This window comes from Arthrobacter sp. AOP29-A2-19, assembly GCF_058138025.1.
The window spans coordinates 734,785-789,940 of the sequence record NZ_CM176894.1 but is presented as its reverse complement, the minus strand read 5'-3'; the positions used below and the strand labels follow the sequence as shown (position 1 = coordinate 789,940).

The window sequence follows — 55,156 nt, the reverse complement described above, 5'->3', positions numbered from 1 at the left end:
TGCGGCATGCCGATCCCGCCGGGCAGGCCGGTGGCGAGCTGGTGCTCGTGGCTGTCGACCTGGCGGATGAAGCCTTCGAGGTCGCTGATGCGGCCGGCGTCGAAAAGTTTCCGGGCCAGCACGGCGACGGCGGCCTGGCGGTCCGGAACCTGGAGTTCCAGTTCCACCAGGTCCGGCGTCGTCAGCTCCGCAAGGTGGCTAATCTCTGACTGGGACAATGTCCTCTACATTCATTCGTGTCTTGTCCGCCGAAACGTCGTCCGGCTCTTCCTGGCTGGCCCGTTCGGCCTCGACGCGTGCCACGTACTGGCGCACCTCGCGCTCGACCTGGGCGTCGCTCCACCCCAGCAGCGGTGCCATCAATCTGGCCACCTCGGGGGCGGCGGAGACGCCCCGGTCCCACGCCTCGATGGAGATGCGGGTCCGCCGCGTCAGGACGTCCTCGATGTGCCGGGCGCCCTCGTGGGTGGTCGCGTAGACCACCTCGGCGGCCAAATAGTCGTCGGCGCCGGGCAGCGGTTCGGCGAGCTCGGGCCGGTCGGTGATCAGCGCCAGGATGTCCCGGGTGAGCGAGCCGTACCGTCCCAGCAGGTGCTCCGCGCGCGCCACGTGGACTCCGGAGGCCCGCGCCATCCGGTGTCGGCTGTTCCACGACGCCTGGTAGCCCTCGGCCCCGAGCAGCGGGATGGTCTCGGTGCACGACGCCGGGACGCCCTCGTCCATGGCCCGCACCGCCTCGTCGACGGCGTCGCGCGCCATCACGCGGTAGGTCGTGTACTTGCCGCCGGCCACCACCACCAGCCCGGGAACCGGGTGCGCGACCACGTGTTCGCGGCTGAGCTTGGCCGTGGAGTCGTTTTCCCCGGCCAGCAGCGGGCGCAGCCCCGCGTACACGCCCTCCACGTCCTCTCGCGTCAGCGGCCGCTTCAGCACCCGGTTGACGTGCTCCAGGACGTAGTCGATGTCCTTGCTGGACGCGGCGGGGTGCGCCTTGTCCAGCGTCCATTCCGTGTCCGTGGTGCCGATGATCCAGTGCCGGCCCCACGGGATGACGAACAGCACGGACTTCTCCGTGCGCAGGATCATGCCGACGGTCGACTGGAAGCGGTCCCGCGGGACCACCAGGTGGATGCCCTTGGACGCCCGGACCTTCAGCTGGCCCCGGTCCGTGACCATGGCCTGGGTCTCGTCCGTCCAGACCCCGGTGGCGTTGACCACCTGCTTGGCGCGGACCTCGAACGCCTCGCCGGTCTCCTGGTCCTCCATGCGGGCCCCGACCACGCGCTCCCCGGCGCGCACGAAGTCGACGACCTTCACGCGATTGGCCGCCAGCGCGCCGTACTTCACCGCGGTGCGGACCACATCAACCACCAGACGGGCGTCGTCCACCTGCGCATCGTAGTAGCGGATCGAGCCGACGAACGCGTCGTCCTTGAGGCTCGGAGCGCTGCGCAGCGTGCCGCGCCGCGAGAGGTGCTTGTGGAACGGGACGCCGCGGCTGTGCCCGGAGGCGAGCGACATGCCGTCGTACAGCGCGATCCCGGCGCCCACGTACGGGCGCTCGACGAAGCGCTTGGTCAGGGGGTAGAGAAAGGGCACCGGGCGGACCAGGTGCGGGGCGATCCTGTCGATCAGCAGTCCGCGCTCCTGCAGCGCCTCCCGGACCAGCCCGAAGTCCAGCATCTCCAGGTAGCGCAGGCCGCCGTGGATGAGTTTCGAGGACCGCGACGACGTCCCGGCGGCCCAGTCGCGCGCCTCGACGATGCCCACGCGGAGCCCGCGCGTGGCCGCGTCCAACGCGGCGCCGGTGCCGACGATGCCGCCGCCCACAATTAGGAGGTCCAGCTCCGGGTGCTCCGGCGAGGCGGTCTCCCGCATCGCGGCCAGGGAGGCCTCGCGGAACTCCGGGCTCAGCTCGGCCCCCGTCGCGGCGAGGCCGTTCGCCCCGGATCCGGTCCCGCGCACAGCCATGGGTCAGCCCACCTCGTACGGCGCGATGACGACGTCGACGCGCTGGAATTCCTTGAGGTCGGAGTAGCCGGTCGTCGCCATCGAGCGGCGGAGGGCGCCGATCAGGTTGGACGTGCCGTTCGTGTGGTGCGAGGGACCGAAGAGGACCTGCTCCAGCGGTCCGACCGTACCCACGTGCACGCGGTCTCCGCGCGGGTCCGTGTGGTGGTGCGCTTCCCCTCCCCAGTGCCATCCGTTGCCGGGCGACTCGGTGGCGCGGGCCAGGGCGCTGCCGAGCATCACGGCGTCGGCGCCCATGGCGATGGCCTTGACGATGTTCCCGCTGCTGCCCATGCCGCCGTCGGCGATGACGTGCACGTAGCGGCCGCCGGACTCGTCGAGATAATCGCGGCGGGCGGCGGCCACGTCGGAGATCGCGGTGGCCATGGGCGCGTGGATGCCGAGCGCGCGGCGCGTGGTCCCGGTGGCTCCCCCGCCGAACCCGACAAGGACGCCCGCGGCGCCGGTGCGCATCAGGTGCAGGGCCGGGGTGTATCCGGCGGCGCCGCCGACGATGACGGGCACGTCGAGCTCGTAGATGAACTGCTTGAGGTTCAGCGGCTCCTGGTTCTTGGAGACGTGTTCGGCGGAGACCGTGGTGCCGCGGATGACGAAGATGTCGACTCCGGCCGCCAGCACCGTCTTGTAGTGCTCCTGGGTGCGCTGCGGCGTCAGGGCCCCCGCCACGGTGACGCCGGCGTCGCGGATCTCCGCGAGCCGCGAGCTGATCAGCTCGGGCTGGATCGGGGCCCCGTAGAGCTCCTGCAGCCGCCGCGTGACCGCCGGGTTGAAGTGCTTGCCGTCGCTGGTGTCGCCCTTGAGCGAGGCGATCTCCTCCAGCACGGGCGCCGGGTCCTCGTACCGCGTCCACAGGCCCTCGAGGTTCAGCACGCCGAGCCCGCCGAGCTTCCCGAGCGCGATGGCGGTTTCCGGGCTCATCACCGAGTCCATCGGCGCGCCGATGATCGGGGTGGAGAACTGGTAGGCGTCGATCTGCCAGTTCACGGAAACGTCCTGCGGGTCCCGGGTCCGGCGGTTGGGGCTGATGGCCACGTCGTCCAGCGAATAGGCCCGCACTCCGCGCTTTCCGCGCCCGATTTCAATCTCGTAAGTCACCCGGCCAGCCTATCAGCGCGCCCCCGACACCTTGGTCCCGGGGGCTCGGCGCCCGGCGCCGGCACCGGCCCTACTCCGCCGGCAGCAACAGCCGCGCGGCGGCCTCCTCGGCGTCGGCGATCTCCTCGAGGAGATCCGCCAGCCGCGCGAACAGCGCCGCGCGCTCCTCGGGGTCCACATCCGGGTCCACGGCCTCGGCCAGTTCCGTCCACTTCGGGGCCAGCGCGCGGTACGCCTCGGCGGCCTCGGCCAGGCCGGGGAGGGAGGAGGCGACCGGCAGACGCGCGGCCTCGTCGAGGAAGTCGGCGTACTGGCCGCGCAGACCGCCGGTCCCGCCGAAGCGCGGGGACTCGAGGAAGTCCCTGACCTGGGCCAGAGCGTCATAGAGGCGGTCGGGATCCGCGAACAGGGCCGCCCACCCCTTCCTGGTCCGGGTGTCCCTGAGCTTCTCCACCCACGTGCGCATCCCGGCCACGCCGAAGTTCTTGGCGAAGTGGGCGGGGATCCCCACGAGCTCGGAGCGTCCCAGAAGGCGCGCGGCGGTCGCGCGGACGGCCTGCGCCGCGTTCTCGCCGAGCACCTCGGCCTCCGGCGTGGCGGGCCGGGGTGCCCACGCCTGCCATTGCCTGTCCTTCTTCCGGCGCCCCCGGGCCGCGGCCAGCTCCGCCGGGGAGATGAGTTGCAGCTCTCCCCCGCCGTCGTCGACCAGGTAGTTTCCGTCGTCGTGCTCGCCGACCACCGCGACGTCGATCGACTCGCTCTCCTCCGCCTCGGCACCCGACGCCCAGGGCAGCAGCGCCTCGGTGACGCGCACGACGACGGCGCGGCCCTCGTCCAGCGCGGCGTCCAGGTTCGCCTGTGCCACCTTGGTGCTGCTCGTCGTCTGTTCACGGATCGGGGCGCCGCAGCGGGAGAGCAGGTTCGCGACGTACGGCTCGGGGTGCGCGCGGGTGACGACGGTCGCCGTCGTCGTCTCCTCGTACTCGAAGGTGAAGACCATAAAGCCGATGCCGCCGGCGAGTCCGGCCAGCAGTGCCTCGCTGAGCGGCTGACCGTTGAGGGGGTGCGTCACGCCCGCTTGGGTCAGGACTCGGTGCCAGAGCGCGGCGTCGTACTGGACGACCGCCTCGGGCGCCGGGTACTCGGGCAGCTCCACCTCCTCCGGCTCCGTGGCCGGAGCGGGCTCCGCGCCGAGCGCCTCCGCGGCGGGACGGGAGGTCCCCTCCGGCTTGCCGGCCAGGATGTGCTTGCGGGCCAGCGTGTAGCTCTCGCCGGTGCGTGCCATGCGGTCGCGGGCGAGTTTCTTCAGCTGCTTGGGCTGGGACATGGAGGGGTCTTTTCTGTTGCGGCGGATGCGCGGGCCGATGCGGCGGCCGCGCTCGGCGCGGCTCCGCATACCGAAACATTCTACGGGCCGGGACCAAGGGGGCGCCGGGTTCGCCGGGTACCGCGGCGGGACACAAAATGGGCCCAAGATCCGCAGAGACGCAGGTCACACACCGGTTCATGAATGAAGCGGTTGTTGCGCATCTCCATTCGATGGATTTGTTTCACATCCGTGTCCGCGACACGCCCCGAAACGCGTATCCGCACCTCTGGCCCTCGCGTACCGTTTGTGCTTACCTTGCGAACAGCGGTGCTCCAGTGCCCATCGGTATTGGAGCGTAATTTGCTCCATCGTGGGGACGAATGGACGAAGTGATTGGGGACCAAATGGTCGAGTTGCAGAAATTCGAGAATGCGCACTATTTGACGGTGGCCGAGGTGGCGGAGGCGATGCGCGTGTCGAAGATGACCGTGTATCGCCTGGTTCACGCGGGGGAACTGCCGGCGGTGAGGTTTGGCAGGTCGTACCGGGTGCCCGAGCGCGCCGTCGAGGAATACCTCGTCGCCGAGCAGCACGCGGCCGGGCCCGTGCACCACAGGACCTCGTAGCACCGGCGGCTACGCGCACCCGAGGGCCGTGCCAACCGGCCACGCGCCCGAACCACGCGAAGTGGACACCACACCGGTTAACTACCCGGTGAAATGTCCACTTCGCGTGGCAGTGGGGGCGTAGCCCGCGGTCGCGATGGGGCGGGCCCTACCGCGGCTAGCGCGAGCGGTAGTTGGGCGCCTCGACCGTCATCATGATGTCGTGCGGGTGGGACTCCTTGAGCCCGGCCGCGGTGATGCGGACGAACTTGCCCTTCTCCTTGAGCTCGGGGATGGTGTGCCCGCCGACGTAGAACATGGTCTGGCGAAGGCCGCCCACCAGCTGGTGCGCCACGGCGGACAGCGGTCCGCGGTACGGGACCTGGCCCTCGATGCCCTCGGGGATCAGCTTCTCGTCGGTGGGGACGTCCGCCTGGAAGTAGCGGTCCTTGGAGTACGAGGTGTTCTTGCCGCGCGTCTGCATGGCGCCGAGCGAGCCCATGCCGCGGTAGGCCTTGAACTGCTTACCGTTCATAAACACCAGGTCGCCCGGGGACTCGGCGGTGCCGGCCAGCAGCGAGCCGAGCATCACGGAGTCGGCGCCGGCGACGAGCGCCTTGCCGATGTCGCCCGAGTGCTGCAGGCCGCCGTCGGCGATGAGCGGGACGCCGGCCGGGATGGCGGCCTTGGCGGATTCGTAGATCGCGGTGACCTGCGGGACGCCCACGCCCGCGACGATGCGGGTGGTGCAGATGGAGCCCGGACCCACGCCGACCTTGATGGCGTCGGCGCCGGCGTCGATCAGTGCCTGCGCGCCCTCGCGGGTGGCGGCCTGCCCGCCGACGACGTCGACGTGCGCGGCGGCCGGATCCTTCTTGAGGCGGGAGATCATGTCCAGCACGCCCTGGCTGTGGCCGTTGGCGGTGTCCACCACCAGCACGTCCACCCCGGCGTCGATCAGGGACATCGCCCGGTCGTAGCCCTCGCCGAAGAAGCCGACGGCGGCGCCGACGCGCAGGCGGCCCTCTTCGTCCTTGGTGGCCAGCGGGTACTGCTCGGCCTTGTCGAAGTCCTTGACGGTGATCAGGCCCTGGAGGATGCCGTGGTCGTCGACGAGCGGCAGCTTCTCGATGCGGTGCTTGCTCAGCAGCGCGATGACCTCCGCGCGGGGCACGCCGACGCGCGCGGTGACCAGCGGCATGGCGGTCATGGCCTCGTACACCTTGGTGGTCAGGAACTGCTCGCGCGGGATGAACCGGGTGTCGCGGTTGGTGATGATGCCCAACAGCTTCTTGCCGGCGTCCACCACGGGCAGTCCCGAGACGCGGTAGTGGAAGCAGAGGTCGTCCAGTTCCTGCAGCGTGGCGTCCGGGCCAACGGTCACGGGGTCGGTGATCATCCCGGACTCGCTGCGCTTGACCTGGTCCACCTGCTTGGCCTGGTCATCGATGGAGAGGTTGCGGTGGATGATGCCGATGCCACCCTGGCGGGCCAGCGCGATCGCCATCGAGGCTTCGGTAACGGTGTCCATGGCGGCGGAGGCCAGCGGGATGTTCAGCGAGATGCGCTTCGTGAAACGGGTCGCGGTGTCGGCCTCGGAGGGGATGACGTCCGTGGGGCCGGGGAGCAGCAGGACGTCGTCGTAGGTGAGGCCTTCGAAGGCAAACGGGTTGAACTCAGACACGGGGGGCCTTTCGCGAACCGGGTGGGGGATTTCCTACATCCTAGAACGCGAGCGGTCCGTTCCCCATTCCAGGGCGCCGATGTGTCAAACCCGACACCCCTACCAGCCCAGGGAGTCCTTGAGCCTGCGCTCGAAGACTGGCGTGGTGGTCTCCACGTAGGTCCTCGTCAGGTGCGAGTCGTCCATGTAGGCGAGCACGTTGCCGATCACGGGGCGGCACGTGCCGTCGACGCAGAGCTGGTCGGTCATGTCCATGAACTTCAGCGACGGCGGCAGGGCTCCCCCTTCGCCCGTCTGGCGGCGCAGCTCCTCCAGCGGCGAGACGGGGGCCATCAGCCGTTCCGTCGGCGCCGAGCACTCCTCCGCGTCGGGGCCCTTGCGGTCCACACACTCGGGCACGCTGAAGGTGAAGCGCGGGGTGTCGCGCAGGGCGACGACGTCGATCCCCGCGTCCAGGAAGGGCCGCACGCCCTCGACGTAGCCGGGGACGATGCGCTCCTCGTCCGCCGGCGCCGCCGTGTCCGGGCCGGCGTCGTGCGCGGTGAGCGTTCCGACGGTGAGGACCGCGTCGGGCTTGTGGTCCAGGACGTACTGCGTGGCGGCGTCGTTGAACTCGTTGCACTCGGCCTCGCGCTCGTCGGTCTCCGCGCCGAAGCGGCAGGCGGGTCGGTTGACCAGCACCCAGGCCCAGCCGTTGCGCTCGGCGGCGCCGGCGAGGGCCGCCGTCCAATGCTGGGCATGCGAGTCGCCCAGGACCACGATGGTCTTCTCGGCGGTGGCGGGGTCCCCGCCCAGCTGGCAGTACTCCATGCGCGGGTCGACGAGTTCGTAGCCGCCGGCGCAGTCGCCGCCGTAGTTGGCCCATTCGTCCGCCGCGCCGCTGGCGAGCGGACGCACGACGGCGGCCGGGTCGCCGTCGTACTCGAAGCCGGGCTCGAGCGCGCGGGCGCCGGGGTTGTCCGTGGCGTCCTGCTGCTGGGCGGACGTCTCGATCGCGGCGACCCGCGCCTGCCAGCCGCTCAGCGGCATGGCCACGACGGCGACCAGCACGGCCAGCACCAGGCTCAGCCGGCGGCGGCGCTGGGTGGGCCAGTGCCAGGCGTGGAACGGGGTTTCGATGGCGCGGGTGGTGGCCCAGGCCAGTGCCAGCGACAGGGCGATGACGGCGGCGCCGCCGAGGATGCCCGGCTCCGCCTTCTGCCGGACGGCCAGGTAGATCACCAGGATGGGCCAGTGCCAGAGGTACAGGGCGTAGGAGATTCCGCCGAGCGCCACCAGCGGCCGGGCGGCGAGGAGCCGGTCGACGCCCCGGGCGGGCCGGATCTCGCCGGCGCGACCGGTATCGCCGGTGTTGCCGGTAGTGCCGGACGCGATGATCGCCGCGGCCGCAAGCGTCGGCCACAGCGCGGCGTACCCGGGGAACTGGCCCTGCACCTGCAGGACCAGGCCGCATGCCAGCATGGCCGCCAGACCGGCCCAGCCCAGGACAACGCGGAAGCCCACGGGCAGTCGGCCGGCGTACGGGAGGCCGAGCGCCAGCAGGGAGCCGAGCGCGAACTCCCACAGTCGCGCCCGGGTGTCGAAGTAGGCGAACGCCTGGTTGGTCGCGGTGGCGTGGACCGAATACGCGAGCGAGGCCGCGAAGACCAGCCCGAAGGCGGCGGCAACCACGGCCCGGTAGCGCAGGCGCGGGAAGCGGCCGCGGAGGGCGCGCCACGCGAGGGCGCAGGCCGCGAAGACCAACGGCCACAGGATGAAGACCTGGCCCTGGATGGATAGGGACCAGAAGTGCTGAAGGGGGCTGGCCGTGGCGTGGTTCGCCGCGTAGTAGTCGACCGATTCGCTGGCAAGCGTCCAGTTCTGCACGTAGAAGAGGCTCGACCAGGTCTGGGTGAAGACCTCGTGCCAGCGGGTGCGCGGCAGGAGCGATGCGGTGGCCACGAGGATCCCGAGGAGGACCACGACGGCGGCTGGGAGCAGACCCTTGAAGCGGTGCAGCCAGTAGGAGACCAACTTGAGCGGCCGGCCGGCCTCCACCTTGTACGTGAACGACGCCGTGAGCAGGAACGCGGAGATCAGCAGGAACACGTCGACGCCGCCGGAAACCCGGCCAAGCCACACGTGGTAAACGACCACCATGAGTACGGCGAAGGCGCGCAGGCCCTGGACCTCGGGGCGGTACGCGGGCTTCTCCGCGGCACGCGCTGCGGCCGGGATCGTGGTGGCGTTTGGGCCATGGGCCATTGCGGACGGTGTCCCTTCGGCTAGCTGGTCCGGATGCCCGGAGGCAACCACTGCCCGCCGGAACCGTCAATTCTACCAGCCGCCGTTACCAAACAGTTATCTCACCGGTCGGAGGGCCCGCGGGGCAAACGCCCCGCGGGCCCGTCCGCTAGTGCTGACGCCTGGTCTTGCGGGCGGCGGAGGACGCCATCATGACGCCGCCCGCGCCCACCAGGACGACGGCGGCGACGGTCAGGCCCGCCGAGCCGACGCCGGTCTCCGCGAGCGTCGCGGCCGGAACCACCCGGACCGGCGTCGGAGTTCCCGCCCGGGGCGAGGGCACAACGGCCGCCGACGGCGTCGCGCTGTTCTCGATGGGCGTCGGAGTTGCGCTGGTCTCGGTCGGCGGGGCGCTGGTCTCCGTGGGCTCGGGCGAGGGCTCTTCGCTCGGCTCGTGCGAGTAGTCGTCGCAGTCGTCGTCGTCGCCGTGGTGTCCGCCGCCCTTGCGCTCGGCCTGGACCTTCGAGTCGTCCTCGCAGACCTCGTCCTTGCCACCGTTGTCGTCGTCGCAATCGTCGCCGCGGTGGCCACCCTTGCGCTCGGCCTGGACCCGCGAATCGTCCTCGCAGACCTCGTCCTTGCCGCCGCCGTCGCCGTCGCCGCAATCGTCGCCGCGGTGGCCACCCTTGCGCTCGGCCTGGACCCGCGAATCGTCCTCGCAAACCTCGTCCTTGCCACCGTCGTCGTCGTCGCAATCGTCGCCGCGGTGGCCACCCTTGCGCTCGGCCTGGACCCGCGAATCGTCCTCGCAGACGTCGTCCTTGGCGTCGTCGCCCTTGTTACCGCCGCGGTCGTCCGTCTTTCCGCCGTCGGCCGTGGAGGATTCGGAGGGAGCCGGCTTCGGCGCTTCGGTGCCGACGCCCGCATCCGCCGTCGGCTGTGCGGCCTCCGTCCCCGGAGCCGCCTCGCCGGTCGTCCCGGCGGCATCCGGCACCGTTGCCTCCGGCAACGGCATCCCTTCGGACTCGGCATCCCCCACCGTGGCGTCTCCGGACGAAACGCCATCGCCGGCCCCGGCGTCGGCCGCTTCCGACCCCGGCGGCGGGGACAGCGCGGACGCGGCGCCGGGCGGTTGGGCCGCCTTCCCCTCGTCCGGCTGGGCGGCGGACGACATGGAGAACAGCCAGAAGACAAGCATCGCCAGTGTCACGCCCAGCGCGACGACCATGCGGAAAGAACGGACAGCAAGTGACGCACCCATAAGAACCCCCAAGAAATTCCGAAGCGCGCAGCCCCCTGCGCACCCCACACCGCCCCCTGCGGTGTCCCTGCGTGCAGGTTAGGACGCCGACGCCCGCCGGGTAAACCCCTGGGGGGATTTTTCTGCGGACCGCCACGTCAGCCGACGGTCGGGACACAAGGCAAGGACACGAGGCCCGGACACAACAAGGGCGCCGAACCTCCCGGGGGAAGTTCGGCGCCCTGGCCGGCCGCGCTGGGCGGCCGTGCCTTCCGTGGAAGGCGGTTGGAGCTGTCGCTGGCTAGTGGCTGTGGCCTGCGTGCTCGTCTTCGTTTTCCTGCTTCTCGGCGACCAGGGTCTCCGTGGTGAGCACCAGGGCGGCGATCGACGCGGCGTTGCGCAGCGCGGAGCGCGTCACCTTGACCGGGTCGATGATGCCCGCGGCGAGCAGGTCCTCGTAGACGCCCGTCTTGGCGTTGAAGCCGAAGTTGACCGGCGACTCGGCGACCTTGGAGGCCACCACGTAGCCGTCGTGTCCGGCGTTCTGGGCGATCCAGCGCAGCGGCTGGACCAGGGCACGGCGGACGATGCCGACGGCCGCGGCCGCGTCGCCCTCGAGCGCCACGACGGCGGGATCGGTGTCGAGCACGGAGAGCGCGTCGACGAGGGCGGAGCCGCCACCGGCGACGATGCCCTCTTCCATCGCGGCACGCGTCGCGGAGACGGCGTCCTCGATACGGTGCTTGCGCTCCTTGAGCTCAACCTCCGTCGCGGCGCCGACCTTGATGACGCCGATGCCGCCGGAGAGCTTCGCGAGGCGCTCCTGCAGCTTCTCCTTGTCCCAGTCGGAGTCCGTGCGGGAAAGCTCGGCCTTCAGCTGGGCGACGCGGTCCGCGACGTCCTCGTGGGTGCCGGCGCCGTCGACGATGGTGGTCAGGTCCTTGGTGATGGTGATCCGGCGGGCGGAGCCGAGGACCTCCAGGCCGACCTGGTCCAGCTTCAGGCCCAGGTCCGGGGAAACGACCTGCGCGCCGGTGAGGATCGCGATGTCCTGCATCATGGCCTTGCGGCGGTCGCCGAAGCCCGGTGCCTTGACGGCAACGACGCTGAGCGTGCCGCGCAGCTTGTTGACGACCAGGGTGGACAGGGCCTCGCCCTCGATGTCCTCGGCGATGACGAACAGCGGCTTGCCGGCCTGCAACGCCTTCTCCAGCAGCGGCAGGAACTCGGCCACGGTGGAGATCTTGCCCGAGTTGACCAGGATCAGCGCGTCCTCGAGGACGGCCTCCTGGCGCTCCGGGTCGGTGACGAAGTGCGGGGACAGGAAGCCCTTGTCGAACTGCATGCCCTCGGTGAGGACCAGCTCGGTGGACGTGGTGTTCGATTCCTCGATGGTGATGACGCCCTCGGCGCCGACCTTGCCGAACGCCTCGGCGAGCAGGTCGCCGATCTCGTCGCTCTGCGCGGAGATGGCGGCGACGTTCGCGACGTCCTGGCCCTCGACCGGGCGTGCGATTTCGGCGAGGCGCGTGACAACGGCCTCGACGGCGGTCTCGATGCCGCGCTTGATCTCGCCCGGCGCAGCGCCGGCCGCGACGTTGCGCAGGCCTTCCTTGACCAGGGCCTGCGCGAGCACGGTGGCGGTGGTGGTTCCGTCGCCGGCAACGTCGTTGGTCTTGGTCGCGACCTCCTTGGCGAGCTGTGCGCCAAGGTTCTCGTACGGGTCGTCGAGCTCGATCTCGCGGGCGATCGTCACGCCGTCGTTCGTGATGGTCGGCGCGCCCCACTTCTTGTCCAGAACCACGTTGCGGCCGCGGGGGCCCAGGGTCACCTTGACGGTGTTGGCGAGCTTGTCGATGCCGGCCTCGAGCGCCTTGCGTGCGTCGTCGTTGAAAATAAGCTGTTTAGCCATGCTGCTGCTCCTTGGGATTGCGTAAAGCCCCGGCCGGGGCCGGGGCTTCACACGGGAAAACTACTTGACGACGATGGCCAGCACGTCGCGGGCCGAGAGCACCAGGTACTCCTGGCCGCCGAACTTGACCTCGGTGCCGCCGTACTTCGAGTAGATGACAACGTCGCCCTCGGCGACATCGACGGGAACGCGGTTTCCGTTGTCGTCAACGCGGCCGGGTCCGACTGCCACAACCTTGCCCTCCTGGGGCTTTTCCTTTGCGGTGTCGGGGATGACCAGGCCGGAAGCCGTGGTCTGCTCGGCCTCGAGCGGCTGAACAACAATGCGATCCTCGAGAGGCTTGATGGAGACCGACATGCGGATCTCTCCTTTGCGTGAGTGCCAATGGTTGAAGGGCCGTTGGGATGCACCAACCGTCGTCGCGGTGCCAGCTGGCAAGTACCTCAGGCTTTAGCACCCGACGGGGCCGAGTGCTAATGAAGACTCTATGAGGTGGCTGGCACTCGGTCAAGGCGAGTGCCAAACGGCGGGTCGCGGCGCGTCGCACGGGGACGCCCGACCGTCGGCGCGGCGGCGGCCTGCGGAGGTACGGCGCGACGGCGGCCTGCGGAAGCCCGGCGCGCGGTCCGGCGCCCAGACCCGGCGCCCGAGGTGGGTCAGGCGCGTTCGCCCGGCTCCCTCGCGGCGTCCGCGCGGCTCCTTGCGCGGAACACGCCGAGCGCGCCCACGGTGATGGCCGCGAGCGAAAGCACGACGGCGGCAACGAAGCCGCCCAGCGGAACGCCCAACAGTTCCCGGGCCACCTGGCCCTCGGTCCCGGCACCGAAGTAGTCGCCGCCGGCCTGGATGTAGCTGCCGGCGAGCAGCCCCTGCAGAACGACGGACGCGATCAGGGCCAGCGCGGCGAACACGCCGACCACCATGCCGCCATAGAGCAGGACACGGAACGCGACGCCCGCGCCGCGCAGTGGCGGGGCGCCGGCGTCGTCCTCCCCGCTGGCCGCGTAGACCGCCTCGGGGAAACGGGACAGGACACCTCCGTCGGTTCCGGCCTCCAGCGTCTCCTGCTCCTCGTTGTCCACCACGGCTCCACGGTACCCCGGGCGTCCCGCCGCGGCGGGCGCGCGTGCCGCGGGATTTCGCTAGCGTGCGGCCAGTGCCCAGGCGTCGATCTCCGCCACCAGCTGCGCCTTCCGTTCCGGCGCGGCGAACGAACCGGTGACGGAGTTGCGCGCCAGCAGCTCCAGCTGCTCCTCCCCCAGGCCCAGGGCGTCGGCGACCGCCTCGAAGTTGTCCGCGATGTAGCCGCCGAAGTAGGCGGGGTCGTCCGAGTTGAGCGTGACCTGCAGGTCCTCGCGGAGCATCGCCGGCAGCGGATGCCGGGCGAGGTCGGACACCACGCCGAGGCGGAGGTTGGACAACGGACACACGGTGAGCGGGATCCGTTCGGTGCGCAGCCGCTCCACCATACGCGGGCTCTCCATGCAGCGGACCCCGTGGTCGATGCGCTCCACGCGCAGCAGGTCCAGGGCCTGTTCGATGTAATCCACCGGGCCCTCCTCCCCGGCATGCGCGACCAGGTGGAGCCCCATCGCGCGCGCCTCGGCGAAGATGCCCTCGAAGAGCGACGGCGGGAAGCCCACCTCCGCGGAGTCCAGGCCGACGCCGATCAGGTCGCTGGCGCGGTGCCGCACCGACTCCAGGGTCTCGGCCGCCTCCTCCACGGGGCGGTCGCGCACGAAGCACAGGATCAGGCCGCCGGTCAGGTCTGCCTCCGCCGCCACGCTGCGGAAGCCGGCGAGCAGGCCGTCGATCACCGTGTCCACGGGCACGCCGCGGGAGGTGTGGGCCTGCGGATCGAAGAACATCTCCACGTGGCGCACGCCCTGTTCGACGGCGCGGCGCAGGTAGGCCTGGCACAGCTCGGCGAAGTCCTCCTCGGTGCGCAGCGCGGCCATGCATTCGTAGTAGACGTCCAGGAAGGACAACAGATCGGTGAAGCGGTAGCGGGCGCGCAGTTCCTCACCGTCCGCGTAGGGCAGCACGACGCCGTTCCGCGCGGCCATCCGGAACGCCATCTCCGGCTCCAGGGTGCCCTCGATGTGCAGGTGCAGCTCGGCCTTGGGCAGGGCGGCCAGGCGTGCGGACTGGGTTGGGGACATCGGGGTTCCTTCTCGGCTGGTTCGCCTTGCGGCGTGTGGTCGTTCGGTGTTCCGCTTCCCCCGCGCGGCCGCGCCGGGGAGCCCACCAGCCTACGGGAGCGCGCCGGTGCCCGCGACCGGGCGCCGCCGATATCGGGCGCCGTCCGTTATCGGGCGCCGTCCGTTGTCGGGCGCCGCAGTTGCCGCGCACCGCAGTTGCCGCGCACCGCCGTCGTCGTCGTGCGTCGTCGTCGGCCGCGGCTCCCCCGCACGCCGGCGCGCCGCCGGGCTCCCGGCTCCGCAAACCGTGTGGTTAGCATGGGGGTGACAGCCTCCGGACCGTACGGCCCGGTGTGGATCTACCGGAACAGCGCCGTTCCGAGCGGGGTGCAACCAATGCCAGAACCAGTCCCGATGCCGCGGACCAGCCTCAAGCCCGCCGAGCTGCTCTGCGACCGGCACCCCGCCGACGCGGTGGCGTTCACCGTCGTCGGCGCGGACCTCTCGCGGACCGACCTCACCTACGGCTGGCTCAAGGACCGGTCGGAGCGGGCCGCGGCCGCCTTCGCCGCGCTCGGCGTCGGGCCCGGGGACCGGGTGGCCACACTGATGGGCAAGGGCGCGGACCTGGTCGCTACGCTCGTGGGCCTGTGGCGCCTGGGCGCCGTCCACGTGCCGCTGTTCACCGCCTTCGGCACGCCGGCCATCGAGGTGCGGCTCCAGCGCAGCGGCACCCGGTTCGTCGTCGCCGACGCCGCGTGGGAACACAAGCTGGAGGGCCTGGAGGCCTCGCTCGGCCTGACCATCGTGGTGGCCGGCCCCGTGGGAAGCCCGGAGTCGCTGGACCTGAACGTCCTCATCGACGACCAGCATCCCGGGTTCCCGGCCGCCGAGCGCTCCCTGGACGACCCGCTGGTGGAGATCTTCACGTCCGGCACCACCGGCACGCCCAAGGGCGTCCCGGTCCCGGTCAGGGCCCTGGAGGCGCTGGCCGCCTACATGCACTACGGGCTGGACGTCCGCGAGGACGACGTCTTCTGGAACGTCGCCGATCCGGGATGGGCCTACGGGCTCTACTACGGCATCCTGGGCCCGCTCTACACCGGCCGCCGGAACCTCCTGCTGCGCAGCGGCTTCGACGCCGAGCTTTGCTGGAGAATCCTCAAGGAATTCGGCGTCACCAACTTCGCGGGCGCCCCCACCATCATCCGCTCCATGCGCGCCGCGCGCCCCGAGGGCGTCGGCGATCTCGCGCTGCGGCGGGCGTCGAGCGCGGGCGAGCCGCTGGACGCGGAGACCATCTCCTGGTCGTCCAGGTACCTCGGCGCCGCGGTCCGCGACCACTACGGGCAGACGGAGATGGGCATGTGCATCGTGAACTGCTGGCACGAGTCGGCCTCCCGCGAGGTCCGCCCCGGCTCGATGGGCTTCGCCATGCCGGGCTACACCAGCGCCGTCCTCGAGATGGCGGAGGACGTTCCCGCCGCGCCGGGCGTGACCGGGCGCGTGGTGCTGGACGTCCCGGCGAGCCCGTTGTTCTGGTTCCAGGGCTACACGAACGAGCCGGAGCGGACCGCGGAGCGCTTCAGCGCGGACGGCCGCTGGTACTTCACGGGCGACACCGGGCACCGCGACGAGGACGGCTACACCTACTTCTCCTCGCGGGACGACGACGTCATCATCATGGCGGGCTACCGGATCGGCCCCTTCGAGATCGAGTCGGTGCTGGCCGAGCACCCGAAGGTCCTGGAGAGCGCCGTCATCGGGGTGCCCGACGAACTCCGCGGGGAGGTGGTGGTGGCGCACGTGGTGCTCCGCGATCCGGCCGACGCGTCCGAGGACCTGGAGCGGGAGCTGCAGCAGCTGGTCAAGGAGCGCCATGCCGCGCACACCTACCCGCGGCGCGTGCGCTTCGTGGACTCGCTGCCCAAGACGCCCAGCGGGAAACTGCAGCGCTTTGTGCTCCGGGACGCGGAGCGCGGGTAGCCGCGGCCGAACGCGGCGGGTGCGTGCGCATTAGGGTTGATGCATGCCCTCCCCCGCCGCCGCCGTGGAAAACCTCGCGCCCGTCCTGTCCCCCGAGGGCTTCGGCCTCCTGAACTCCCTTGCCCCCGACGCCGCCGCCACGGACCGCGCGGCCCTGGAGCTGAACCTGCGGCTGCGCAAGGAGGGCCACCCCGCGGAGCTGGTCACCGCCGTCGTCCACCAGGCCCGGCTGCGCGCCCGCGGCGCCGAGAAGCTGGGGCCGTTCGCCGCACACATGCTCTTCACGCGCGCGGGGCTGGAGCAGGCCACACGGCTGAACGTCGCGGCCATGCACGCCCGCCGGTTCGTCCGGGCCGGGGTCTCGAAGGTCGCGGACCTGGGATGCGGCCTCGGCTCGGACGCGATGGCGATGGCCGCGCTGGAGCTGGACGTGACCGCCGTCGAACTGGACGAGACCACCGCGGCGGCGGCGATGGTGAACCTTATGCCGTGGCGCAACGCGCGCGTGGTGAACGCTGACGCCACGGAGTTCGACCTGGACGGGTTCGACGGCGTCTGGCTGGATCCGGCGCGCCGCACGACGTCGTCCTCGGGCACGTCGCGGATCTTCGACCCCGAGGCGTTCAGCCCGCCGCTGTCCTTCGTCGAGTCGCTCGCGGGGCGCGGGCTCGCTGTCGGCGTGAAGCTGGGGCCCGGCATCCCGCACGAGTCCCTGCCCGCGGCGTGCGAGGCTCAGTGGGTGTCCGTCGGCGGCGACGTGACCGAGGCGGCGCTCTGGTTCGGCCCGCTGGCCCGGCCGGGCGTGCGCCGCGCAGCGCTGGTGGTCGGCGCGGACGGCGCGGCCGACGAGCTGACCAGCGCCGAGGACTACGACGCCGGCGCGTCCGTCCGGGGCGAGGTTCCGGTGGGGGACGTGGACGGGTACCTCTACGAGCCGGACGGGGCCGTCATCCGCGCCGGCCTGGTCGCCGAGGCGCTGGACCATGTGGGGGGCCATCTGGTGGACCCGCACATCGCGTATTTCTGCGCCCCGTCGCTGGTGGAGACCCCGTTCGCGCGCGCCTACCGGGTGCTGAACGTGCGCCCCTACAACGTCAAGGCGCTGCGCGCGTGGGCCAAGGCGGAAAAGATCGGAGTGCTGGACATCAAGAAGCGCGGCCTGGACGTCACGCCGGAGGAGCTGCGGAAGGTCCTGCTGGCGGGGTCCGGCAAGTCCGCCAAGAAGAAGGCGACCCTGGTGCTGACCCGCATCGGCGACGCCCGTGTGGCGATCGAGGTCGCCCCCGCGTAGTCGACGCGCGGCGCCCTCCCGCTGCCCCCCTCCCCCCCGTTTCGACGAGGGCAGATGCTCGTTTTGGGCCCTATGGGGGCATCTGCCCTCGTCGAAACGGGGGGCGGGGACAGGTGCCGTCGTCGAAACGACGGCGGCCCTACGACCCGGAGTCGTTGCCCGCGGCGTGGGGGCCGTCGTAGGTGCCGAACGATGGCTGGCCGGCGGCCTCGTAGGTGTGGACGGCGAGTCCGCCGGGCGTGTTCTCCGTGCCGACAAGCCAGAATCCCGCCGTGGCGCCGCCCTCGGGGAACAGGCGCCGGCCCGTTCCCACGACCACCGGGGCCACCACCAGACGCACCAGGTCGATCAACCCGGCGGCGAGCAGCGACTGCGCCAGCGTCGCGCTGCCGTGGATCTGCAGCTCGCGGCCGTGGCGCCCCTTGAGCTCCGCCACCTGGGCCGCGACGTCGCCGTTCAGGAGCGTGGACGGATCCCAGCCCGCCGACTCGAGGCTGTGGGAGGCGACGTATTTGGGCAGGCCGTTCATCTTGGCGGCGAACGGGTCGTCCGGATCGTCCATCGCCGGCCAGTCGCGGGCGAAGTTCTCGTAGGTGCGGCGCCCGAAGAGCAGCCCGTCGGCCTCGGCGAGCCACCCCGCGGCGAGCTGGATGAAGCGCTCGTCGAGGAACGGCACGAACCAGCCGCCCCGGGTGAACCCGCCGCTGGTGTCCTCGTCCGGGGAGCCCGGTCCCTGGGACACACCATCAAGCGTCACGAACTGGGTCAGCGTCAACCTCATGGTCTGCTCCTTATCGTCGGCCGCCGGCCTATCCGGCGCGCATGAACTCCTCCGCCGCGGCGACCTGCTCGGCCGTGGGCGTGATGCCCGTGTACAGGACAAACTGCTCGAGCGCCTGCAGCGTCATGACCTCGGCGCCCGTGATGACCCGCTTGCCCAGCAGGCGCGCGGCCTGGATCAGGGGCGTCTCAGCGGGGACGGCGACGACGTCGAACACGGTGTGCGCAGCCTCCACCTGCTCCTCGGTGAAGGACAGCTGCATCTCCTCGGCGCCACCTGCCATGCCGATCGGAGTGACGTTGATCAGGACGTCGGCGGCGCCGTCGTGCCGTGGCGCCCAGCCGAAGCCGTAGAGTCCGGCGAGCGCCCGCCCCGCGTCCTCGTTGCGGGCGATGACCGTGACGCGCGTGAACCCGGCGTCGCGCAAGGCGGCCGCGGTCGCCTTGGCCATGCCGCCGGCGCCGCGCAGGGCGACGCTCGAGGCCGGGTCGACGCCCTTGCTCGCGAGCAGGGCCGCGACGGCGGCGTAGTCGGTGTTGTGGGCCGTGAGGATGCCGTCGTCGTTCACGATGGTGTTGACGGAGTCGATCGCGGCGGCCGACGGCGCCATCTCATCTACCAGCTCGATCACCCGCTCCTTGTACGGCATGGAGACGGCGCACCCGCGGATGCCCAGGCCGCGCACTCCCGCGATGGCCAGCGCAAGGTCGGTGGGGGCGAAAGCCTTGTAGATCCAGTTCAGGCCGAGCTGGTCGTAGAGGTGGTTGTGGAAGCGGGTGCCGTTGTTGCTCGGACGGGCGGAGAGCGAGATGCAAAGGGTCATGTCCTTGTTCAAGATCGGCATGGCTCCACACTAGTCCGGAGGTGTTGCGCGCGTTAGGCAAGGCGCCGTGCCAGCGTTTCGACGGGCGAGCGCCTCCCGCGCGCCGGCGTTTCGACGAGGGCAGATGTCGAGTTTGGCGCCGAACCCGACATCGTCCTTCGGCGAAACCGGGCCGGCGCGCGTCTGCCCTCGTCGAAAGCCGGGCCGCCATCGGCATCCGCGACGCAGATCATCGGGCAACGGGTCGCCCGTGGCTCACGCAGCCTCGGCGCGAAGCAGTTCCCTCCGCAGGCGGCCGAGGAACTTGTCCCTGCCCGCCGGGGTGAAGACCGACGCGGTCACCTTCAGCACGGTCCACCCCCGTTCGCGCAGCCGCGCGTCGCGGTCGATGTCGCGCTCGTACTGGACACGGTCGACGCGGTGGTGTTCGCCGTCGTACTCAATGGCGATGCGCGCCCACCGGATCACCAGGTCCGGCATCACGGTCCAGCCGTCGGGGAAATCCAGCCGCACGTTGACTTCGAGGTCGTCGATGCCCGCCTCGACGAGCAGCGCGCGGAGCCGCGACTCCATCGGGGAATGGAACCAGGGCGTCAGGAGCTCCCGCGCCTCGCGGGCAAGCCGCACGCCGGGAACCGAGCGGCGGCGCTCCAGCACGTCGTCGATCTCGGCGAGGCCGGACAGCGGGTGCGAACCAACGACGCCGCTCGGCCGCGGCGGGCCGAGGGCGGGCTGCAGCAGCGAATTCCCCGCCGCCACGAGGTCGCCCAGCCCTAACCCTGTTCCGGCGAGGTCCGCCCAGGTCCAGGCCGGCGAGGTCAGGGCCACCCCGTGCTCCACGCGCCGGTCGCGCTCCAGCAGCGGCGCCACGTGTCCGATGACGTTGGGTCGCCGGGAGTGCCCGCCGCTCCCCCTCACCCGCGTGACGTGTATGGGCAAGGCCGCGTTGCCGCCCGGAATCCACATGCCCCAGGCCAGCGCCGCGCTGCGGTGGCTGAGGTATGTCCCGCCGTCCAAGGCGGAGTAGGCGCGCAGGACCTCGAGTTGCGGCACGGTTCCGCCCGGCACGCGCCGCAGTCCTCGGGTGGGCGCGTCGAAACGCCTCGAACGCATCGCGCCCGGGGTCAGCCCCAGCTCGAGCCCGTCCCTGAACGCGAAGATGCCCGGGGTTTCGCGCTTCGTCCCGGCGCGGCGTGGATGCTCCATGACACCATCGTGCCCAATACGGCCCGGCGCTGCAGGCGATATCCACAGGCACGACGCCGAGGCTGGGCCCGCGGGCGGCGCAATGGCCGACCGCGATAGCCGGGCCTCCACGCGCGCGGCCGCTTTCGCCAAAGCCGGATGTCCGCCGCCCCCGTTTGGCCGAAGGTAGATGCCCGATTTCGGCCCGAATCGGGCATCTACCCTTGGCGAAACGCGTGGGCGTGGGGGTGGGGGTGGGGGCGGGGAAGGATGAGGCGGGTCAGGCGGGGGCGCAGCCCGTGCCCGCCGGGAAGTCTCCTACGGCCACCGGAAGCTTGCCCGGGGCCTCGCGCTCCCCCGTGAGCACCCCGACCAGCGCCTCGAAGGACTCCGCCGTCCGCCCGTAGAGGGCGATCTTCGACCCGGCGGTGGACGACGCCAGCCCCCACGGCGCGTCGAGCGAGACCACCACGTCGCCGGACCCCGGCGTGTGCGACCCGCCCAGCAGGGTGACCAGCGTCCCGCTCCCCACGGTCAGGCCCGCGTCGGACGCCGCGCCGGCCAGGCGCGAACGGTCCGCCGCCGTCCCGCCCGCGATCCGGATGCCGGAGCCCACCAGCGCCCCGGAGCACTCCCCGGACACCACGGTCACCGACGCCCGGGCCAGCTCGCGTGCCACGGAGGCTCCGTCGCCGGAGGACGCGGGATCCGCGGAGGACAGCGAACGCCCGCCGTCGTCCAAGTCCTTGGCCATGTGCCCCTGCCACATCATCATCGCCACCACGCGGGTCGCGGCCTCGTCGAGCCGCTCCTCGGGCACGTCCCCGGACTCCACCGCGTCGACCACCGCCGCGTGGGCCTCATCGATCGACGCCGGCATCAGCAGGAGGTCGGCCCCGGCGGCCAGCGCCTCCACGGCCGCCCCGCCGCCGGGGGCGGACTGCTCCACCGCGCCCATGTTCAGCGCGTCGGTCACGGCCACGCCCTCGAAGCCGAGGTCCCGGAGCGCGCCGTACGTCGCGGAGGACAGCGACGACGGGACGCCGGGCTCCAGCGCCTCGACCGCGATGTGCCCGACCATCACCATCGGCGTCCCGGCCTCGATGGCCCGTGCAAACGGCTGCCAGTCGCGTGCCTTGAGCTCCTTCAGGGTCGCGTCCTGGACGGGCAGCCCCACGTGCGAGTCGGTGGTGACGGAGCCGTGCCCCGGGAAGTGCTTCGCCGACGGCAGCACGCCGGCGGCCAGCGCCCCCTCGATCCCCGCCACGGTCTGCTCCCCGACCGCCTCGGGGTCCGAGGAGAAGGACCGCGCCCCGATGACCGGATCCGCGGGGCCGAGCGTCACGTCCGAGTCCGGCGCGAAGTTCATCGTGAACCCGAGCGCGGCCAGCTCGGTGTCCATGGCCTCCTGCGCCCGCGCGGTCAGGCCCGTATCCCCCGCGGCGCCGTACGCCATCGGGGACGGCCACTCCGTCAGGGGCGACTTTACGCGCGCCACCATGCCGCCCTCCTGGTCCACCGCGACGATGCCGGGCCAGTCGCGTCCGGCGGACAGCGTCTTCTGGAACTTGGCGGTGGTGGCGGCCAGTTTCCTGGTGTCGACGCCGCTCGCTCCTCCGGCGGCGCCCTCGCCCGCGGCGCCTCCGCCGGAGGATCCGCCCGCGGCCAGCGGCACGTTGTCCCCCATCACGATCACGCCGCCGAGGTGCAGCCGCTTGGCCTTGGCCAGCTCCGCAGCCGGATCGGTCCCCGTGTAGTAGTCGACGAACACCTGCCCCGCCTTCTCGGCCAAGCTCATCGCGGCCACGGCCTCGGTGGCGGCCTCGACGTCGGACTCGAGCGGCCCCCAGCCGGTCCGCGCCGGTTCCGGCGTCGTCTGGGGGGACGACGCCGGTGCGCCGCCCCCGGAGCCCGGCGAACCGCCGGCCGGGCCCGTCGGAGCCACCGGCGCCGGGGTGCACGCGGCCAGGGCGAGGGAGGCAGTGAGAACCGCCACGGTCAGGGATGTCTTGCGCAAAGCCACGGATCCTAGGCTACCCCTGCCGATAGACTGGCCGTCGTCCCACCACATTGTGCTTGTCAGGAGTCTGGATGCAGATCGATTTCGCCCATTCGCGGCAGTCCACCCTCGGCGTCGAGTGGGAGATCGCGCTGGTGGACAGCAAGACCGGCGACCTCCGGTCCGTGGCGCAGGAGGTGCTGCTCGGGGTGCACACGCTGCACGGCGAACTCGAGGAGGACGAGGAGCACCCGCACATCAAGCAGGAGCTCCTGCTGAACACCGTGGAGATCGTCACCGGCGTGTGCGACACGGTGGACCAGGCGAAGCGGCAGCTGCACACCAACATCAAGGCGATCCGCGACGTCACCGACCCGATGGGCGTGGACCTCTACTGCGCCGGGTCCCACCCGTTCGCGCCGCCGAAGCTGCAGCCGGTGACCAACAAGGAGCGCTACGCCAGGCTCATCGACCGCACCCAGTGGTGGGGCCAGCAGATGGTCATCTACGGCGTGCACGTGCACGTGGGCCTGGACAGCCGGGACAAGGCGCTTCCCGTCGTCGACGGCCTGGTCAACTACCAGCCGCACTTCCAGGCGCTGTCCGCGTCCAGCCCGTACTGGGGCGGCGAGGACACCGGCTACGCGTCCCAGCGCGCGCTGATGTTCCAGCAGCTGCCCACGGCCGGGCTCCCCTACCACTTCAAGACGTGGGAGGGCTTCGAGGGCTACGTCCGGGACATGGTCCACACCGGCGTCATCGACGACATCACGGAGATCCGCTGGGACGTCCGCCCCGTGCCGCGCTTCGGCACCGTGGAGATGCGCATCGCGGACGGGCTCTCCTCGCTGCAGGACATCGGCGCCATCGCGGCCCTGACCCAGTGCCTCGTGGACGACATGTCCACCACGCTGGACAATGGCGGCTCGATCCCCGTGATGCCGCCCTGGTACCGCGTGGAGAACAAGTGGCGCGCCGCCCGCTACGGGCTGGACGCCATCATCATCCTCAACGAGGCGGGCGACGAGATGCTGGTGACCGAGCACCTGGAGCGGGAGCTTGACCGGCTCGAGCCCGTCGCTAAGAAGCTGGGCTGCTCGAAGGAGCTGGGCGACGTCGAGCGGATCATCCGCGGCGGCGCCGGCTACCAGTGGCAGCGCCGCATCGCGAAGGAACACGGCGGGGACCTGCGCGCCGTCGTCGCGGACAACGTCGCCCGCATGCACATCGCCTAGGCCCGGCGCGCGATGACCACCCGCTGGGGCACCAGGCCGGAGACGACGGCGGACGCCGCGGCCGTCCGCGCCGTCAACGAGGCCGCGTTCCCCACGCCAGCGGAGGCGGACCTCGTCGACGCGCTGCGCGCCGACCCGGAGGCCTGGATCGACGGCCTCTCGCACGTCGCCGTGGCCCCGGACGGGACCGTGGCCGGCCACGCCCTGCTCACCCGGTGCCGGGTGGGCGGCCGGCCGGCGCTCGCCCTCGCCCCGTGCGCCGTCCTCCCGGACCACCAGGGCACGGGGGCGGGCGGCGCGGCGATCCGCGGCGCGCTGGCGGCGGCCCGCGATGCCGGCGAGAACCTGATGGTGGTGCTCGGCCACGCGGGATACTACCCGCGGTTCGGCTTCGCCCCCGCCTCCGGCCTCGGCGTTGTGCCGCCGTTCGAGGTCCCGGACGAGGCGTTTATGGCGCTGCTGCTGGACCCCGCGCAACCCGCGCCCCGGGGAACCGTCGAATACCCGGCCGCGTTCGGCGTCTGAGCCCGGAACCGGCGCCCGCGCCCCGCGGCACACCGACGGCCGCGGCCGGGGTCAGGCGCCCGCGATTAGGCGCCCGCGCGCCCCCGCATCCACGCCGGGACCATAAACGCCGGAAAGCGCGTCAACGCGCAGACGCCGGAGGCCAACACGATCGCCGATCCCGTCCAGACGCAGGCCGTGTACGCGGCCTCGGCGGCGCGCCTCGACGCGAAGACCTCGGCCGTCACGAACCCGAACGCCAGGACGATGAACCCCGCGCCCATCCAGAGGGCACCCAGGGCCACGTGCGGGCAGCTCCGCCCCCACGCGGACCCGGCCCAGGACCGCCAGACGCCGTTGTACACCCGCGCCCCCACGGACAGCCCGGCGATGCCGAGCCCCATAAGCGCGATCATCGCGATGGTGGATTCCATGGCCGGCTACAGCGAGATCGCGCTGACGGGCTGGCCCGAGTCGGTGCCGAACGCGATCCCGGAGGGGCCGACGCCGGCCATCACCACCTGGGCGGCCAGCGCCGCGACCATCGCCCCGTTGTCCGTGCAGAGGCTCGGCTTCGGGATGCGCAGCGAGATCCCCGCGGACGCGCACCGGGCGGCGAGCAGTTCGCGCAGCCGCGAGTTGGCCGCCACGCCCCCGCCCAGCAGCAGGTTCTCCAGCCCGTGCTCCTTGCAGGCCAGCACCGCCTTCGACGTGACCACGTCCACCACGGCCTCCTGGAACGACGCCGCGATGTCCGCCACCGGGGGCTGCTCGCCGCGGGCCTGGTACTGCTCCACGCAGCGGGCCACGGCCGTCTTCAGCCCGGAGAAGGAGAAGTCGTAGCGGTGCTTGCCCGGGTTTTCGGGCGTCCCGGTGAACTTCGGCAGCGTGAGCCCGCGCGGGAAGCGGATGGCCTTCGGGTCGCCCTCCTTGGCGATCGCGTCGATCGCCGGCCCTCCCGGGTAGCCGAGGCCCAGGAGGCGGGCCACCTTGTCGTACGCCTCGCCGGCGGCGTCGTCGATCGTCGCGCCCAGGAGCACGACGTCGGTGGCCAGCGAGTCGACCTTGAGGATCTCGGTGTGGCCGCCGGAGACCAGCAGGGCGCCGAGGCTGGAGGGCAGCTCCCCGCCGTCGAGCACGCCGACGCCGACGTGCGCCACCAGGTGGTTGATGGCGTAGAGCGGCTTGCCGGTGGCGAGGGACAGCGCCTTGGCGGCGGCGACGCCGACCATCAGCGCGCCGGAGAGTCCCGGCCCGGAGGTCACGGCGAGCGCGTCGACGTCGTCCAGCGTCACGCCGGCGGTGTCCAGGGCCGCCTGCAGGGTCGGGATCATCGCGTCCAGGTGCGCGCGCGACGCGATCTCCGGGATGACCCCGCCGAACCTCACGTGCTCGTCCATCGACGAGCTGACGGCGTTGGCCAGCAGTTCCGCGCCGCGCACGATTCCGACGCCGGTCTCGTCGCAGGAGGATTCGATGCCGAGAACCAGCGGGGCGGCTGCCGTGGTGGCGGGGGAAGTCATGGAAACCAGTTTAGGGCGTGGCCCCGGGCCCGCCGGTTCGGGTCGGTTACGCTGGCGACGTCGAAAGGAACCGGATGCGGCGTCACGCCACCACGCTCGCGGCCGCCCTGTTGCTGGGCGGGCTCGCCCTCGGCGCGCTCGGGCCGGCGCCCGCCGCGGCCGCCGCGCCGGCGTCGTCCACCATTCCGGCATCCCCCGAACTCACGACGGCGGCGCTTGCGCCCGTGGTCCCGGCGTCGCTCGCCGTCCCGTCGGCGCCGCTCGCCTCGCCTTCGGCTGCCCCCGCCGCTCCCCCTGCCCTCTACCGGGTGGTCCGCGCCAGCCCGCTGCGCTCCGGCGCCTCCTGGTCCGGCCCGAAGCTGTCCGTGGTCCCGACCGGCACCGTCCTGACGGCCCGGGCGCTCAGCCGCGGCTGGGTGCTGACCGGCCACGCCGGCGCCACGGGGTGGTTCGCGTCCGCCCACGCCGAGCGGCTGCCGCGGATCCGCTACGAGTCCACGCGCGCCCTCCCGCTGACCGTCCGCGCCGGCTCGGGCGCCGTGGTGCTGACGCTCGCGAAGGGGCAGCGCGCCGTGTCCACCGGCCGCGTCTCGGGCGGGCTCGTCCAGCTCTACAGCGCGGGCCGGACCGGCTGGGCGCCCGCCGCCAACCTCCGGCGCTCCGTCGTCGCGAAGTACCAGACGGCGTCGTCCGCCCGGCTCTACGCCTCGGCGACGTCGTCCACGCGCGTCGCCACCATCCCCGCCGACTACACCGTGGCCACGCGCACCAACGGCCAGGCGAACGGGCGCATCCACGTGCAGTACGGCTCCCGCACGGGCTGGTTGTCCGCCGGCAACGTCGCGAAGGTGGCGCTGTCCACCGCTGTCGGCCGGCTCACGTGGGGCCAGTCCGCGGCGAAGAACATGCAGCCCTGGTGCTCCGGCGTGCCCGTCACCGCGGGCCGGGGTGTGGGCAACAAGGCGGAGGCCCAGCTGGCCGGCCGGCCCGCGACGTGGCACGAGCGCATCTTCCTGGACACCGGCTGGCGGCGCAGTGGAACCCTGGACCCGAACCACCCGGCCGCCGTCGCCGTCCAGTTCCACGAGTGCGCCCACATCCTGCAGTACCGTGCCTTCGCGTACGACGTCCGGGCCCTTGACGCGCGCATGGACAGGGTCTACGGACGGGCGAACGGCACCGAGCACATGGCCGACTGCATGGCCGTGGCCATGGGCGCGCGCCTCTCCGGCACCACCGCGTCGGGCGGCACGTGGCGGGCGGGCTACGGCGGGAAGTGCACCGCCGCGCACCTCGCGGCGGCGAAGAAGCTCGTGGCGGGGCAGCGCCCCTAGCCTCCGGGCGCCGCGGCGGTCAGGGCAGCAGCTTGTACAGGTCCACGACGGTCTCCTCCGGCATGGCCGTGAAACCGCCCTCGATGCCCCTGTTGAACGCCGGAAGCAGCGTGCCGTCGCGGAAGGCCTCCCAGCTCTCCCGCGACTCGTGCACCGCCAGGATCGTCCAGCCGCCCTCCGAGGGGCCGGCGGCGTGGAAGATCTGCCCGGCCGGCAGCTCGTCCGCGCCCGGGTGGACGGCCGCGAGGGACGCGTCGTACTGCTCCCGTGTGCCGCCGGGGAAGAAGTGCACAATTCCGTAGGCCTCGGTAGCCATGGCTCCTCCTTGGGTGGGAATGTGTCCATGGTGGGCGCGCCCGGGGTCCGGGGCAAGGCAACGCGGGGGTGGTTTTGGCGCCCCGCGCACCCACGCGCCCCCGCGCCCCCGTTTCGACAAAGTCAGATGCCCCAAAAAGGTCGTTTTGGGGCATCTGCCTTTGGTGAAACGCGGGGGCCGGGCATCTACGCTCGGCGAAACGCGGCGCGCCCGCCGAGGACCGGAGGGCGCGAGGGCCGGTTACGGAAGGGCCAGGCGGAAGACCTTCGCCCAAGCGGAGCCGACCTGCTTGTGCAGCGGGCCTGTGTTGTAGGGCAGGCCGTAGCGGCGGCAGATCTCCTTGACCTTCGGGGCCACCTCGCCGTAGCGGTTGGACGGCAGGTCCGGGAAGAGGTGGTGCTCCACCTGGTGGGAGAGGTTGCCGGTCATAAAGTGCATGAACTTCGAGCCGGAGATGTTCGACGAGCCGATCATCTGCCGCACGTACCAGTCGCCGCGGGTCTCGCCGTCGACCATTTCCTCGGAGAACGTCTCGGCGCCCTCGGGGAAGTGGCCGCAGAAGATGACCGCGTGCGCCCACACGTTGCGAACGGCGGTGGCGACCAGCGTGCCCATGAGGGCCTGCTTGCCGGAGCCGCTGAGCATGGCCAGCGCCGGGGTGGCCAGGTAGTCCTTGGTCACCTGGTTCATCGCGGACTTGCCGAAGGCCTTGAGGTCCCGGATGAAGTCCTCCTTGGACTTCTCCCCGGCCTTGAACTCCGTGACCTCCAGGTCGTAGAGCGCGATGCCCCAGTCGAAGACCGGCGCCAGCAGCGCGTTGAAGACGGGGTTCAGGACGTTGACCGGCTTCCACTCCTGGTCGGCGTCCATCCGGAGCAGGTTGTAGCCCACGTCCTTGTCCTTGCCCAGGACGTTGGTCCACCTGTGGTGCTGGTCGTTGTGCGTGTGCTGCCAGGAGCGGGCCGGCGTGATGAAGTCCCACTTCCACGTAGTGGAGTGGATGTCCGGATCGCGCATCCAGTCCCACTGGCCGTGGAGAATGTTGTGGCCGATCTCCATGTTCTCGATGATCTTGGAGAAGGACAGCATGGTGGTGCCGGCGACCCAGGCGTACTTGTTGCGCCCGGCGCCGACCAGTGCCGCGCGGCCGGCGAGCTCGAGGGCGCGCTGGAGCTTGATCACGCGGCGGATGTAGGCGGCGTCCGCGGAGCCGCGCTTGGCCAGGACGTCGTCCTTGATGGCGTCGAGTTCGCGGCACAGCTCGGCGACCTGCTCGTCGGAGAGGTGCGCGGCGGACGGCGGGCGGACGGCCGGCGAACCGGTCTCCGCCAGCATGCCCGGCTTGCGCTTGCGGACCGTCGTCTCCGGGGCGTACGACTTGGTGTCGTCCGCCTCGGTGGGCCTGTTCGTGGTTGTCGTCATGCGGATACTCCTCAGAGGTCGAGGTTGACGGGACCGGCGGCTGCCGAGACACACGTCTGGATTAGTTGGCCAGGGTCGCCGTGGACTTCCCCGGTGCGTAGGTCGCGGACCTTGCCGGCGCGGAGAGGAACCATGCAGCTGTGGCAGATACCCATGCGGCAGCCGCTGGGCATCAGGATACCGGCGTCTTCGCCGACGTCGAGCAGTGTTTCGTCGCCGGGTGCCTCGACCTCGCGGTCGGACGCCTCGAACGTGACAAGGCCGCCCTCCTCGCCGTCGCCGCCCACGAACTCGGTGCTGAAGCGCTCTATGACCAGGTCCTGGCAGCCGCCCTGCGTGCCGGTGGACTCGGCCCAGAGCTTCTCGGCGTCGTCCAGGAAGCCCGTGGGGCCGCAGGCGTAGGCGGCGCGCTCGCGCCAGTCCGGGCAGAGGTCGTCGAGGCCCGCGGCGTCGGCGAGGTCCAGGCGGCCGGACTCGGCGGTGAAGTGCTCCACAACGCGGAGGTTCTTGAACTGGTCGGCGAGCTCCCGCAGCTCCTCGAGGAACAGGCTGTCCGCCGAGCTGCGGGCCGAGTGGACCAGCACGACGTCGGCGTCAGGGCGCCGCGGGACGAGCGTGCGGATCATGGACATCACCGGGGTGATGCCACTGCCGGCCGTGAGCATCAGCAGCGGCCGCGGGTGCTCGGGGAGCGTGAAGTCGCCCTGCGGCGGCGCCAGGAAGAGGATGTCGCCGGGCTTGGTCTCGCGGACCAGCGTGCCGGAGACGGAGCCGACGTCGGTCACGGTGATCGCGGGGTCCTGGCCGGCGGCGGCGCTGAGCGAGTACGAGCGCCAGTGGCGGACGCCGTTGAGCTCGACGCCGATGCGCGCCCACTGCCCGGCCAGGTGCGCCTTCCAGCCGCGGCCGGGCCGGAAATGGATGGTGGTGGAGTTGGCGTTTTCGCGCACCACGCTCGTGACCACACCCCGGAGCTGCCGGTGGGAGAACACCGGATCGAACAGCGAGAGGACATCCTCCGCGGACAGGGGATGGGTCAGGACGGATGCGGCTTGTGCCAGCGAACGGAGCCGAATCATGCTCCCAGTCTATGGCCGTTGGCGCCATATTTCTCCACGCACCACATACGATTGACCGTAGGAAACTATCCCGGCGGACTAAAGAAGGGGACTCCTCCCATGTCAGATGTCGCTCCCGGTGCGCCGGGCGGGGCCCACACGGATCCGCCGTGGCTGGCCCTGCCGCCCGAGGTCGGCGACGCGCTGCGCCCCTACCTCCCCTCCGTCGTCGAGGCCATCATCAATGCCGTCCCGCAGTTGGTCCCCGCGTACGCGCGCCCGATCGAGGGCCGGTTCGGCCGCGGCCTGCGCCGCGGGGTGGCCGGCGCCCTGGAGCGGTTCCTGGATCTGCCTGGCACCTCGATGCCGGCGCTGTCCGACGAGACGCGGGCGCTGGTCGCCGGGCTGGGCAGCGGCGAGTTCCGCCAGGGCCGCAGCATGGACGCGCTGCTCGGCGCCTACCGCTCCGGGGCGCGCGTGACGTTCCGCGAGCTGTCGAAGATCTCCATGGAGATGGAGCTGGGCTCCGGCGTGGTGGTGAACCTGGGCGAATCGATCCTCGCCTACATCGACGAGCTTTCCGCCGTCAGCGTGGAGGCGTACGCGTTCGAGCAGTCGGAGCGCGCCGGGGAGCTGGAGCGCCGGCGCACCGACCTGGTGGAGCTGCTGCTGCGCGGCCACACGGACGAGGGCTCGCTGCGCCAGGCCGCCGCCATGGCCGACTGGGTGCTGCCGCAGCGGCTGGCCGTCGTGACGCTCCCGGTGGACAAGACCGCCGGCCTGCGGCTGCAGCTCGGCGCGCGGGCGCTGGTCGTGGAACGGGAGACCGACGCCGTGGTGCTGGTTCCGGCGGCGCCCGGCGGCAGCGCTCGCTCGGCCCTGGGCGACAAGCTGCGCGGGCGGCAGGCGGTCGTGGGGCCGGCCGGCGAGCCGGAGCAGGCCGGCGACTCGCTGCGCCTGGCCGTTCTCGCGGCGTCCGCCCTTCCCCCCGCGGACTGCGAGGACGGGCTGCCGCTCTGGGCGGACGAGCACCTCGCGGAGATCGTGCTGGGGGCCGAGCCGCTCGCCGTCTCCGAGCTGGCGGCCCGCCGGCTGCGCCCGCTGGAGTCGCTGCGGCCCGCCCAGCGCGCGCGGCTGGAGGAGACTCTGCTGAGCTGGCTGCGGCATTGGGGCCAGCGCGCCCCCGTCGCCGCCGAGCTCGGGATCCACGCGCAGACGGTCGGCTACCGGGTGGCGCAGCTGCGCGAGCTGTTCGGGGACGCGCTGGAGGACCCGCGGGCCCGGTTCGAGCTGGAGCTGGTGCTGCGCGCGGCGCGCTACCTGGAACCGGAGGGGCCGGCAGCGGTATTTGGGTGACGGTACCTGTCCCCCGCCTCCGTTTCACCGACGCTAGACGCCCGCATTCGGGCGATTTTGCGCATCTGCCTTCGTCGAAACGCCGGTGGGGTGGGGCAGGAACCTTCGTCGGAGCGGCGACGCGGCCGGCGGCTACTTGAGGTAGGCGCCGGACATCCAGCCCGTCGTCGTGCCGTACTTCACCTGGTACCAGGCGCCGCTGCGCTTGCCGGTGGTGGTGACCTTCTTGTTCTTCGGCACGGTCTTCAGGATGCGGTAGCCGGTCCCCGCGCCGGCGCGCAGGTTCAGGTTGGCCGTGGTGGTCTTCGTCCCGGGCCTGGCGGCCGGCGTCGCCGCGCCCGCCACGCCGTAGTGGTGCTCCAGGGTAGGGGTGCCGCTCTTCCGCATCGACGCCGCGATCCCGGTGCCGACGTAGCGGTAGTGCCAGGGCTCGTAGGCGTAGCCGGTGACCTTCTCCTGGCCCTTCGGGTAGCGCAGGATAAAGCCGTAGCGGTACGCGTTCTTCGCCATCCACGTTCCGGCGCCGCCCGCCGTGGAGACGTCGACGGCGAACCCGGTCTGGTGCTCGGACGTCCCGGCCGGCGCCACAACGCGCTTCGCGTAGGCGGATCCGTACCACTTCGTGTAGTTGGCCATCAGGGTGGCCTGGGCGTTGTAGGAGCGGTAGCTCGACGTCGCGCGCAGCGTCACGCTGTTCTTCCGCGCGCCGGCGGCCATCTTCGCGTAGGCGGTGGCAGCCCCGGACTGCAGCCGCACGGCGACGCCGGACACGCCCTTGACCGTGGTCAGCCGCGGCGCGAACGTCTTGGGCACCAGCGGGCGGGCCTTGTTGACCAGGACGTCGGCGCGCGCGGGGTTCCGCGGCACGGTCTTGGTCGCGGCCGGCAGCGCGAGGGCGGCCGATGAGACGGGGATGGACAGCGGCGGGGAGGCCAGCGATGGCAAGGCAAGTGTCGAAACCATGGGCGACGGCGCCGGGGCCGCCGGAGCGGCGGAGGCGCTGGCGGCGGGGGCCGCACCGAGCGTCGCGGCGAGCGCCAGGGACAGTGTGGCGATGGCCGCCGCCGGTCGGTGCGTGCGCAACATGGGTCCGCCGTTTCTGTTCGCGAGTCTGGGAAGCGCGCCGAACCCAACGCGTGGCGCGGTTTCATCCTAACGGCACAGGTCAGCGCCGGGCCAGCAAATCGTCGAACCCGTGGATGAACCTACGACGACGCCGCGGCCAACACCTTGCGCATGATCAGCGCGTCGGCCCCGCCCGGGTAGTAGCCCTTCCGGATGTGGATCTGCTCGAACCCGAACCGCAGGTACAGCGCCTGCGCGCGCGGGTTGTCCGCCCGCACCTCCAGCAGCACGTCCTCCGCGCCGCGCAGCCGGGCCTCCTCCACAAGACCGGTCAGCAGGGCCGAGCCGATCCCCCGCCCCTCGTGTCCCGGCACGACGGCGATTGTCTGGACGTCGGCCAGCGGCAGCACGCACATCATGCCGCAGTAGGCGACGATCTCCCCCGCGTCCTCCGCCACCCAGTACCTGCGGGTGTCCGCCTGGGCCAGCTCCTCGTGGAACATCCGCTCGGGCCACGCGTCCTCGGGGAACAGCGCCCGCTCCAGCGCGTAGACCGCGGGGATGTCGGCGGGCACCATGTCCCGGATGGCCCAGCCGGCGGCGCTCACCGGCCGAACCCGGCGGGCCGGTTCATGGCGGCGGGGACCTTCGCGTCCGATTCGCGCAGGTACAGCGGCGTGGTGGCCAGCAGCTCCCGCCCGCCCGCCAGCGAGCGGAGCGCGTAGGCGCCGAGCGAGGCCGCGTGGGGGTGCGTGGACGCGAAGGCCGGCACGCCGTGCGCCCCGACCGCCGCGAGCCTCTCGGCGTAGAGCCCGGCGCCGGTCCCGTAGACGGGCCCGGCGGGCAGCGCCTCGGCGGCGGAGACGTGCGGGCCGTCCAGCAGGGCGCCGTCCGTTCCGTACCGCGCCCAGTAGAGCTCCTTGCGCCGGGCGTCGATGGCCACGGTGAACCCGCCGCCGGACGCGCCGGACGCGCCGGACGCGCCGGCGTCGGCCAGCACGTCCCACGCGACGGCGTCCAGGCTCATCACGCCGTCCACCGGGATCCCCCAGGCGAAGCCCAGCGTCCGCGCGGTCGCGATGCCCACGCGCAGCCCGGTGAACGGCCCCGGCCCGACGCCGACGACGATCCGGTCCAGCTCGGACCCGGCGACCCCCGCCTGCGCCATGATCCCCTCGATGGCGGGCGCGAGGACCTCCGCATGGGTGTTCGTCTCGCTGGAGGCGAAGGACTCGAGGACCTCGGCCCGGCCGTCCCCGCCGCGGGTCCTCAGCAAGGCGGCGGACGCGATGGCGGAGGTGTCGATGGCTAGGACAAGCATGCGTCCAAGTCTAGTTCGGACCGGATGGCGCCCGTTCCGCCGCCTGCAGCGCGTGCAGCGCCCGCCAGATCTCGCCGCTACCCACGGGCACGATCCGCACCAAGGCGTCGTCGACCTGACCGAAGGCGAAGTGCCCCGCGCGCCCCGCGTTGATGAACCCGAGCCGCGCCCCGGCGTCGGTCGCGACGTCCCACACGAACCACGGCTCCTGCCAGAACGACCCGTGGGCCGTGCCGCCCGGGTCGTCGAGCGCGCCGCCGTCGGCCCGCGCCCCGAACAGCTCCAGCGGCAGCTCGATCGGCTCGGCCAGGCCGGGCGGCAGCGGCCGCACGGCCGCCCACGCGCACACGATCGTCGCCGCCTCCCCCGCGCCGGCCAGGTCCAGGCGCGCGTCGGCGTCGTCCGCGATCCCGGGAACGACGCCGGGGCGCAGGCTCTCGGCGCTCGGCCCGGCGAGCGCGGTGAGGGACGCGTCGGAGATCCAGAGGCGGAGCGTGGTGTGGCTGCCGCGGTAGCGCCCGGTGACCGTCCACTGCCCGGTGGGCGCGTCGAGCGCGGACAGGTAGCGGGCCGCGGCGGGCGTGGGCCGGCCCGCGCGCGTGAGCAGCCCCTGACCGGCGAGCGCCGCGAGTTCGGGGCGGCGGCGGATCCGGTCCAAGAGGCCGGCCCGGCCGTGGCGGTGGGCTGCGGCGAGCACGGCGAACGCCGCTGGCCCCACGGAGGGGCCGTCCGGCGCATAGAGAGGGAGGACGCTCACGCGGCGAGCCGGACGCTGGCCGCCAGCTCGTCGAAGAGCGAGCTGAAGTGGCCGTAGCGCTCCACCGGGCAAGTGGCGGCGATCTCCAGGGTGTTGGGGCCGTCGGAGACCAGCCAGCGCCGGGTGAAGAGCGCACGGCCGGACTGGCGGCGGGTGAGGTCCATGCGGCGGGCGGGGCGGCCGCCGATGCTGGCGTGCCCCTCCTCCACCACGTACAGCCGGTCGACGCCGGCCAGCGGGGCGTCACCCGCGTACTCGAGGGCCACGATGCTCGCCTGCCCGCCGCGATCGGACCCGTGCACCGCCACCAGCCGGGCGCCGGAGGACGCCAGCCGGACCCATCCCGGCGGCAGTTCCACCGTAAATCCCGTCATCGGTTCCTCCAGACAAAAGCTTCCCTCCACCGTAGGCGGGCCGGCGGACGCCCGCGATGGGGAGAAGTCCCCATGCCGCCCGGTTTCTTGCGCGGATCTTGCGCAATCCTTGCGCCCGTCGTGTGGGTCGGGGGGCCATGATGGGCAGCATGAGGACAGACCCACCACCGGCGAACGCCGGAGGTGTGCCCTTGCTCGTGAGCGAAGTGGCGCTGCGGTCCATGGCCCAGACCGTGGGGCCGAAGGCCACCCGCGCATTCGTCGAGCGCTTTGTGGCGCTGTGGCCGGTCCGCTGCGAGCGCCTGAAGAACTCGGCGGCCAAGGGCGACTGCGAGGCCTTCTGCGACGCGGCCCTCTCCCTGAAGTCCGGCGCCGCCATGGCCGGGGCCGTCGGCCTGGCCGCCCTTGGCGAGCACCTCCACGAGATCGCCCGCGACCCGCACCGCGACGACGCCTGGGACCGCGCCCGCGAGGCCGTCGCGGACCTGGAGCCGCTGGGCACGCGCTCGGTCGCCGAGCTGTCCGCCGTCGCCGCATCCGTGTGCGGGTACGCGCCGGCGCGCAACTTTCGGCGCTAGAGCGACTCTTGCGGATACCTTGCGGGAATCTTGAGGGAAACTTCGGACTATGCCGTACATCACGTTGAGCATGTCACGCCATGCTTATCCCAAGGGCAGGACGGGGTGGGAATCACCACCCGGAAACGCCCGACGCACACAGCTTCATCCCAACCACGGGGGATCTTGGGGGTCTCCGGCGCTGGGGTTGCTGGACCGCCGTCCGTCGACGGGGAACCTTGGGGGGTTCCCGTCCACCTGGCGGCGGTGGCGTTTAACGGCCCAGCCGACGCGCGGGAAGCGCGGCGCCGGCGGCGATCGGTCGGTCGCTACCTCACCTTGGCGCAGCGGTAGCCGACGCCGCGGACGGTCTCCACCCAGAGCGGCGCCTTGACGTCGTCGCCGAGCTTGCGGCGGACGTTGCCCAGGTGCACCTCGATGGTGCGCTCGTCGGCGGCCGAGACGAACGTCCCGGAGTCCGTGTCCTCGTCGCGCAGGATGCGCACCAGGTCCGCCTTGGTGCGGATGTTGCGCCCGCTCTCCATGACCGTGCGCAGGAGCGTGAATTCGGTGGGCGTCAGCGCCGGTTCCGCGTCCCCCAGCCGCACCACGTGCGTCGCGGGCTCCAGGACCAGCCCGTTGAGCTCCAGGGAGACTGCGCCGGGCGCCTGCTGCGGAGCGGCCGACGCCGGGGCCGCCTCGGTCGCGGAGGCCGCGGAAGGAGCGGCGGCGGAGGCCGCGGCCGGAACGATTGGATTCGCCGCGGTCGCGAAGTCCGCGGCCTTGTCGCGCTCGCGGATCCGGCGCCGCATCACGGCGTCCACGCGGGCGCGCAGCTCGCGGGGGCTGAACGGCTTGGTCAGGTAGTCGTCCGCGCCGGTCTCCAGGCCCATGACGGTGTCGATCTCGTCGGAGCGCGCCGTGAGCATGATGATGTGCGCGTCGGAGAAGTGGCGGATCCGCCGGGCAACCTCGAACCCGTCGATGTCCGGCAGGCCCAGGTCGAGCGTCACCAGGTCGGGCGACGCACCCTGCGCCAGCGCGACCCCCTCGACGCCGGTCGACGCCGGATGCACATCGAAGCCGGAACTCTGGAGCACGGCTTCCAAAAGACCGCGGATGTCGTCGTCGTCCTCAACGACCACCGCTACGCGACGCTGGTCCACTCGTTCTCCCTCTAGTCAGACGTGTTTCACCATCCTAGCGGCGGGAGCGGGCAGGTCACGACGCCTTGACGGAAGCGTCACTCAGGCGCAGGTGACGTGCGCGACCTGGCCGGACTTGGTCAGCGTCATGGTCCAACTGGTCGCCTGCCCGCGAACCCAGGTGGACGAGTCGTCGGCGTTTCCGATGAAGGGCACGATCTGCAGGACGTAGTCGTCCGTCTTGTTCTGGTTGATGCCGGCCAGCACCGCGGTGTGGGTGGGCGCCGTGGAGGCACGCACGGTCGCGGGCTGGGTGAACGCGGCGCCATTCTGCAGGACCGTCACCACGTAGCCCGAGGCGTCGGTGGCTCCCCACGTGACCGTGATGTTGGCGGCGTTCGCCGTGTCCTGCCGCTTGCAGGTGATGGCGGACCCGACCGCCTGCGGGGCGACGGGCGCCGCGGTCACCTGGATGGCCGCCGTCCCCGACTGGCTCCACAGCGCGAACGCCGCGCCGCCGCCGAGCAGGCCCACGACGATCAGGACGTAGACCACGATCGCGGCGCGCAGCCCCGGCAGCCTGCCGTGCGGCTTGTCCACGGTCGCTACTCCTTGTCGGCGGTACTTTTGCGTGCCCGGGCGCGGGCGGTGGCGCCGCGGAGGACGCTGAAGACACCGTAGCCGATGAGTCCGAACGCGGCGGCCTGCGTGAGCAGCCCGCGGTCCTGGTTGCCCAGCCAGTTTGCGGCGAAGCCGGCGAACGGGACCGCGTAGAAGAGCTTCCCGCGGACCTGGACCTCCTGGACGGGCTCGGGATCGGCGACGGAGTTGTTGTCGCCCTGGGTGAAGAGGACCCGGGCGCCCTGCTGGTCGACGCCGGAGGAGATGACGCGGTGGGTGATCACGGCGGACTCGCCGGACGTGATCTGGTAGGTGACCACGTCGCCGGGGGCCAGGGCGGCGAAGTCCACCGGCTTGACCACCAGCAGGGTCCCCGGCGGATAGGTGGGCTTCATCGAGCTGGTCAACACCGAGTACTGCGCGGAGCCGGTCAGCATGGGGATGGCGATCAGCACGATCGCGGCCAGGGACGCGACCACCAGGCCAAGGAAGCTCAGCCCCTTGCCGAGCGCGGACACGATCCGTGCGGCCGTGCCCGCCCCCTCGGCGCGGGCAGCGCCGGACCGCGCGATGCCGGTCCGTTCGTCCCGGGCGGAGGTGTGTCCCCGGAGGCCCGGGATGGCGATGATGGCCATGGCGTTGGTTCCTTTGCTGCGTATCTGGCTGATTGGTGCGCTACGGGGCGAGCTGCTGGGCGGTAATGCCCAGGCTGACGGTCGCGCCCTTGCCGCCGAGCGATGCCGGCGCCGTGTTCTTGAGTGTCAGGGTGAGGCAGAAGGTCCCGGCGGCGCCCTGGGCGATGTCCCGGACGCTGCCGGGCGCCGTGGTGGCGCAGCTGCCGCCGGACGCCAGCCCAATGCCGGTGTCCACGTAGCCGGCCAGCTCACCGCTGACCGCCGGCGCTCCCGCGGTGGCACGGATCCTGAAGGTTCCGCTGCCCGCGTTGGTTGAGTTGGTGACCACGACGGGGACCGTGACCGGCTTGCCGCGCTCCAGCGCCGGGATGCCTGCCAGCGCAATAGTGGCCGGCGTCCCGTTGGTGTTCAGGCGTTGTGCCTGACCGTTCGCGCCGGTCACCGTGACCGCGAAGTCCGCCGCCCGCACCGTGCCGGCGGCCGAAGCCGCGGTCTTGGTCCAGAGCGCCAGTGTTCCCTGCACCGTGATCAGCGCGAGAACCACGGCCACGCCAATCAGCGCGGTGGCCCTGAGCGTGGCCGTGGCTTTCATCGTCTGTCCTCTGGGTGCGGGCGGAGTGCTGTGGGGTGCGGCCTGGCTACGGAGCCGTCGGAGCGATCTGCTCCAGCTTGTAGCCGATGGCGGAGTAGTTGATGGTGGCGTTGGTGCTGGCCTGCGCGGTCGTGGCGGAGTTGAACACGAACGTCGTCGACGCAATGTACTTGCCCGAGACGGAGATCGGGTTCGCGACGGCGACTGCGCTTTCGGCGCCCTTGATGACCACCGGAGTCGTGGTGACCGTGCCGTCGACAAAGCCATTGGCGACCTCCGCCGCGCCGGTGACGGTCAGATTGGCCTTCATCAGGTCGCCGGTCAGCTTTACGTCGACGGCCTGGGAGTAGGTCAACCTATCCCCCGGAACCACCCGGTAGTCGGCGGTGACCACGGTTCCCGCTGCGTTGGTCCATACGCCGGCCTTGGCGGTCAGGTCCAGGTCGCCGGCGACGATTGTTCCTGCTCCGGCCGCGCTGGCGTCGTTCCAAACGGCCAGCGTTCCGCCGCCGCCGATCAGCAGTGCAACGCCGAGTCCGGTAGCCAGTGCGCCCTTGGTCATCTTGTTCATCTCAAACCCCTACGAAGTTGTGGGCCGGATTCCTGATTCGTTCCGGCGATGGCACTACCCTCCCGTTGAAACGTCAAGAATTGGTCCGACAAAGGCGAATGGTTTACCCAAGGTTCACAAAAGATTTCTCTGGGAATCTTGAGCCAATCTTGAGCCAATACACAGCCCAATGACTTTCGATAAAAATCTCCGTCTTATGGGTCGGTTTTATGGATTCTTCATGCCACTATGTACATCGGATGTGGCGAACGTGCCGCACCCATGGGGATTGCGCCGTTGGTTTGGAATGGCCGACGGCGCTCAGCAACTTGGAGATACAGCTATGAATCACTACGAAAAGCGCGAAGCCGCGAGGCTCCGAAGGCAGAAGATCGGCACGGGGGCGGTCATTACGCTGGCCATTGCCGTGCTCGTAGCGGTCGCCTACGTGCTGGCCACCTAGCCGACACAGAGGTTCAAGGCGTCACTCTGTAGGGCTCGACCGGGACTGTCGGTCGAGCCCTTCGTGTGTATGAATAGTTGAATCACGGTGGAGAGCGTCGCGGTGCCGCAAGCACTCCGTCCCTCTAGCGCGGGTCGAGGATCGCCGCCCGAAAGGCCTCGCCCATCACCTTGGCCCCGGCCTCAGTGAAATGGACGCCGTCGTAGGACATGCCGGGCAGGAAGTGGCTGCCGTCGCGCAGGCCCGCGGCGGCGTCGGTCCAGTCCCAGCCTTGTTTGGCCGCGTATGCCTCTAGCCGCCGGTTGTAGTCGTCCGGCGAGCGCGCGGCGCCGGGCCGGAACAGGGCCGATCCGGTGTCGATGGGCGGTATGGCCGAGACGATCACCCGCTCGGGCGCGGACGCGGCGACGATGGACGAGATGTTGGCCGCCGTCTCCTCGAAGGGCACACCCGCGGCCAGGTCGTTAGTGCCGGCGAGCACCACCAGGACGTCGGCGTCGACCGGCCGGGCGTTTGCGGCCATCAGCGATGTGGGGGCTCCCCACTCCGCCCAGCCCCCGGCGAACTCCACGCCGTCGGTCTCGGCGTGCCCCACCCAGGTCTGCGGGCCCGGCTCCCCGGTCGGGAAGTTGTTGGTGTCGGCCTTGGTCAGCGAGTCGCCCACGGCGGCGAAGGTCACGGTGTCCGACGCCGGCTGGCCGGCCCGCGGCGGTGGTTCCGGTGGGCGGTTCCCAGTCCAGACGGCCGCCGCAACAGCCACCACAAGCAGCACACCAACCACGGTCACTGCGATCCAGGCCCGCCGGGCACGGTGACCCGCGGGACCCTGCCCTTGCCCCTGCTCCATGCTCGCCTCCGACGGGTTGGTTATTTGCCCGCCATGCTACCGGCGCAACATGTGTCTCGAGTTAACATGCTTCTCATCTACACCTCACCTAACACCGGTAGCGTTGTCCGAAAGTATTAGGCGATTGCGAAGGATGAGAAACGGCTGATGTCCCCCAAGATTTCTGTTATTGGCACGGGTTACCTCGGCGCCACGCACGCCGCCTGCATGGCGGAACTCGGGTTTGAGGTCATCGGTTTGGACGTGGATCCGGTGAAGATCGCGCGGCTCTCGGAGGGCAAGCTCCCTTTCCACGAGCCAGGCCTGCCGGAACTGCTGGTCAAGCACGTCAATAGTGGACGGCTCCGCTTCACCACCTCCTACGAGGAGGTCGGTGCGTGGGCGGACATCCACTTCATCGGTGTTGGGACGCCGCAGCGCTCCGAGGACGGCGGCGCGGACCTGTGCTACGTCGATGCCGCCGTCGTCAGCCTGGCGGAGAACATCACCAAGGACGCGCTGATCGTGGGCAAGTCCACCGTTCCGGTCGGCACGGCCCGGCGGCTCAAGGACCTCCTGAAGGCGCACGCGCGTCCGGGGGCCGACGTCGAGCTGGCGTGGAACCCCGAGTTCCTGCGCGAGGGCTTCGCGGTCAAGGACACGCTCACCCCGGACCGGCTGGTGATCGGCACCGAATCCCAGCGTGCGGAGTCGACCCTCCGCGAGGTCTACGCCGCCGCCCTGGCGCGGGACACCCCGCTGGTGGTCACGGACTTCGAGACCGCCGAGCTGGTCAAGGTCGCCGCTAACGCTTTCCTGGCCACGAAGATCTCCTTCATCAACGCCTTCGCCGAGGTCACCGAGACGGTCGGCGGGGACATCCGGACGCTGGCCGACGCGATCGGCTACGACGAGCGCATCGGCCGTAAGTTCCTCAATGCCGGCGTTGGCTTCGGCGGCGGATGCCTGCCCAAGGACATCCGGGCGCTGCAGGCGCGCGCCAGCGAGCTCGGCCTGCACCGCACCATGGACTTCCTGGACGACGTCGACGACATCAACCTGCGCCGCCGCGGCCGCGTGGTGACGCTGGCGCACCAGCTGCTGGACAACTCCGTGGCCAACAAGCGCATCGCCGTTCTCGGCGTCGCGTTCAAGCCGGACAGCGACGACGTCCGCGACTCCCCCGCCCTGGACATCGCCGGGCAGCTGTACAACCAGGGCGCCGACGTCACCGTATACGACCCCGAGGGCAATGCCAACGCCGAGCGGCGCTTCCCGCGCCTGCGCTACGTCGACTCCACCGAGGCCGCGACGACGGACGCCGACTTGGTCCTGCTCCTCACCGAGTGGAAAGAGTTCCGCTCGCTCCAGCCGGACGAGCTCGCCGCGTTCGTGGCCGGCAAGCGCATCATCGACGGCCGCAACGTGCTGGCGCATGCGGAGTGGGAGGCGGCCGGCTGGACAGTGGCTGCTCTGGGCAGGAAATTCGGCTAGGCGCTTCCAAGGGCGTCCTGTCGCCGATCTATAAGTTTCGTTCGTCCACCCATCGCGGACCATAAGCGGCGATGCGGACGGTCCGGGGTTCCTCGGAACCGGTGTCATCGAAGTCGAGGACCAGCGCATGGCCGGCGTCCGCGCCCACCGCGCGCTCAAGCGAGACTTCCAGTCGCGACTCGGCAAGGTGCTCTACCTTTCCGCTTCCCCACTCGACGACGGTAACGGACGTCGGCAGCGTGGACTCCAGGTCGATGTCGTCGAGTTCCTCCGCGGAGTCCAGCCGGTAGGCGTCCACGTGGACCAGATCCGGGCCGCCGACTAGCGACGGGTGGATGCGCATCAGCACAAACGTCGGGGAGATGATGCCCGGCCGAACGCCCAGCCCCTCCCCCAGCCCCTGTGTGAACGTGGTTTTTCCGGCCCCGAGTTCCCCGCTCAGCACCAGCAGGTCGCCCGCGCGCAGCACGGCGCCGAGCCGCGCGGCGAGGGCTTGAGTGGACTCGGCGTCGACCGCGGTCAGCTCGGCGGTCCACACCGGCGCGCCCGCCGACGTCACTGGCAGGGCCTCACTCACCGGCCTGACCCCAGCTTCCCTCGATGTAGTGGCGGGGCACGCGGGGCGAGATCCGCGTCACGATCTCGTAATTGATGGTTCCCGCGGCGTCGGCCCAGTCGGCGGCCGACGGCCCGTCTCCCCCAAAGAGAACGGCCTCGGCACCGACGAGCGTGTCGATGTCGGCGTCCGGCCCCAGGTCCACGACGAACTGGTCCATGGCCACCCGGCCACTCGTGTGCGCCGCGTGCCCGGCGACCGAGACGGGCGCATCGACGGCGGAGCGCGGGACGCCGTCCGCATAGCCCAACGGCACGAGGGCCAGGACGCTGGCCGACGGCGTCCGGTAGGTCAGTCCGTAGGAAACGCCCTGGCCCGCCGGCACGCGCTTGGCGTTCGCGACGCGCGCCACCAGACGCATAGCGGGGCGGAGCGCCAGGTCCTCGGGGGTCTGGTCGCGGAACGGGCTGAGCCCGTACATGCCTAGGCCCAGCCGCACCATGTCGAAGTGCGCGTCGGGGCGGGACAGCGTGGCCGGGGTGTTGGCGGCGTGCCGTACCTCGAGGTCGAACCCGGCGTTCTCGGCAAGCGCGACGGCGGCCCGAAACGCGTCCAGCTGTTCGTCCGTTTCGGGGCGGTCCGGCTCGTCGGCGACGGCGAGGTGGGTGAACACTCCGACGACGCGGAGAAGGCCGTCCTCCTGGTGGGCCATGGCCGCATCCAGCAGTGCCTCCCACCGGTCCGGGGTGCAGCCGTTGCGGCCCAGTCCGGTGTCAATCTTCAGGTGGACGCGAGCGGGGCGTTCGGCGCTTTTGGCGGCCGCCGCGACGAGGTCCAGTTCCCAGCCCGAGACACCGAGGTCGACGTTGCGGGCGATCGCCTCGGCGAAGTCCGTGTCCGGTGTGTGCAGCCAGGCAAGCGCGGGCTCCTCGATACCCGCGCCCCGGACGACAAGCGCCTCGCTCACGTGGGCGAAGCCGAGCCAGGTGGCACCGGCCTCTATTGCGGCCCGCGCGACGGGAAGGGAGCCATGGCCGTACGCGTCGCCCTTGACCACGGCCATGACCTTGGCCGGCGCGGCCAATTCGGCGACCCGGCGGACATTGTGGCGAATGGCGGACAGGTCGATCTCCGCGCGCCGTTCCCACAGGGGGGCCACGGGCAATTCGGCGGAAATTGGTGCATTGCTGGCTGGCTGGATCTGTGAACTCACCCTGCCATTCTTCCATTCCCGACCGAATAGAGCGGTGTTGGCGTCGCCAACCAGGGAAGCCTCAGGAGTGCCTTGCGCCAGACGACGAGGGCCGCCACCCTCAGCGGGATAGCGGCCCTGTCAGCCGATAATCGGCCGATCCGTTGCCTAGTACGGCCAGTTGCCGCCCTTGGACGTCACGGAGTACGGCCAGTTGCCGCCCGCGGTGGCTTCGGTGTCAACGTCGGCGGACACGGCGGCGCCAATGGTCAGCGCTGCTGCTGCGGCGACTGCCATGGTTGCCACGGCCTTCATCATGTACTTCTTCATAAGTTTCCCCCTGGCGATTGGTGATAATGGATGTCGGCTTAAAGTCGATCAGGGGCCATGGCCGACAACGCTCCCCCTTGCCGATTATGCCATCTGTTGCCAGTGTTGCGGAAGTGCATTTGGCATCTTCTTTACCCGACAGGGAGAGTGTCTTCATGAGCGCCGCCCCCAGTGCCGCATAATGGCAACTATGCAATACCCCCCGCCGTTGAACGATCTTCGTGGCCACAGGTCGCGGGTCCGGCGCGCGGTCGAGTCGGGGGATCAGGAAGCGGCCCTGTCCGCGGCGCTCGACGGCGCCGCGGCCGCGTTGGGAGCGGGAGACCGCCACTCGGCATGGGAGTTCCAGGATTCGGCGGCGGACGCGCTTCATGCCATGGACCGATACCGGGAAATGTTGGATCTGGCGCACAGCATGGACCAGGCGGCGGCGTTGCTGGGAGACGCCGTGCTGCGGGCACGCTCGCTCGTGCAGGCCGCGGTGGCGCAAAGGTGCTTGGGGCGGCTGCCCTCTGCAATCGGAGCAGCGCGCGAGTCATTGCGACTATTGGATCAGGTCCCGGAGCATGCGGACGCCAGGGCGCGCGCTTACCAGGCGCTCATGGCCTCCCTGGTGGAGGACGGACAGACGTCCGAGGCGTGGGACCTGCGGACGGGGCTGGTCCCCCTCCTGGGAGATCACGTGGACGAGCAGTCGGCCGGCAAAGGCTTTTGGACGCTGGGCAACCTGGCGTTCATGGTGGAGGACATCGAGCGCGGCCTCGAGTACCACCGGTTGGCCTCGACCCATCTGTCGCCGAGAAACGACATTCAACTGTGGGCCCGCTTCAACAAGGCGTCGGCGGACCTGCAGCTCATGTCCGGCATCGCCGTCGAGCAAACGCGCGACTGCATCGACCGGGCCCAATTGGCGCACGAAGTCATGGAGACCACGGAAATGGACCGGGTCGGTCTCGCCGTCACGCGCGCGCGCTGGGGCCTGGCAACCGGCAACCAGGACGCGGCGCAGCGCGTCATCGAACAGGCGATCTCCGATCTGGAGGATCCCGACGCCGCCTACCTCATCCCCGCCTATCTGGTCTGGGCGGAGAGCCTGTCCGCGCTGCGTCCCCACGAAGCCGAGATCAAGCGCGCGGAAGCGGCGCGGATTGAGCGCCTAGCGACGTAGCGAGCGGCGCGGCTAATCAGACACGCTCGCCACCACCAGACTTTTGGCCCATTGGTGACAGGGAGCACATGCGTTTCAGGTTGGTGGGCTAGAATTGCTTTACTTAGTCGTCGCTGGACTCGGTGTCCGCGATTGTTTCGTTTCCGGGGGGAAGTCCATGGTTCGCAAAGGTCCTGCAGGCGCTCAGGTCGGCACCACACACGGTCGGAGGCTGGAGGATGGCAACCGTTGAGCTTGCTCCCCCCTCCGACCCGTCCGGGGGCGAACCGATGACAGACAATGAGGCACAGCAGCCCGTCGTCACTACTCCGGATCCGCTCCAGTCCGCTCCGGATTGGTCCTGCGATTGCGCCACGGTCTGGAGGCACCCCGGCAACATCCTCGAAGTCACTTTCGTTCCCGGCTGCGCGCTCGATTCCACGCTGCTCAACGAAGTGGCGCGGGGGGCGGAATCCATCATCGAGCACACCCCCGTCCACGTCTTGGTGGACATCTCGTCTTTGGTCAGAGTTGATCCCCCCGCTGCGACCGCCTTCAGCACGTACGACGGCCTTGGCCGGGTCGCAATCCTGGGCTTCGGCCCGGCCGACCGGGTGCTAGCCCGCTTCTTTATGACAGCCACGACCTCGGAGGCAACCGCGGAGATGTCCTACTTCGAAGAACGCTCGGCGGCCTTTGCGTACCTTGGCGGTCATGGCTGAGATCCCCCTGCCCCCGGAAACCGATGAGCGGATCGAGCAGATCGTCGCGGCCATCCTTGGCATAGCCGACGGCAACTTCGAGACCGGCATGGAACCAACCGCGCGCCGCGACGAAATCGACGCGATCATCGTCGGCATCAACTCGATGTCCGCGGAGCTGGCACGGACCTACCGGGACCTGGATCTGCGCGTGGCGGAACGCACCACGCTCTTGGAAGAGGCTCGCGACAAAATGCAGGCCCTCGCGTTCTCCGATCCGCTGACCGGCCTAGCCAACCGCACGGCCCTCCTGAAGGAGCTCGACCACGCCTTGGACCGACACCGGCGCGGAGAGCGGGCCCCCGTGCTGATGCTGTTGGACCTGGACGCCTTCAAGGACATCAACGACACGCACGGCCACTCCACCGGCGATGAGGTGCTCCGGCTCGTCGCCGACAGGCTGCGCTCGGGCATGCGACAGGGCGACATGATCGCCCGCTTGGGCGGCGACGAGTTCGCCGTCCTGTTGCCCCAAGGCGCCCCGCGCCCCCTTGAGCTCGGACGGCGCCTCATCCAGCTGATCAACGCCGAGACGACCATCGAGGGCGTCCCCGTGTCCCCAGGCGCCAGCATGGGCATCGCCGAAGCGACGACGGGGCACGACGCCGACATGCTGCTCCAGGAGGCGGACACCGCCATGTACGTGGCGAAGCAGCTCGTGCGGGACAAGGTCCAAGAGTTCGAGCCGTTTATGCTCTACGAGCGCCAGCAGCGCGCCGTGCTGTTGACCGACCTGAGGGCAGCCCTTGGCACGGACGAGATCTATCCCGTCTACCAGCCGATCGTGGACATCGCCAGCGGCGCCTGGATCGGCGCCGAGGCGCTGGTCCGCTGGCGGCACCCGGAGCGCGGCGTCGTGATGCCGGGGCAGTTCCTTGAGCTCGCGGAAGAGGGGCGCCTGCTGCCGCGCCTCACGGCCCAGATCCTTGACGGTGCGCTGGGCGATCTCAGCGCATGGCGCGACCGTGGCCTCGTGGACGACTCCTTCGTCGTTCACGTCAACGTCACTCCCGCCGAGCTGCACATGCTCGATTTCCCGGACCTCATCAGGGCCGCGCTGCGCCGGCACAAGATGCCGGCCAGGGCCTTGGGCGTGGAGATCACCGAACACAACATGCTGTCGGGCGACTCCCTGGACCGCTACTCGCTGTTGGCGCTCTCGCGCATGGGTGTCCACACGAACATCGACGACTTCGGCACCGGATACTCCTCGATCAGCTACCTCAACAAACTGCCCGTGGACGGCGTCAAGCTAGACCGCTCCATCATCGAGGGAATCCCCGCCGACGAGCGCCAAGTCGCCCTGGTGAACGCGGTCGCCGGCCTGATCACGGCGTGCGGACTCGAGTGCATCGTCGAGGGTGTCGAGACCGCCGAACAGCACGAGTCCCTCTTGAAGCTCGGCTTTACGAACGCCCAGGGCTACTTCTACTGCCGCCCCGTGCCGGCGGCCGAGCTGGAGTCGACGCTGAGCGGACACCAGCGCACCACCGCCTAGCCGGTTCCATAAGGCGGGCGGTTGCCCTCTGAGTCCACCCAGCCTGGACCTAGTTTGCTGAGACCCGGTCCGCATCTGGTTCGGCGGGCAGCGTGAAGGTGAACACGGTTCCCCTTCCATCGGCGCTGCGTGCGGAGATCGTTCCGCCGTGGGCCTCCACGATGCGACGACAGATCGCCAGCCCCAGCCCGCTGCCGGAGGCCCGCGCCATCCCGTTCGAGGCCCTGCGGAACTCGGTGAAGATGTCGTCGAGCTCGGCCTCGGGGATTCCGATGCCGTTATCGGACACTTCGACGACAACCCAGTCGGGATCCTCCGCGGGACGCGACGAGACCTCGATCCGCGCCGCGCGGTCAGCGTCCGCATACTTCACGGCGTTTCCGACAATGTTGTCCAGGACCTGTTCCAGCTGCTTGCGGTCGGCGTGCACCAGATCGTTCGCCGTGACGACCAGCTGAACGCAGCCCGCCCCGCGCTTCTCGGCCAACTCCACCAGCGGCTCTCCTACCGCGTAGGCCAGCGCGCCGACGTCGATCACCGTGGGGTCGGTCTCGCCGTCCTTCGCCGCGCTGTAGGCCAGGAGGTCGGTGATGAGCCGGTTCATCTTGGTGCTCGCGCTTTGCATGCTCGCAACCGCCCGTGCTCGGGCAGCCGCGTTGGTGCCCTCCTCCTCCAACAACTCCAGCCACCCGTCGAAAACCGTGAGCGGCGTCTTGAGGTCGTGGGCGACCACGGAGACGAATCGATTGAGCTGTTCGCGCCGAACGTTTTCGTCGGTCACGTCCCGGACGACGGCGACCGCGCCGCCACGCTCCTCGCCGGGAAGCGCGAGCGGGAAGGCATCGACGAGGAGCTCCCGGTCGCGCCCCCTGCCGGCCTGCGCTGTCAGTTCGTGGGCGATGACCGTTTCGCCCCTTAGGGCGCGTGCCAGGGGCTGCTCGTCGGCCATAAGGCGCTGACCGGACAGCGTCGAGACGCCGACGGCCTCGCCCCAGTCGTCATAGCTTCCGGTGACGTCACCGAGGAGTTCGCGGCCCACCCGGTTCTGCAGGACGAACCTCCCGGAGGAGTCCACCACGACGATCCCGTCGGTCATCCCCGCCAGCACCACGTCGCGCAGCTGCGCCGTTTCGCGGGCCTCGTCGCCGGATCGCTCCAGCACCTCCAGCAGCCGGGCGGTCTCGTCACGGTGCAGGGCCAACAGCGCCGTCACGGCGAAGGAGACGAAGATGTACAGCTGGGCCACGTAGGCGGCGGTCGTTGGCCCAAGGCCGTCGAAGGGCCCGTGGCCGAGCAGGGTGACGCCGAGCAGGAATCCACCGGCCGCGAACGCGTGCGCATAGGCCCAGACCGTGGGGAAGCGCATGGCAGCCCAGAAGCCAAATGGAAGCGTGATGAAGAAGAGCGGCAGCCCGTCGTTCAGGACGTAGCCGACCATGCAGGCCGCCCCGGTGCACAGGACGAGCGCCACCGCCTCCAGCGCGCGCGCCGGGGCGGAACGGACCGGCGCCGCGCGGCGCACGTAGTCGGGTGCTGGCTCCCCGGGCGACCCCCAGGGGCCAAGGGAGAGGCGGCGCGGGGCCGCGAGCATCCCGAAGCTCACCAGCATTGACATGCCGATGGCGTTGCGGATGACCCAGGCGGCGAACACGGCGCCCAAGTCGGGCGTCCCAGCCATCAGCAGGGCCAGGACCACGCTCGAGGCGCCAACGATGGCGGCGGCGCCGGAGGAGAACAGGGTGATGAAGAACGACCGGACCCCGAGGTCGCGGCCGGCGTGCCACCGTGCGAGGAGCAGGTGAGCGACGACGGCCTGGACGGCCGTGGCGACGCCGAAAAGGAGGGCGCGTTGTGGCGGCATGCCGGAGATCGCGTTGAACACACCCGAGACAACGATAATCCCGCCAAGCGCGAGGTACCGGTGGCCCGGCCGCAGGACCGCCCACAGGTACCAGAGGACGGCCACGCCCGCCGCGGGCCAGACGAGCGCGAATCCGGAGCCGTGCAGCTGCGTGGAGCGCCCCAGGAGGGCGCTGCCTGCGAGGGCCACGGCAAAGGCCAAGTGCGGCCACGCCGCCCCCTTCTCCCCCACCTTGCTCATCACTCGCTAAACATTACCCGTCAACTGTTGGCTACAGGCCGTTAGCTTCCACATATCCGGCGACATCGTCGTTGGACAGCGCCTCGCCGAGCTCGTTGATGGCCGCCGTGTCCGGCAGGACGATCGACTGACCGTCGGCGGATCGGCCCACACCCTCCGTGGGCAGCGTGAAGAAGTGCATGTCGTTCTTGCGCACGTTGCCCATGCTCACGCCGAGTTGGCCCAGGCCGAAGGCGTTGAGCGAGTCGTCGACGCCGACGTAGGGCGAGAGCTCGTTGACCACCGCGGAGATGCGACCCGGGTTTGTCAGCGTCTCGCGGTCCAGGAGCTTACCGATGACTGCTTCCAGGAAGAGCTGCTGGTCCTTCACGCGCTGGTAGTCGCCGTCCGTGAAGGCGTAGCGCTCGCGTACGAACGCCAGCGCCTGCTCGCCGTTCATGTGCTGGCGACCCTTTTCGAAGTAGTGCTCCGGCAGGTGGCGTGGCTGGAACGCGATGGGAACGTCGATGTCGACACCTCCGACGGCGTCGGTCAGTCCCTTGAAGCCCTCCATGTCGATGGAGGCTACGTGGTCCACGCGCGTGTCCAGCATGGTTTCGATTGTCTGTACGGTGAGTGGCACGCCGCCGAAAGAATAGGCGGCGTTCAGCTTGTGCTGCCCCTGCCCCGGGATCTCCACCCAAGTGTCGCGCATCATCGAGGTCACATAGACGCCCTTGCGGTCGCCGGGAATGTGCACCAGCATCATGGTGTCCGACCGTCCAGCGTTCGGGACCCCCTCGAGATTCTCCGACTCGCCGGAGCCGCCGCGGTCGTCGCTGCCCAATAGCAGGATGTTGACGGCGTCCGTGGCGGATTCCCTGACCTCGGGTCGCGAGGACTCATCCGGGAAGGCTTGCGCGATTTTCTCAGACTTCGAATCAAAATTGCTGGCAAGTGAGAAGACGTACGCTCCCGCGACGAGGCCTGTCACGACGAGCAGTCCGACGAGAGTCAGGATTGTTGCCCGCACGGGATGCTTGCGTTTCGGCTCCATGGATTCTCCGACCTTCGTGTTATTGCGCACAGCAGCCCCACGAGCCACTTGCGTTTAGTGATCTCGCAGTCCAGTCTAAGCGCGAGGGCGGTCCCTCCCGTGGCATGTCGAACTGAACAGTCGAATCCGTTCGCCCATACGTTGTTGCGCATTCGACTAGAGCGCTGAATTTGAGGTCGCTTGTAGGTAGGTGGAGAGCGCTTCGGCCTGAGCGCGGGGGGCGAAACCGGTGGCCTTGATCTTGGCCAGGTTCAGAACACTGTTCAAGGGTCGGGGGGCAGCGTGCTTCCCGCGGAAATACTCTTCGGTGGTAACCCCGGTGACGCTGCTAGCGGGCTCCCCGCACGCTTCGTAGACCGTGGCGGCGATGTCGGCCCAGCTCGCCGAGTCCCCGTCGCTGGTCAAGTTATACGTCCCAAAGGGCGCGCCAGTGGAGAGCAGGTGCCGGATACCGGCCGCAAGGTCCTCAGTGAAGGTCAACCGGCCGATCTGGTCGTTGACGACGGTCGGTTCGACCCCACGGGCCGCCAACGAGGCCATGGTCCGAACGAAGTTGTTGCCCTCCCCGATCACCCAGCTCGTCCTCACGATGTAGTGCCGCTCCAGCGCCGACACGATTGCGTCGCCGGCCGCCTTCGTCTGCCCGTACACGCCGAGCGGCGAGAACGGCTCGTCCTCCGTGTGCGGCCCCGGCGCGGCGCCGTCGAAGACGTAGTCCGAGGACACGTGCACCAGCGTGATCCGGTGCTCCGCACAGACCCGGGCTAGTGCCGCGACACCTGTCACGTTTGCGGCCCACGCCGCGCGCCTCCCCTCCGCGCTTTCGGCCTCGTCCACCGCGGTGTACGCGCCAGCGTTGACGACCGCGCCGTACCCGGACCAGTCCGTGTCCGCGACCGCGGCCGGGTCGGTCAGGTCGAACTCAGCGCGCGTGGCGAACTCCACCGAGCCGTCGCCAGCGCACGCCTCGCGGAGCGCGCGGCCCAGCTGCCCATTCGCGCCGAGCACCAGCGTCCGCAACGGGCGCATCGGGACCACATCCGCGAGGACCGGGTGGTTGCGGTCCTTGTCCGAAAGCTCCGCCCGGGACAGGGGGATGGGCCACGGAACGCCCGCGGTCGGATCGGCGAGGTTCAGGAACGTGTACTTCGCCTGCGCGTCTGCGGACCAGTGGTCGTTGACCAGGTAGGCGTACGCGGTATTGTCCTCCAGCGTCTGGAACGCGTTCCCGACCCCGCGCGGCACGAACACCGCCCGGGAGGGGTCCACTTCGGTGGTGAACACCCGCCCGAACGAGTCCCCCGCCCGCAGGTCAACCCACGCCCCGAAGATCCGGCCGGTCGCGACGGACACGAACTTGTCCCACGGCTCGGCGTGGATCCCCCGCGTGGTCCCCGCAGCGAGGTTGAACGAGATGTTGTTCTGCACCGGCCCGAAGTCCGGCAGGCCCGCGGCGACCATCTTCTCCCGCTGCCAGTTCTCTTTGAACCAGCCCCGGTTGTCCCCGTGCACCGGCAGGTCCACCACCACCATCCCGGGGATGCCTGGGACCTCTATGACGGACAGCGGCTTCGAAAACTCCATGCGGCGGTGCTCCTCGCAAAACTCGTGGGATGCGGACGGGCCGCGGCGGCCCGCCCGTGGCGGCGAAGACCCAACGCGGCCCCGCCGTGTGGGGCCGCTACTGGCCCTGGGTCTGGTACTTGGCCTCGGTCGCGGCCTTCTGCGGGCGCCACCACGCCTCGTTCTGCCGATACCAGGCCACGGTGGCCTCCAGCCCGGCCGCGAAGTCCGCGTAGGCCGGCTGCCACCCGAGCTCGGTGCGCAGCCGGGTCGAGTCGATCGCGTACCGCAGGTCGTGCCCGGGCCGGTCGATAACGTGGTCGTACGCGTCCGCCGGCTGGCCCATGATGGACAGGATCGACTCCACTACTTCTTTATTGTTTCGCTCACCGTCGGCACCAATCAGGTACGTCTGCCCGATCTCGCCCCGGTTAAGGATCCTCCATACCGCCGAGGAGTGGTCGTTCGCGTGGATCCAGTCCCGCACGTTCTCCCCTGCCCCATAGAGCTTGGGCCGGACACCGTCCATGACGTTGGTGATCTGCCGCGGAATGAACTTCTCCACGTGCTGGAACGGCCCGTAGTTGTTCGAGCAGTTGCTGATCGTCGCTGCCAGCCCGAACGAACGCACCCACGCCCGCACGAGCAGGTCCGAGCCCGCCTTCGTCGAGGAGTACGGGCTCGAGGGGTTGTACGGGGTGGTCTCCGTGAAGCGCTCCGGGTCATCCAACTCTAGGTCCCCGTACACCTCGTCCGTGGAGATGTGGTGGAACCGCGTCCCGTGCTTCCGGGCCGCCTCGATCAACGTATAAGTACCGATGATGTTCGTGTCCAAGAAAGGGCGTGGGTCATGGAGCGAATTGTCGTTGTGCGACTCTGCAGCGTAGTGCACCACCGCGTCCGCGTCTGCGACCAGGGAATCGACTAGGTCGGCGTCGCAAATGTCCCCCACTACGAGACGCACCCGCTGCGGGTCCAGCCCCTCCAGCGAGCCTTGGTTTCCTGCGTAAGTCAGTTTGTCCAAAATCACTACAGAAACATCTGTCTTTGCTAACACATAGTGAACAAAGTTCGAACCAATAAATCCGGCACCACCGGTAACAAGAATCTTCTTCACGTCACAAGACTACGGGTTGGACTATCCGCGCTAGAAACTGGCAGGATCAACGTCATGAAGGGCATAATTCTCGCAGGCGGTACCGGGTCCAGACTTCACCCCATCACCAATGGCATCAGTAAGCAGCTTGTGCCTGTATACGACAAGCCAATGATCTACTACCCGTTGAGCACGCTAATGCTCGCTGGTATCCGGGATATTCTCATCATCACAACGCCCCAAGACGAGGATCAATTCACGCGACTCCTGGGGGATGGAAGCCAGTGGGGCATTCGCCTTAGCTATAAGCAGCAACCGTCCCCGGAAGGCCTTGCTCAAGCGTTCATTATTGGTTCGGATCACATTGGTGATGAACCCGTGGCATTGGTATTGGGTGACAATATTTTCTACGGTCCAGGGATGGGCAGCCAACTCCAAGAGCTAAAGAGCATCGATGGTGCGGCCGTATTCGGCTACCAGGTATCCGACCCCACGGCCTACGGAGTTGTCGAATTTGATTCGAAAGGCCAAGCCATTTCTCTCGAAGAAAAGCCGGACCATCCCAAGAGCAACTTCGCGGTTCCGGGCCTCTACTTCTACGACAATCGGGTCGTTGAGATGGCGCGCCAACTTGCTCCGTCAGAGCGCGGAGAACTCGAGATCACGGACATTAATAAGATCTACTTGAGTGAGGGAAGCCTGAAAGTTTCGGTTCTGCCCCGCGGGACCGCTTGGCTTGATACGGGAACTTTTGACTCACTGAACGATGCCTCAAACTACATTCGAACCATAGAGGCGCGTCAGGGACTGAAGGTGGGCGCCCCCGAAGAAATCGCTTGGCGCAACGGTTTTATAGACGGTGATGACCTGGCACGGCTCGCCGAGCCACTAATCAAAAGCGGATACGGCTCCTATCTGTTCGATCTTCTCGCGTCCAACTCGCGCACTTCGCAGCCGGTCGGCGCGGGACAGAACTGACTGATCCATGATCTCAACCGTGGCTTGGGCAGTACAGCCAGGACAGATTTCGCTGACGCGACCGGCTCGTCTAGTCAGCGAGTTGATAACCCTTGGCGCGATAGAAGAGTCGCCTTCGCTCATCCATCACGGACGAACTGCCGCTCAGAGCAATGCACAGAAAAGGGCCCCAATAATCCCTGGTAGCAGTCTGCGATTCGAATCTGGACTAGCTGTTTTGTCTCCTCTCTACATGGCCAGCGAACCCGTACGGCCGGCGTGGACCGATCTGTACGACGACTGGTCGATTGCCCCCGACATAAATCTCGTTCATCGAAGCTTCGCAATGCGCGGTTATAGCAACATCCGGAGACGCGCAGGTTCCACTACTGGACTGGTCACGGTCAACAGCGAGTACATGGCCCGCAAGATCGGACGCACAAAGACGCGAATCGTGTCGAATGGCGTGGATCCTTCCCTCGCGGGAATAGGACAAGACGGCGATGACACGAGACGACTTGTCGTCCTCGGTCACTTCTTTGCTGGTCGGACAGACTTTGCATTACTGGAACGCCTTTGCTCGACGCCGCATTTCGATGAAGTCATTATCGGCGGCAAGCCCCGCGGTTCGCGAGCCCTCAAGTTTTTCTCCGCTCTAAAGGCGAAACACTCGAAGGTTCGAGCGTACGACTGGCTGGGCGAACTCGAACTAATGACCCTGGTTGGCAGCCGGACTGTGGCGCTAATTCCGAACACTATTAGCGACTACACTCTCAGCCAAGATGCCATGAAGGCTTACACGTTCATGGCTCTCGGAATCCCAACCATCTGCCCAATGCCGCTTTGGCCAGGATCGATTCCGCCTGAGCACGTTTTCCTCACCGGTCATGGCGACAAGTTGGAGGAGCGCCTCGGCGAATGGGTCGAAGCCGAACGTCCAAGTCTCGCCTGGAGACACGACTTCAGTGTAGAGAACAGCTGGACTGCGCGGGCACGACTAATTGGGGAGCTATTGTGACTTCCAACAATCACCTCGATACGGGCACACACGTAAACATCGTTCTGTATGGTTTCGATGCCGATGCATTCGGGACCACAGCCGAGTCCCTCAAAGCAATTGCGCCCCAGATTGATCGCATCAATGTGCTTCTATCGGGGTCTCGACAAGACCTAAACGACTTCGAGGCGACAGTCGACAAAAATGGCCTGCTGGAACACGTTGTCTGCACTCATCGCTTCGATAATCTTGGCTTCTCTGCTGGCCACAATCTTCTATTGCATCAAGCGTTCGAAAGTGGAGCATCCGCTTGTCTCGTGCTCAACCCGGACATCTACATCACGCCAGAGGGGCTGCGGTCATTACTGACGGTATCGGCAGGGTATCCGCGAGCCTTGATTGGTCCCACGCTCGCCCAGCTTGACCCAGGCCGCGAACAATTCCCACCCCATTCGACCGATAGCCTAGG

Annotated in this window: 53 protein-coding genes (2 of these 53 running past the window's edge); 15 read left to right on the top strand and 38 right to left on the bottom strand. The window is 69.8% G+C overall.

Annotation, left to right across the window (positions count from 1 at the left end; genetic code table 11):
- From AC3ZJJ_RS03570 to AC3ZJJ_RS03555, 4 genes are all read right to left on the bottom strand, one after another.
- Positions 1-218, bottom strand: partial view of a PTS sugar transporter subunit IIA gene (locus tag AC3ZJJ_RS03570; protein WP_489893886.1) — the beginning only. Its footprint begins 271 nt before the window's first position; the window shows 218 of its 489 coding nt (coding positions 1-218); the start codon lies at positions 216-218; its stop codon lies off the left edge, out of view.
- Positions 199-1,878 carry a glycerol-3-phosphate dehydrogenase/oxidase gene (locus AC3ZJJ_RS03565; RefSeq protein WP_489895667.1) on the bottom strand — a complete coding sequence of 560 codons (1,680 nt, stop codon included), beginning with the start codon at positions 1,876-1,878 and terminating at the stop codon, positions 199-201. Before AC3ZJJ_RS03565 ends, AC3ZJJ_RS03570 begins: the two co-directional genes overlap by 20 nt.
- 96 nt (positions 1,879-1,974) lie before the next feature.
- Positions 1,975-3,126: a GuaB3 family IMP dehydrogenase-related protein gene (locus AC3ZJJ_RS03560; RefSeq protein ID WP_489893885.1), complete on the bottom strand. Its 1,152-nt coding sequence runs from the start codon at positions 3,124-3,126 to the stop codon at positions 1,975-1,977.
- Between the two features lie 70 nt (positions 3,127-3,196).
- Positions 3,197-4,522, bottom strand: coding sequence for a BtrH N-terminal domain-containing protein (locus AC3ZJJ_RS03555; protein ID WP_489893884.1), 1,326 nt, complete (start codon positions 4,520-4,522; stop codon positions 3,197-3,199).
- Between the two features lie 317 nt (positions 4,523-4,839).
- Here AC3ZJJ_RS03555 and AC3ZJJ_RS03550 point away from each other — a divergent pair, with 317 nt between their 5' ends.
- Positions 4,840-5,061 (top strand): helix-turn-helix domain-containing protein, encoded by a 222-nt coding sequence (locus AC3ZJJ_RS03550; RefSeq protein ID WP_489895665.1) that lies wholly within the window; start codon positions 4,840-4,842, stop codon positions 5,059-5,061.
- Between the two features lie 157 nt (positions 5,062-5,218).
- Here AC3ZJJ_RS03550 and guaB read toward each other — a convergent pair whose 3' ends face one another.
- The 7 genes from guaB to AC3ZJJ_RS03515 all read right to left on the bottom strand — a co-directional run bounded on the left by guaB (position 5,219) and on the right by AC3ZJJ_RS03515 (position 14,261).
- On the bottom strand, positions 5,219-6,724 hold the full coding sequence (gene guaB, locus AC3ZJJ_RS03545) for an IMP dehydrogenase (protein WP_489893883.1): 1,506 nt from the start codon (positions 6,722-6,724) through the stop codon (positions 5,219-5,221).
- Between the two features lie 99 nt (positions 6,725-6,823).
- On the bottom strand, positions 6,824-8,968 hold the full coding sequence (locus tag AC3ZJJ_RS03540) for an acyltransferase family protein (protein ID WP_489893882.1): 2,145 nt from the start codon (positions 8,966-8,968) through the stop codon (positions 6,824-6,826).
- 148 nt (positions 8,969-9,116) lie between these two features.
- Positions 9,117-10,175, bottom strand: a complete 1,059-nt coding sequence (locus AC3ZJJ_RS03535) for a hypothetical protein (RefSeq protein ID WP_489893881.1) — start codon at positions 10,173-10,175, stop codon at positions 9,117-9,119.
- Positions 10,176-10,488: 313 nt separating this feature from the next.
- Complete coding sequence (groL, locus tag AC3ZJJ_RS03530; protein ID WP_489893880.1) at positions 10,489-12,099, bottom strand: chaperonin GroEL; 1,611 nt, start codon at positions 12,097-12,099, stop codon at positions 10,489-10,491.
- 60 nt (positions 12,100-12,159) lie between these two features.
- A complete protein-coding gene (gene groES, locus AC3ZJJ_RS03525) occupies positions 12,160-12,456 on the bottom strand; it encodes a co-chaperone GroES (RefSeq protein WP_489893879.1) in 297 nt (98 codons plus the stop codon).
- Positions 12,457-12,755: 299 nt separating this feature from the next.
- Positions 12,756-13,184, bottom strand: coding sequence for a hypothetical protein (locus tag AC3ZJJ_RS03520; protein WP_489893878.1), 429 nt, complete (start codon positions 13,182-13,184; stop codon positions 12,756-12,758).
- 57 nt (positions 13,185-13,241) lie between these two features.
- Positions 13,242-14,261: an adenosine deaminase gene (locus AC3ZJJ_RS03515; protein WP_489893877.1), complete on the bottom strand. Its 1,020-nt coding sequence runs from the start codon at positions 14,259-14,261 to the stop codon at positions 13,242-13,244.
- Between the two features lie 375 nt (positions 14,262-14,636).
- Here AC3ZJJ_RS03515 and AC3ZJJ_RS03510 point away from each other — a divergent pair, with 375 nt between their 5' ends.
- Positions 14,637-16,226 (top strand): AMP-binding protein, encoded by a 1,590-nt coding sequence (locus AC3ZJJ_RS03510; RefSeq protein WP_489893876.1) that lies wholly within the window; start codon positions 14,637-14,639, stop codon positions 16,224-16,226.
- A gap of 43 nt (positions 16,227-16,269) precedes the next feature.
- Positions 16,270-17,517 carry a class I SAM-dependent methyltransferase gene (locus tag AC3ZJJ_RS03505; protein WP_489893875.1) on the top strand — a complete coding sequence of 416 codons (1,248 nt, stop codon included), beginning with the start codon at positions 16,270-16,272 and terminating at the stop codon, positions 17,515-17,517.
- A gap of 139 nt (positions 17,518-17,656) precedes the next feature.
- Here AC3ZJJ_RS03505 and AC3ZJJ_RS03500 read toward each other — a convergent pair whose 3' ends face one another.
- The 4 genes from AC3ZJJ_RS03500 to AC3ZJJ_RS03485 all read right to left on the bottom strand — a co-directional run bounded on the left by AC3ZJJ_RS03500 (position 17,657) and on the right by AC3ZJJ_RS03485 (position 22,323).
- A complete protein-coding gene (locus tag AC3ZJJ_RS03500) occupies positions 17,657-18,298 on the bottom strand; it encodes a dihydrofolate reductase family protein (RefSeq protein WP_489893874.1) in 642 nt (213 codons plus the stop codon).
- 28 nt (positions 18,299-18,326) lie between these two features.
- Positions 18,327-19,142 carry a shikimate 5-dehydrogenase gene (locus AC3ZJJ_RS03495; RefSeq protein ID WP_489893873.1) on the bottom strand — a complete coding sequence of 272 codons (816 nt, stop codon included), beginning with the start codon at positions 19,140-19,142 and terminating at the stop codon, positions 18,327-18,329.
- Positions 19,143-19,376: 234 nt separating this feature from the next.
- Positions 19,377-20,327, bottom strand: coding sequence for an endonuclease domain-containing protein (locus AC3ZJJ_RS03490; RefSeq protein WP_489893872.1), 951 nt, complete (start codon positions 20,325-20,327; stop codon positions 19,377-19,379).
- A gap of 259 nt (positions 20,328-20,586) precedes the next feature.
- Complete coding sequence (locus tag AC3ZJJ_RS03485; protein WP_489893871.1) at positions 20,587-22,323, bottom strand: glycoside hydrolase family 3 protein; 1,737 nt, start codon at positions 22,321-22,323, stop codon at positions 20,587-20,589.
- 74 nt (positions 22,324-22,397) lie between these two features.
- Between AC3ZJJ_RS03485 and AC3ZJJ_RS03480 the strand changes: the two genes are divergently transcribed.
- Entirely contained in the window at positions 22,398-23,540 is a 1,143-nt protein-coding gene (locus AC3ZJJ_RS03480) for a glutamate--cysteine ligase (RefSeq protein WP_489893870.1), read from the top strand.
- A gap of 12 nt (positions 23,541-23,552) precedes the next feature.
- A complete protein-coding gene (locus tag AC3ZJJ_RS03475; RefSeq protein ID WP_489893869.1) occupies positions 23,553-24,065 on the top strand; it encodes a GNAT family N-acetyltransferase in 513 nt (170 codons plus the stop codon).
- Between the two features lie 65 nt (positions 24,066-24,130).
- Here the strand turns inward: AC3ZJJ_RS03475 and AC3ZJJ_RS03470 are convergent, their stop codons facing one another.
- Together AC3ZJJ_RS03470 and tsaD are read right to left on the bottom strand one after the other, a co-directional pair.
- Positions 24,131-24,478, bottom strand: coding sequence for a hypothetical protein (locus AC3ZJJ_RS03470; RefSeq protein WP_489893868.1), 348 nt, complete (start codon positions 24,476-24,478; stop codon positions 24,131-24,133).
- A 6-nt stretch (positions 24,479-24,484) separates the two neighbouring features.
- A complete protein-coding gene (gene tsaD, locus AC3ZJJ_RS03465; RefSeq protein WP_489893867.1) occupies positions 24,485-25,567 on the bottom strand; it encodes a tRNA (adenosine(37)-N6)-threonylcarbamoyltransferase complex transferase subunit TsaD in 1,083 nt (360 codons plus the stop codon).
- A 74-nt stretch (positions 25,568-25,641) separates the two neighbouring features.
- Here tsaD and AC3ZJJ_RS03460 point away from each other — a divergent pair, with 74 nt between their 5' ends.
- Entirely contained in the window at positions 25,642-26,901 is a 1,260-nt protein-coding gene (locus tag AC3ZJJ_RS03460) for an SH3 domain-containing protein (RefSeq protein WP_489893866.1), read from the top strand.
- 19 nt (positions 26,902-26,920) lie between these two features.
- On the opposite strand, the gene AC3ZJJ_RS03455 is transcribed toward AC3ZJJ_RS03460, so the two are convergent.
- From AC3ZJJ_RS03455 to AC3ZJJ_RS03445, 3 genes are all read right to left on the bottom strand, one after another.
- On the bottom strand, positions 26,921-27,217 hold the full coding sequence (locus tag AC3ZJJ_RS03455; protein WP_489893865.1) for a hypothetical protein: 297 nt from the start codon (positions 27,215-27,217) through the stop codon (positions 26,921-26,923).
- 240 nt (positions 27,218-27,457) lie between these two features.
- On the bottom strand, positions 27,458-28,639 hold the full coding sequence (locus tag AC3ZJJ_RS03450; protein WP_489893864.1) for a fatty acid desaturase family protein: 1,182 nt from the start codon (positions 28,637-28,639) through the stop codon (positions 27,458-27,460).
- Positions 28,640-28,650: 11 nt separating this feature from the next.
- A complete protein-coding gene (locus tag AC3ZJJ_RS03445) occupies positions 28,651-29,718 on the bottom strand; it encodes a ferredoxin reductase (protein ID WP_489893863.1) in 1,068 nt (355 codons plus the stop codon).
- A gap of 99 nt (positions 29,719-29,817) precedes the next feature.
- Here AC3ZJJ_RS03445 and AC3ZJJ_RS03440 point away from each other — a divergent pair, with 99 nt between their 5' ends.
- Positions 29,818-31,053 carry a PucR family transcriptional regulator gene (locus tag AC3ZJJ_RS03440; RefSeq protein ID WP_489893862.1) on the top strand — a complete coding sequence of 412 codons (1,236 nt, stop codon included), beginning with the start codon at positions 29,818-29,820 and terminating at the stop codon, positions 31,051-31,053.
- A 132-nt stretch (positions 31,054-31,185) separates the two neighbouring features.
- Here the strand turns inward: AC3ZJJ_RS03440 and AC3ZJJ_RS03435 are convergent, their stop codons facing one another.
- From AC3ZJJ_RS03435 to AC3ZJJ_RS03415, 5 genes are all read right to left on the bottom strand, one after another.
- Positions 31,186-32,139 (bottom strand): D-alanyl-D-alanine carboxypeptidase family protein, encoded by a 954-nt coding sequence (locus AC3ZJJ_RS03435; protein ID WP_489893861.1) that lies wholly within the window; start codon positions 32,137-32,139, stop codon positions 31,186-31,188.
- A 119-nt stretch (positions 32,140-32,258) separates the two neighbouring features.
- Entirely contained in the window at positions 32,259-32,696 is a 438-nt protein-coding gene (gene rimI / locus AC3ZJJ_RS03430) for a ribosomal protein S18-alanine N-acetyltransferase (RefSeq protein ID WP_489895663.1), read from the bottom strand.
- Positions 32,697-32,722: 26 nt separating this feature from the next.
- Positions 32,723-33,439, bottom strand: a complete 717-nt coding sequence (tsaB, locus tag AC3ZJJ_RS03425; protein ID WP_489893860.1) for a tRNA (adenosine(37)-N6)-threonylcarbamoyltransferase complex dimerization subunit type 1 TsaB — start codon at positions 33,437-33,439, stop codon at positions 32,723-32,725.
- Positions 33,440-33,449: 10 nt separating this feature from the next.
- Positions 33,450-34,196: a hypothetical protein gene (locus tag AC3ZJJ_RS03420; protein ID WP_489893859.1), complete on the bottom strand. Its 747-nt coding sequence runs from the start codon at positions 34,194-34,196 to the stop codon at positions 33,450-33,452.
- Entirely contained in the window at positions 34,193-34,570 is a 378-nt protein-coding gene (locus tag AC3ZJJ_RS03415) for a hypothetical protein (RefSeq protein ID WP_489893858.1), read from the bottom strand. Before AC3ZJJ_RS03415 ends, AC3ZJJ_RS03420 begins: the two co-directional genes overlap by 4 nt.
- 149 nt (positions 34,571-34,719) lie before the next feature.
- On the opposite strand from AC3ZJJ_RS03415, the gene AC3ZJJ_RS03410 reads away from it, so the two are divergent.
- Entirely contained in the window at positions 34,720-35,148 is a 429-nt protein-coding gene (locus AC3ZJJ_RS03410; RefSeq protein ID WP_489893857.1) for a hypothetical protein, read from the top strand.
- Positions 35,149-35,456: 308 nt separating this feature from the next.
- Here the strand turns inward: AC3ZJJ_RS03410 and AC3ZJJ_RS03405 are convergent, their stop codons facing one another.
- The 6 genes from AC3ZJJ_RS03405 to AC3ZJJ_RS03380 all read right to left on the bottom strand — a co-directional run bounded on the left by AC3ZJJ_RS03405 (position 35,457) and on the right by AC3ZJJ_RS03380 (position 39,980).
- Positions 35,457-36,293 (bottom strand): response regulator transcription factor, encoded by an 837-nt coding sequence (locus AC3ZJJ_RS03405; protein ID WP_489893856.1) that lies wholly within the window; start codon positions 36,291-36,293, stop codon positions 35,457-35,459.
- 81 nt (positions 36,294-36,374) lie between these two features.
- Positions 36,375-36,872 carry a hypothetical protein gene (locus tag AC3ZJJ_RS03400; protein ID WP_489893855.1) on the bottom strand — a complete coding sequence of 166 codons (498 nt, stop codon included), beginning with the start codon at positions 36,870-36,872 and terminating at the stop codon, positions 36,375-36,377.
- A gap of 5 nt (positions 36,873-36,877) precedes the next feature.
- The gene (locus tag AC3ZJJ_RS03395) at positions 36,878-37,528 is read right to left on the bottom strand and encodes a signal peptidase I (RefSeq protein ID WP_489893854.1); all 651 of its coding nucleotides are present in this window, start codon (positions 37,526-37,528) and stop codon (positions 36,878-36,880) included.
- Between the two features lie 40 nt (positions 37,529-37,568).
- Positions 37,569-38,120 (bottom strand): hypothetical protein, encoded by a 552-nt coding sequence (locus AC3ZJJ_RS03390; RefSeq protein ID WP_489893853.1) that lies wholly within the window; start codon positions 38,118-38,120, stop codon positions 37,569-37,571.
- Between the two features lie 46 nt (positions 38,121-38,166).
- Entirely contained in the window at positions 38,167-38,691 is a 525-nt protein-coding gene (locus AC3ZJJ_RS03385) for an alternate-type signal peptide domain-containing protein (protein WP_489893852.1), read from the bottom strand.
- Positions 38,692-39,257: 566 nt separating this feature from the next.
- Positions 39,258-39,980 carry an SGNH/GDSL hydrolase family protein gene (locus AC3ZJJ_RS03380; RefSeq protein WP_489893851.1) on the bottom strand — a complete coding sequence of 241 codons (723 nt, stop codon included), beginning with the start codon at positions 39,978-39,980 and terminating at the stop codon, positions 39,258-39,260.
- 147 nt (positions 39,981-40,127) lie between these two features.
- On the opposite strand from AC3ZJJ_RS03380, the gene AC3ZJJ_RS03375 reads away from it, so the two are divergent.
- Positions 40,128-41,453, top strand: a complete 1,326-nt coding sequence (locus tag AC3ZJJ_RS03375; RefSeq protein ID WP_489893850.1) for a UDP-glucose dehydrogenase family protein — start codon at positions 40,128-40,130, stop codon at positions 41,451-41,453.
- A gap of 28 nt (positions 41,454-41,481) precedes the next feature.
- Here AC3ZJJ_RS03375 and tsaE read toward each other — a convergent pair whose 3' ends face one another.
- From tsaE to AC3ZJJ_RS03360, 3 genes are all read right to left on the bottom strand, one after another.
- A complete protein-coding gene (gene tsaE / locus AC3ZJJ_RS03370; RefSeq protein WP_489895661.1) occupies positions 41,482-42,012 on the bottom strand; it encodes a tRNA (adenosine(37)-N6)-threonylcarbamoyltransferase complex ATPase subunit type 1 TsaE in 531 nt (176 codons plus the stop codon).
- 10 nt (positions 42,013-42,022) lie between these two features.
- Positions 42,023-43,222, bottom strand: a complete 1,200-nt coding sequence (alr, locus tag AC3ZJJ_RS03365; RefSeq protein WP_489893849.1) for an alanine racemase — start codon at positions 43,220-43,222, stop codon at positions 42,023-42,025.
- A gap of 147 nt (positions 43,223-43,369) precedes the next feature.
- Positions 43,370-43,531, bottom strand: a complete 162-nt coding sequence (locus tag AC3ZJJ_RS03360; RefSeq protein ID WP_489893848.1) for a hypothetical protein — start codon at positions 43,529-43,531, stop codon at positions 43,370-43,372.
- 190 nt (positions 43,532-43,721) lie between these two features.
- Between AC3ZJJ_RS03360 and AC3ZJJ_RS03355 the strand changes: the two genes are divergently transcribed.
- The 3 genes from AC3ZJJ_RS03355 (at position 43,722) to AC3ZJJ_RS03345 (ending at position 46,937) form a co-directional block, all read left to right on the top strand.
- Entirely contained in the window at positions 43,722-44,699 is a 978-nt protein-coding gene (locus AC3ZJJ_RS03355; RefSeq protein ID WP_489893847.1) for a hypothetical protein, read from the top strand.
- A gap of 269 nt (positions 44,700-44,968) precedes the next feature.
- Positions 44,969-45,400: a DUF7793 family protein gene (locus tag AC3ZJJ_RS03350; protein ID WP_489893846.1), complete on the top strand. Its 432-nt coding sequence runs from the start codon at positions 44,969-44,971 to the stop codon at positions 45,398-45,400.
- Positions 45,393-46,937 (top strand): putative bifunctional diguanylate cyclase/phosphodiesterase, encoded by a 1,545-nt coding sequence (locus AC3ZJJ_RS03345; protein ID WP_489893845.1) that lies wholly within the window; start codon positions 45,393-45,395, stop codon positions 46,935-46,937. The genes AC3ZJJ_RS03350 and AC3ZJJ_RS03345 overlap by 8 nt, the downstream gene beginning before the upstream one ends.
- A 49-nt stretch (positions 46,938-46,986) precedes the next feature.
- Here the strand turns inward: AC3ZJJ_RS03345 and AC3ZJJ_RS03340 are convergent, their stop codons facing one another.
- The 4 genes from AC3ZJJ_RS03340 to rfbB form a co-directional block, all read right to left on the bottom strand.
- On the bottom strand, positions 46,987-49,038 hold the full coding sequence (locus AC3ZJJ_RS03340) for an ATP-binding protein (RefSeq protein ID WP_489895659.1): 2,052 nt from the start codon (positions 49,036-49,038) through the stop codon (positions 46,987-46,989).
- 31 nt (positions 49,039-49,069) lie between these two features.
- The gene (locus tag AC3ZJJ_RS03335) at positions 49,070-50,074 is read right to left on the bottom strand and encodes an LCP family protein (RefSeq protein WP_489893844.1); all 1,005 of its coding nucleotides are present in this window, start codon (positions 50,072-50,074) and stop codon (positions 49,070-49,072) included.
- 156 nt (positions 50,075-50,230) lie between these two features.
- Positions 50,231-51,658, bottom strand: coding sequence for a sugar nucleotide-binding protein (locus AC3ZJJ_RS03330; RefSeq protein WP_489893843.1), 1,428 nt, complete (start codon positions 51,656-51,658; stop codon positions 50,231-50,233).
- A 97-nt stretch (positions 51,659-51,755) separates the two neighbouring features.
- Positions 51,756-52,754 carry a dTDP-glucose 4,6-dehydratase gene (gene rfbB, locus AC3ZJJ_RS03325; RefSeq protein ID WP_489893842.1) on the bottom strand — a complete coding sequence of 333 codons (999 nt, stop codon included), beginning with the start codon at positions 52,752-52,754 and terminating at the stop codon, positions 51,756-51,758.
- Between the two features lie 54 nt (positions 52,755-52,808).
- On the opposite strand from rfbB, the gene rfbA reads away from it, so the two are divergent.
- The 3 genes from rfbA to AC3ZJJ_RS03310 all read left to right on the top strand — a co-directional run.
- Positions 52,809-53,711: a glucose-1-phosphate thymidylyltransferase RfbA gene (gene rfbA, locus AC3ZJJ_RS03320; RefSeq protein WP_489893841.1), complete on the top strand. Its 903-nt coding sequence runs from the start codon at positions 52,809-52,811 to the stop codon at positions 53,709-53,711.
- Positions 53,712-53,943: 232 nt separating this feature from the next.
- Positions 53,944-54,708: a glycosyltransferase family protein gene (locus tag AC3ZJJ_RS03315; protein WP_489893840.1), complete on the top strand. Its 765-nt coding sequence runs from the start codon at positions 53,944-53,946 to the stop codon at positions 54,706-54,708.
- Positions 54,705-55,156, top strand: the 5' end (the start) of a protein-coding gene (locus AC3ZJJ_RS03310) for a glycosyltransferase family protein (RefSeq protein ID WP_489893839.1). Its footprint extends 502 nt past the window's final position; the window shows 452 of its 954 coding nt (coding positions 1-452); its start codon is at positions 54,705-54,707; the stop codon falls past the right edge of the window. The genes AC3ZJJ_RS03315 and AC3ZJJ_RS03310 overlap by 4 nt, the downstream gene beginning before the upstream one ends.

Coding starts and splice junctions, on each gene's coding strand:
- AC3ZJJ_RS03565 (WP_489895667.1), bottom strand. CDS start 1,878: ATGCGGGAGACCGCCTCGCCGGAGCACCCGGAGCTGGACCTCCTAATT.
- AC3ZJJ_RS03555 (WP_489893884.1), bottom strand. CDS start 4,522: ATGCGGAGCCGCGCCGAGCGCGGCCGCCGCATCGGCCCGCGCATCCGC.
- AC3ZJJ_RS03550 (WP_489895665.1), top strand. CDS start 4,840: ATGGTCGAGTTGCAGAAATTCGAGAATGCGCACTATTTGACGGTGGCC.
- AC3ZJJ_RS03540 (WP_489893882.1), bottom strand. CDS start 8,968: ATGGCCCATGGCCCAAACGCCACCACGATCCCGGCCGCAGCGCGTGCC.
- AC3ZJJ_RS03535 (WP_489893881.1), bottom strand. CDS start 10,175: ATGGTCGTCGCGCTGGGCGTGACACTGGCGATGCTTGTCTTCTGGCTG.
- groL (WP_489893880.1), bottom strand. CDS start 12,099: ATGGCTAAACAGCTTATTTTCAACGACGACGCACGCAAGGCGCTCGAG.
- groES (WP_489893879.1), bottom strand. CDS start 12,456: ATGTCGGTCTCCATCAAGCCTCTCGAGGATCGCATTGTTGTTCAGCCG.
- AC3ZJJ_RS03515 (WP_489893877.1), bottom strand. CDS start 14,261: ATGTCCCCAACCCAGTCCGCACGCCTGGCCGCCCTGCCCAAGGCCGAG.
- AC3ZJJ_RS03510 (WP_489893876.1), top strand. CDS start 14,637: ATGCCAGAACCAGTCCCGATGCCGCGGACCAGCCTCAAGCCCGCCGAG.
- AC3ZJJ_RS03505 (WP_489893875.1), top strand. CDS start 16,270: ATGCCCTCCCCCGCCGCCGCCGTGGAAAACCTCGCGCCCGTCCTGTCC.
- AC3ZJJ_RS03500 (WP_489893874.1), bottom strand. CDS start 18,298: ATGAGGTTGACGCTGACCCAGTTCGTGACGCTTGATGGTGTGTCCCAG.
- AC3ZJJ_RS03495 (WP_489893873.1), bottom strand. CDS start 19,142: ATGCCGATCTTGAACAAGGACATGACCCTTTGCATCTCGCTCTCCGCC.
- AC3ZJJ_RS03490 (WP_489893872.1), bottom strand. CDS start 20,327: ATGGAGCATCCACGCCGCGCCGGGACGAAGCGCGAAACCCCGGGCATC.
- AC3ZJJ_RS03480 (WP_489893870.1), top strand. CDS start 22,398: ATGCAGATCGATTTCGCCCATTCGCGGCAGTCCACCCTCGGCGTCGAG.
- AC3ZJJ_RS03475 (WP_489893869.1), top strand. CDS start 23,553: ATGACCACCCGCTGGGGCACCAGGCCGGAGACGACGGCGGACGCCGCG.
- AC3ZJJ_RS03470 (WP_489893868.1), bottom strand. CDS start 24,478: ATGGAATCCACCATCGCGATGATCGCGCTTATGGGGCTCGGCATCGCC.
- tsaD (WP_489893867.1), bottom strand. CDS start 25,567: ATGACTTCCCCCGCCACCACGGCAGCCGCCCCGCTGGTTCTCGGCATC.
- AC3ZJJ_RS03460 (WP_489893866.1), top strand. CDS start 25,642: ATGCGGCGTCACGCCACCACGCTCGCGGCCGCCCTGTTGCTGGGCGGG.
- AC3ZJJ_RS03455 (WP_489893865.1), bottom strand. CDS start 27,217: ATGGCTACCGAGGCCTACGGAATTGTGCACTTCTTCCCCGGCGGCACA.
- AC3ZJJ_RS03450 (WP_489893864.1), bottom strand. CDS start 28,639: ATGACGACAACCACGAACAGGCCCACCGAGGCGGACGACACCAAGTCG.
- AC3ZJJ_RS03445 (WP_489893863.1), bottom strand. CDS start 29,718: ATGATTCGGCTCCGTTCGCTGGCACAAGCCGCATCCGTCCTGACCCAT.
- AC3ZJJ_RS03440 (WP_489893862.1), top strand. CDS start 29,818: ATGTCAGATGTCGCTCCCGGTGCGCCGGGCGGGGCCCACACGGATCCG.
- AC3ZJJ_RS03435 (WP_489893861.1), bottom strand. CDS start 32,139: ATGTTGCGCACGCACCGACCGGCGGCGGCCATCGCCACACTGTCCCTG.
- rimI (WP_489895663.1), bottom strand. CDS start 32,696: ATGGTGCCCGCCGACATCCCCGCGGTCTACGCGCTGGAGCGGGCGCTG.
- tsaB (WP_489893860.1), bottom strand. CDS start 33,439: ATGCTTGTCCTAGCCATCGACACCTCCGCCATCGCGTCCGCCGCCTTG.
- AC3ZJJ_RS03415 (WP_489893858.1), bottom strand. CDS start 34,570: ATGACGGGATTTACGGTGGAACTGCCGCCGGGATGGGTCCGGCTGGCG.
- AC3ZJJ_RS03410 (WP_489893857.1), top strand. CDS start 34,720: ATGAGGACAGACCCACCACCGGCGAACGCCGGAGGTGTGCCCTTGCTC.
- AC3ZJJ_RS03395 (WP_489893854.1), bottom strand. CDS start 37,528: ATGGCCATCATCGCCATCCCGGGCCTCCGGGGACACACCTCCGCCCGG.
- AC3ZJJ_RS03390 (WP_489893853.1), bottom strand. CDS start 38,120: ATGAAAGCCACGGCCACGCTCAGGGCCACCGCGCTGATTGGCGTGGCC.
- AC3ZJJ_RS03385 (WP_489893852.1), bottom strand. CDS start 38,691: ATGAACAAGATGACCAAGGGCGCACTGGCTACCGGACTCGGCGTTGCA.
- AC3ZJJ_RS03380 (WP_489893851.1), bottom strand. CDS start 39,980: ATGGAGCAGGGGCAAGGGCAGGGTCCCGCGGGTCACCGTGCCCGGCGG.
- AC3ZJJ_RS03375 (WP_489893850.1), top strand. CDS start 40,128: ATGTCCCCCAAGATTTCTGTTATTGGCACGGGTTACCTCGGCGCCACG.
- AC3ZJJ_RS03360 (WP_489893848.1), bottom strand. CDS start 43,531: ATGAAGAAGTACATGATGAAGGCCGTGGCAACCATGGCAGTCGCCGCA.
- AC3ZJJ_RS03355 (WP_489893847.1), top strand. CDS start 43,722: ATGCAATACCCCCCGCCGTTGAACGATCTTCGTGGCCACAGGTCGCGG.
- AC3ZJJ_RS03350 (WP_489893846.1), top strand. CDS start 44,969: ATGACAGACAATGAGGCACAGCAGCCCGTCGTCACTACTCCGGATCCG.
- AC3ZJJ_RS03345 (WP_489893845.1), top strand. CDS start 45,393: ATGGCTGAGATCCCCCTGCCCCCGGAAACCGATGAGCGGATCGAGCAG.
- AC3ZJJ_RS03340 (WP_489895659.1), bottom strand. CDS start 49,038: ATGAGCAAGGTGGGGGAGAAGGGGGCGGCGTGGCCGCACTTGGCCTTT.
- AC3ZJJ_RS03335 (WP_489893844.1), bottom strand. CDS start 50,074: ATGGAGCCGAAACGCAAGCATCCCGTGCGGGCAACAATCCTGACTCTC.
- AC3ZJJ_RS03330 (WP_489893843.1), bottom strand. CDS start 51,658: ATGGAGTTTTCGAAGCCGCTGTCCGTCATAGAGGTCCCAGGCATCCCC.
- rfbA (WP_489893841.1), top strand. CDS start 52,809: ATGAAGGGCATAATTCTCGCAGGCGGTACCGGGTCCAGACTTCACCCC.
- AC3ZJJ_RS03315 (WP_489893840.1), top strand. CDS start 53,944: ATGGCCAGCGAACCCGTACGGCCGGCGTGGACCGATCTGTACGACGAC.